This is a genomic window from Flavobacterium sp. F52 (genome assembly GCF_000278705.1).
GTDB classification, from domain to species: domain Bacteria; phylum Bacteroidota; class Bacteroidia; order Flavobacteriales; family Flavobacteriaceae; genus Flavobacterium; species Flavobacterium anhuiense.
This window is the reverse complement of record NZ_AKZQ01000002.1, coordinates 1-57,671: the sequence shown is the minus strand read 5'-3', so window position 1 is coordinate 57,671 and position 57,671 is coordinate 1. Positions and strand designations below refer to the sequence as shown.

51 protein-coding genes and 2 pseudogenes (1 of these 53 running past the window's edge) are annotated in these 57,671 nt (G+C 32.9%); 33 read left to right on the top strand and 20 right to left on the bottom strand.

Annotated features, from left to right (window positions below; translation table 11 throughout):
• Both FF52_RS00640 and FF52_RS00635 read left to right on the top strand, forming a co-directional pair.
• On the top strand, positions 1 to 503 hold the 3' portion of the coding sequence (locus FF52_RS00640) for an SRPBCC family protein (RefSeq protein ID WP_008462096.1). Its footprint begins 1 nt before the window's first position; only the last 503 of its 504 coding nucleotides appear in the window; the start codon is cut by the window's left edge — 2 of its three bases fall inside, at positions 1 to 2; the stop codon is at positions 501 to 503.
• A 95-nt stretch (positions 504 to 598) separates the two neighbouring features.
• Positions 599 to 1,468 (top strand): alpha/beta hydrolase, encoded by an 870-nt coding sequence (locus FF52_RS00635; protein WP_008462094.1) that lies wholly within the window; start codon positions 599 to 601, stop codon positions 1,466 to 1,468.
• A 53-nt stretch (positions 1,469 to 1,521) separates the two neighbouring features.
• Here the strand turns inward: FF52_RS00635 and FF52_RS23310 are convergent.
• Positions 1,522 to 1,641, bottom strand: a pseudogene (locus FF52_RS23310) (ATP-binding protein); the annotation flags it as partial.
• A gap of 59 nt (positions 1,642 to 1,700) precedes the next feature.
• On the opposite strand from FF52_RS23310, the gene FF52_RS00630 reads away from it, so the two are divergent.
• Positions 1,701 to 3,206, top strand: coding sequence for a recombinase family protein (locus FF52_RS00630; protein ID WP_008462091.1), 1,506 nt, complete (start codon positions 1,701 to 1,703; stop codon positions 3,204 to 3,206).
• Between the two features lie 16 nt (positions 3,207 to 3,222).
• Here the strand turns inward: FF52_RS00630 and FF52_RS00625 are convergent, their stop codons facing one another.
• Positions 3,223 to 3,480, bottom strand: a complete 258-nt coding sequence (locus tag FF52_RS00625; protein WP_008462090.1) for a helix-turn-helix domain-containing protein — start codon at positions 3,478 to 3,480, stop codon at positions 3,223 to 3,225.
• Between the two features lie 115 nt (positions 3,481 to 3,595).
• Between FF52_RS00625 and FF52_RS00620 the strand changes: the two genes are divergently transcribed.
• A complete protein-coding gene (locus FF52_RS00620) occupies positions 3,596 to 4,054 on the top strand; it encodes a hypothetical protein (protein WP_008462089.1) in 459 nt (152 codons plus the stop codon).
• 104 nt (positions 4,055 to 4,158) lie between these two features.
• Here the strand turns inward: FF52_RS00620 and FF52_RS00615 are convergent, their stop codons facing one another.
• Positions 4,159 to 4,755, bottom strand: coding sequence for a recombinase family protein (locus FF52_RS00615; protein ID WP_008462088.1), 597 nt, complete (start codon positions 4,753 to 4,755; stop codon positions 4,159 to 4,161).
• Positions 4,756 to 5,298: 543 nt separating this feature from the next.
• Between FF52_RS00615 and FF52_RS00610 the strand changes: the two genes are divergently transcribed.
• Complete coding sequence (locus FF52_RS00610) at positions 5,299 to 7,122, top strand: hypothetical protein (protein WP_008462087.1); 1,824 nt, start codon at positions 5,299 to 5,301, stop codon at positions 7,120 to 7,122.
• 442 nt (positions 7,123 to 7,564) lie between these two features.
• Here the strand turns inward: FF52_RS00610 and FF52_RS00605 are convergent, their stop codons facing one another.
• Both FF52_RS00605 and FF52_RS00600 read right to left on the bottom strand, forming a co-directional pair.
• The gene (locus FF52_RS00605) at positions 7,565 to 8,149 is read right to left on the bottom strand and encodes a hypothetical protein (RefSeq protein ID WP_008462086.1); all 585 of its coding nucleotides are present in this window, start codon (positions 8,147 to 8,149) and stop codon (positions 7,565 to 7,567) included.
• A 24-nt stretch (positions 8,150 to 8,173) separates the two neighbouring features.
• Positions 8,174 to 8,860 carry a hypothetical protein gene (locus FF52_RS00600; protein WP_008462085.1) on the bottom strand — a complete coding sequence of 229 codons (687 nt, stop codon included), beginning with the start codon at positions 8,858 to 8,860 and terminating at the stop codon, positions 8,174 to 8,176.
• A gap of 100 nt (positions 8,861 to 8,960) precedes the next feature.
• Between FF52_RS00600 and FF52_RS00595 the strand changes: the two genes are divergently transcribed.
• From FF52_RS00595 to FF52_RS00575, 5 genes are all read left to right on the top strand, one after another.
• Positions 8,961 to 9,233 carry a helix-turn-helix domain-containing protein gene (locus FF52_RS00595; RefSeq protein WP_008462083.1) on the top strand — a complete coding sequence of 91 codons (273 nt, stop codon included), beginning with the start codon at positions 8,961 to 8,963 and terminating at the stop codon, positions 9,231 to 9,233.
• Positions 9,234 to 9,420: 187 nt separating this feature from the next.
• Positions 9,421 to 11,460 carry an ATP-binding protein gene (locus FF52_RS00590; protein ID WP_008462081.1) on the top strand — a complete coding sequence of 680 codons (2,040 nt, stop codon included), beginning with the start codon at positions 9,421 to 9,423 and terminating at the stop codon, positions 11,458 to 11,460.
• Positions 11,461 to 11,532: 72 nt separating this feature from the next.
• Entirely contained in the window at positions 11,533 to 12,264 is a 732-nt protein-coding gene (locus tag FF52_RS00585) for a hypothetical protein (protein WP_008462078.1), read from the top strand.
• 304 nt (positions 12,265 to 12,568) lie between these two features.
• Positions 12,569 to 12,859 carry a hypothetical protein gene (locus tag FF52_RS00580; RefSeq protein WP_008462076.1) on the top strand — a complete coding sequence of 97 codons (291 nt, stop codon included), beginning with the start codon at positions 12,569 to 12,571 and terminating at the stop codon, positions 12,857 to 12,859.
• 3 nt (positions 12,860 to 12,862) lie between these two features.
• The gene (locus FF52_RS00575; RefSeq protein ID WP_008462073.1) at positions 12,863 to 13,210 is read left to right on the top strand and encodes a hypothetical protein; all 348 of its coding nucleotides are present in this window, start codon (positions 12,863 to 12,865) and stop codon (positions 13,208 to 13,210) included.
• A gap of 32 nt (positions 13,211 to 13,242) precedes the next feature.
• Here FF52_RS00575 and FF52_RS00570 read toward each other — a convergent pair whose 3' ends face one another.
• Genes FF52_RS00570 through FF52_RS00560 form a run of 3 tightly spaced genes read right to left on the bottom strand, consistent with a single transcriptional unit; the run spans position 13,243 to position 15,552 of the window.
• Positions 13,243 to 13,908 carry a hypothetical protein gene (locus FF52_RS00570; protein WP_008462071.1) on the bottom strand — a complete coding sequence of 222 codons (666 nt, stop codon included), beginning with the start codon at positions 13,906 to 13,908 and terminating at the stop codon, positions 13,243 to 13,245.
• Between the two features lie 20 nt (positions 13,909 to 13,928).
• On the bottom strand, positions 13,929 to 14,567 hold the full coding sequence (locus tag FF52_RS00565; protein WP_035690525.1) for a hypothetical protein: 639 nt from the start codon (positions 14,565 to 14,567) through the stop codon (positions 13,929 to 13,931).
• 1 nt (position 14,568) lies between these two features.
• Complete coding sequence (locus FF52_RS00560) at positions 14,569 to 15,552, bottom strand: hypothetical protein (protein ID WP_008462067.1); 984 nt, start codon at positions 15,550 to 15,552, stop codon at positions 14,569 to 14,571.
• 313 nt (positions 15,553 to 15,865) lie between these two features.
• Here FF52_RS00560 and FF52_RS00555 point away from each other — a divergent pair, with 313 nt between their 5' ends.
• Positions 15,866 to 17,152 carry a hypothetical protein gene (locus FF52_RS00555; protein WP_008462066.1) on the top strand — a complete coding sequence of 429 codons (1,287 nt, stop codon included), beginning with the start codon at positions 15,866 to 15,868 and terminating at the stop codon, positions 17,150 to 17,152.
• 101 nt (positions 17,153 to 17,253) lie between these two features.
• On the opposite strand, the pseudogene FF52_RS00550 reads toward FF52_RS00555, so the two are convergent.
• Together FF52_RS00550 and FF52_RS00545 are read right to left on the bottom strand one after the other, a co-directional pair.
• A pseudogene (locus FF52_RS00550) lies at positions 17,254 to 17,691 on the bottom strand (magnesium chelatase domain-containing protein); the annotation flags it as partial.
• 80 nt (positions 17,692 to 17,771) lie between these two features.
• Complete coding sequence (locus tag FF52_RS00545; RefSeq protein WP_008462064.1) at positions 17,772 to 18,746, bottom strand: Gfo/Idh/MocA family protein; 975 nt, start codon at positions 18,744 to 18,746, stop codon at positions 17,772 to 17,774.
• Positions 18,747 to 19,062: 316 nt separating this feature from the next.
• On the opposite strand from FF52_RS00545, the gene FF52_RS00540 reads away from it, so the two are divergent.
• Positions 19,063 to 20,379 (top strand): ammonium transporter, encoded by a 1,317-nt coding sequence (locus FF52_RS00540; protein WP_008462063.1) that lies wholly within the window; start codon positions 19,063 to 19,065, stop codon positions 20,377 to 20,379.
• A 199-nt stretch (positions 20,380 to 20,578) separates the two neighbouring features.
• On the opposite strand, the gene FF52_RS00535 is transcribed toward FF52_RS00540, so the two are convergent.
• From FF52_RS00535 to FF52_RS00525, 3 genes are all read right to left on the bottom strand, one after another.
• Entirely contained in the window at positions 20,579 to 22,660 is a 2,082-nt protein-coding gene (locus FF52_RS00535; RefSeq protein ID WP_008462062.1) for a protein-disulfide reductase DsbD family protein, read from the bottom strand.
• Positions 22,660 to 23,970, bottom strand: coding sequence for a tRNA lysidine(34) synthetase TilS (gene tilS, locus FF52_RS00530; RefSeq protein WP_035690534.1), 1,311 nt, complete (start codon positions 23,968 to 23,970; stop codon positions 22,660 to 22,662). Before tilS ends, FF52_RS00535 begins: the two co-directional genes overlap by 1 nt.
• A gap of 283 nt (positions 23,971 to 24,253) precedes the next feature.
• Positions 24,254 to 25,540 (bottom strand): anthranilate synthase component I family protein, encoded by a 1,287-nt coding sequence (locus FF52_RS00525; protein WP_008462059.1) that lies wholly within the window; start codon positions 25,538 to 25,540, stop codon positions 24,254 to 24,256.
• A gap of 297 nt (positions 25,541 to 25,837) precedes the next feature.
• Here FF52_RS00525 and FF52_RS00520 point away from each other — a divergent pair, with 297 nt between their 5' ends.
• Positions 25,838 to 26,212 carry a DoxX family membrane protein gene (locus FF52_RS00520; RefSeq protein ID WP_008462057.1) on the top strand — a complete coding sequence of 125 codons (375 nt, stop codon included), beginning with the start codon at positions 25,838 to 25,840 and terminating at the stop codon, positions 26,210 to 26,212.
• 58 nt (positions 26,213 to 26,270) lie between these two features.
• Here the strand turns inward: FF52_RS00520 and FF52_RS00515 are convergent, their stop codons facing one another.
• From FF52_RS00515 to FF52_RS00505, 3 genes are all read right to left on the bottom strand, one after another.
• Positions 26,271 to 26,813, bottom strand: a complete 543-nt coding sequence (locus FF52_RS00515) for a lipocalin family protein (RefSeq protein WP_008462055.1) — start codon at positions 26,811 to 26,813, stop codon at positions 26,271 to 26,273.
• A gap of 148 nt (positions 26,814 to 26,961) precedes the next feature.
• Positions 26,962 to 28,365 carry a dihydrolipoyl dehydrogenase gene (lpdA, locus tag FF52_RS00510; RefSeq protein ID WP_008462053.1) on the bottom strand — a complete coding sequence of 468 codons (1,404 nt, stop codon included), beginning with the start codon at positions 28,363 to 28,365 and terminating at the stop codon, positions 26,962 to 26,964.
• Between the two features lie 285 nt (positions 28,366 to 28,650).
• Positions 28,651 to 29,109 (bottom strand): Lrp/AsnC family transcriptional regulator, encoded by a 459-nt coding sequence (locus FF52_RS00505; RefSeq protein ID WP_008462051.1) that lies wholly within the window; start codon positions 29,107 to 29,109, stop codon positions 28,651 to 28,653.
• 248 nt (positions 29,110 to 29,357) lie between these two features.
• Between FF52_RS00505 and FF52_RS00500 the strand changes: the two genes are divergently transcribed.
• Positions 29,358 to 30,608: an aminotransferase class I/II-fold pyridoxal phosphate-dependent enzyme gene (locus tag FF52_RS00500; protein WP_008462050.1), complete on the top strand. Its 1,251-nt coding sequence runs from the start codon at positions 29,358 to 29,360 to the stop codon at positions 30,606 to 30,608.
• 159 nt (positions 30,609 to 30,767) lie between these two features.
• On the opposite strand, the gene FF52_RS00495 is transcribed toward FF52_RS00500, so the two are convergent.
• Together FF52_RS00495 and FF52_RS00490 are read right to left on the bottom strand one after the other, a co-directional pair.
• On the bottom strand, positions 30,768 to 31,862 hold the full coding sequence (locus tag FF52_RS00495; protein WP_008462049.1) for a DUF695 domain-containing protein: 1,095 nt from the start codon (positions 31,860 to 31,862) through the stop codon (positions 30,768 to 30,770).
• Positions 31,863 to 32,161: 299 nt separating this feature from the next.
• Complete coding sequence (locus FF52_RS00490; RefSeq protein WP_008462048.1) at positions 32,162 to 34,090, bottom strand: amino acid permease; 1,929 nt, start codon at positions 34,088 to 34,090, stop codon at positions 32,162 to 32,164.
• Positions 34,091 to 34,383: 293 nt separating this feature from the next.
• Between FF52_RS00490 and FF52_RS00485 the strand changes: the two genes are divergently transcribed.
• Complete coding sequence (locus FF52_RS00485; RefSeq protein WP_008462047.1) at positions 34,384 to 35,544, top strand: Gfo/Idh/MocA family protein; 1,161 nt, start codon at positions 34,384 to 34,386, stop codon at positions 35,542 to 35,544.
• Between the two features lie 150 nt (positions 35,545 to 35,694).
• On the opposite strand, the gene FF52_RS00480 is transcribed toward FF52_RS00485, so the two are convergent.
• Positions 35,695 to 38,601, bottom strand: a complete 2,907-nt coding sequence (locus FF52_RS00480; RefSeq protein WP_008462046.1) for an FAD-binding and (Fe-S)-binding domain-containing protein — start codon at positions 38,599 to 38,601, stop codon at positions 35,695 to 35,697.
• A gap of 200 nt (positions 38,602 to 38,801) precedes the next feature.
• On the opposite strand from FF52_RS00480, the gene FF52_RS00475 reads away from it, so the two are divergent.
• Together FF52_RS00475 and FF52_RS00470 are read left to right on the top strand one after the other, a co-directional pair.
• Complete coding sequence (locus FF52_RS00475) at positions 38,802 to 39,614, top strand: mechanosensitive ion channel family protein (RefSeq protein ID WP_008462043.1); 813 nt, start codon at positions 38,802 to 38,804, stop codon at positions 39,612 to 39,614.
• A gap of 484 nt (positions 39,615 to 40,098) precedes the next feature.
• Positions 40,099 to 40,332 carry a hypothetical protein gene (locus FF52_RS00470; protein ID WP_008462042.1) on the top strand — a complete coding sequence of 78 codons (234 nt, stop codon included), beginning with the start codon at positions 40,099 to 40,101 and terminating at the stop codon, positions 40,330 to 40,332.
• Positions 40,333 to 40,537: 205 nt separating this feature from the next.
• On the opposite strand, the gene FF52_RS00465 is transcribed toward FF52_RS00470, so the two are convergent.
• Positions 40,538 to 40,996, bottom strand: a complete 459-nt coding sequence (locus FF52_RS00465) for a hypothetical protein (RefSeq protein WP_008462041.1) — start codon at positions 40,994 to 40,996, stop codon at positions 40,538 to 40,540.
• Between the two features lie 333 nt (positions 40,997 to 41,329).
• Here FF52_RS00465 and FF52_RS00460 point away from each other — a divergent pair, with 333 nt between their 5' ends.
• From FF52_RS00460 to FF52_RS00385, 16 genes are all read left to right on the top strand, one after another.
• Positions 41,330 to 42,538: an anhydro-N-acetylmuramic acid kinase gene (locus tag FF52_RS00460; RefSeq protein ID WP_008462040.1), complete on the top strand. Its 1,209-nt coding sequence runs from the start codon at positions 41,330 to 41,332 to the stop codon at positions 42,536 to 42,538.
• Between the two features lie 124 nt (positions 42,539 to 42,662).
• Positions 42,663 to 44,234: a glycoside hydrolase family 10 protein gene (locus tag FF52_RS00455; RefSeq protein WP_008462039.1), complete on the top strand. Its 1,572-nt coding sequence runs from the start codon at positions 42,663 to 42,665 to the stop codon at positions 44,232 to 44,234.
• Entirely contained in the window at positions 44,221 to 45,543 is a 1,323-nt protein-coding gene (locus FF52_RS00450) for an MFS transporter (protein ID WP_008462038.1), read from the top strand. Before FF52_RS00455 ends, FF52_RS00450 begins: the two co-directional genes overlap by 14 nt.
• 21 nt (positions 45,544 to 45,564) lie before the next feature.
• The gene (locus tag FF52_RS00445; protein ID WP_008462036.1) at positions 45,565 to 45,906 is read left to right on the top strand and encodes a hypothetical protein; all 342 of its coding nucleotides are present in this window, start codon (positions 45,565 to 45,567) and stop codon (positions 45,904 to 45,906) included.
• Positions 45,907 to 45,996: 90 nt separating this feature from the next.
• Positions 45,997 to 46,446 (top strand): GNAT family N-acetyltransferase, encoded by a 450-nt coding sequence (locus FF52_RS00440; protein ID WP_035690532.1) that lies wholly within the window; start codon positions 45,997 to 45,999, stop codon positions 46,444 to 46,446.
• A gap of 2 nt (positions 46,447 to 46,448) precedes the next feature.
• Positions 46,449 to 48,062 (top strand): glycoside hydrolase family 3 protein, encoded by a 1,614-nt coding sequence (locus FF52_RS00435; RefSeq protein ID WP_008462032.1) that lies wholly within the window; start codon positions 46,449 to 46,451, stop codon positions 48,060 to 48,062.
• Positions 48,063 to 48,185: 123 nt separating this feature from the next.
• The gene (locus FF52_RS00430) at positions 48,186 to 48,824 is read left to right on the top strand and encodes a peroxiredoxin (RefSeq protein ID WP_008462031.1); all 639 of its coding nucleotides are present in this window, start codon (positions 48,186 to 48,188) and stop codon (positions 48,822 to 48,824) included.
• 244 nt (positions 48,825 to 49,068) lie between these two features.
• Positions 49,069 to 49,377, top strand: a complete 309-nt coding sequence (locus tag FF52_RS00425; protein ID WP_008462030.1) for a thioredoxin family protein — start codon at positions 49,069 to 49,071, stop codon at positions 49,375 to 49,377.
• Positions 49,378 to 49,486: 109 nt separating this feature from the next.
• Positions 49,487 to 49,744 carry a DUF6952 family protein gene (locus FF52_RS00420; protein WP_008462029.1) on the top strand — a complete coding sequence of 86 codons (258 nt, stop codon included), beginning with the start codon at positions 49,487 to 49,489 and terminating at the stop codon, positions 49,742 to 49,744.
• Positions 49,745 to 50,446: 702 nt separating this feature from the next.
• Positions 50,447 to 50,944: a thiol peroxidase gene (tpx, locus tag FF52_RS00415; protein ID WP_008462026.1), complete on the top strand. Its 498-nt coding sequence runs from the start codon at positions 50,447 to 50,449 to the stop codon at positions 50,942 to 50,944.
• Positions 50,945 to 50,957: 13 nt separating this feature from the next.
• Positions 50,958 to 51,332: a diacylglycerol kinase family protein gene (locus FF52_RS00410; protein WP_008462024.1), complete on the top strand. Its 375-nt coding sequence runs from the start codon at positions 50,958 to 50,960 to the stop codon at positions 51,330 to 51,332.
• An 18-nt stretch (positions 51,333 to 51,350) separates the two neighbouring features.
• Entirely contained in the window at positions 51,351 to 53,810 is a 2,460-nt protein-coding gene (locus FF52_RS00405) for a DNA translocase FtsK (RefSeq protein ID WP_008462022.1), read from the top strand.
• Between the two features lie 7 nt (positions 53,811 to 53,817).
• Complete coding sequence (locus FF52_RS00400; protein ID WP_083219897.1) at positions 53,818 to 54,510, top strand: LolA family protein; 693 nt, start codon at positions 53,818 to 53,820, stop codon at positions 54,508 to 54,510.
• Positions 54,511 to 54,518: 8 nt separating this feature from the next.
• On the top strand, positions 54,519 to 55,973 hold the full coding sequence (locus FF52_RS00395) for an LptF/LptG family permease (RefSeq protein WP_035690522.1): 1,455 nt from the start codon (positions 54,519 to 54,521) through the stop codon (positions 55,971 to 55,973).
• 2 nt (positions 55,974 to 55,975) lie between these two features.
• Positions 55,976 to 57,109, top strand: a complete 1,134-nt coding sequence (gene ribB, locus FF52_RS00390) for a 3,4-dihydroxy-2-butanone-4-phosphate synthase (RefSeq protein WP_008462014.1) — start codon at positions 55,976 to 55,978, stop codon at positions 57,107 to 57,109.
• 1 nt (position 57,110) lies between these two features.
• On the top strand, positions 57,111 to 57,509 hold the full coding sequence (locus tag FF52_RS00385) for an acyl-CoA thioesterase (protein ID WP_008462012.1): 399 nt from the start codon (positions 57,111 to 57,113) through the stop codon (positions 57,507 to 57,509).
• Positions 57,510 to 57,671: the final 162 nt, after the last annotated feature.

Here is a 57,671-nt window from a genome sequence, read left to right as displayed (position 1 = left end):
TGAAATCAAATCTTTTAATGAATTTTACTGTTGATAAAGAAAATAATACTGTCAATGTAAAACGCGAATTTAATGCTTCGCTGCCTCAAGTTTGGTCTGCGTGGACAGAACCTCAAATTCTGGATTTGTGGTGGGCTCCTGCTCCGTGGAAATCTAAAACAAAAAGCATGGATTTTAAAGAAGGCGGACGCAGATTATATGCCATGCTTGGGCCAGAAGGCGAAGAACATTGGGCCATTGCAGATTTTACTTCAATTAGTCCGAAAACTAATTTTAAATATCTAGATGCTTTTAGCGACAGCGAAGGCAATTTAAACAAGGAATTTCCACGCTCTGACTGGAATGTGACTTTCTCTGAAAAAGACGGATCTACTTTTGTAGATGTTGTCATCAAACATGAAAAACTATCTGACTTGGAAATGATTATTCAAATGGGATTCAAAGAAGGTTTTACTATTGCAATGGAAGGTCTAGATGCTATTTTTGCTGAAAAAGCAAAATAATTTTCAATTGTATATAAAAGGCCAAAACAAAAGAAGAATTTACTGATATTAAAGTTGTATTTTCGTTTTATAAAAACATTTTTACTTTACTATCAATGAACAAATTTTTTGCTCTGGTCTTTTTACTTTTTTCTTCTACTTTCGCATTCAGCCAAAAGAATAAAGCCAAAAACATAGAAACTTCAAAGCCTTTCGTTTTAGGTGTAATCGAAGAAATTCAATCCAAAGAATTAAACGAAAAAAGAATTTTAAACATTTATCTTCCTGAAGGTTATAATCCAGCAGAAGACACAAAATATCCTGTCATTTACTTATTGGACGGTTCTGCAGATGAAGATTTTATTCATATCTCAGGATTGGTTCAGTTTAATAGTTTTGAGTGGATTAATCAGGTTCCAAAATCAATTGTAGTAGGAATTGCAACTGTTGACAGAAAAAGAGATTTCACTTTTCCAACTACAATTGAAAAAGACAAAACTCGTTTTCCAACCACAGGGCATTCTGATCAGTTTATTGCTTTTATTGAAAAAGAATTACAGCCTTTTATTGAAAAGAAATACAAAACAAATGATTCTAAAACCATCATCGGCCAATCTCTTGGCGGATTATTAGGAACCGAAATCCTGCTTAAAAAGCCGACTCTTTTTAATAAATATGTTATTGTAAGTCCGAGTTTATGGTGGAACAATGGCTCTCTTCTAGATTTAGATTCTGAAATGCTAAAAGAAAATTTCAATCAGCAAATCGAAATCTATATTGCTGTTGGCAAAGAAGGACTAGCTCCAACAGCAATTCCGCATGTTATGGAAGTTGATGCCAATTTACTGGCAGAAAAACTAAAAGAATCTAAAAGCAAAAGTGTAAAAACGTATTTTGATTATTTCCCAGAAGAAAACCACGGTTCGATTCTGCATACAGCTGTTTTTAATTCTTTTAAATTCTTTTATCCAAAAAGCAAAGAATAATATTTTACAATTATCAATTGTCAATTGTCAATTGACAATTGATAATTGATAATTTACCCCAGCCATCCTTCTCGATCCAAACTTCTATATTGAATTGCTTCTGCAATATGAGATGAAACAATATTTTCTGAATGATCTAAATCGGCGATAGTTCTTGAAACTTTAATTATTCTTTTTAACATATAGTTCATTCTATTTTTTTTATCATTGCAAAAAAAATTCAAATCACATAATGAAAGCAGTCGCATATCTTAGAGTTAGCACACAAGAACAATCTTTAGAACGACAACATGAAGATATTCAAGAATTCGCTACTAAAAAGAATTTCACTTTAGTAAAAATTTTTGAAGATAAGATTAGCGGCTCAAAAACAAAATCCGATGAAAGAATTGGATTTAATCAATTAAAAAGATATCTCGAAATAAATGAAGATGTTAGAGATATTTTAGTCTTAGAACTATCTAGGCTCGGAAGAAAAAATAATGACATTCAAAATGTTGTAGAAGATTACATAGAGAAAGGAATAAATATTCATATAAAAGACTTGAACATAACAACTCTTGATGATAACAGACAACGCTCTGTAGCATCCGAAATGATGATCTCACTGTTAGGTGTTATATCAAGCAGTGAAACAAGGTTATTAGGCACAAGAATAAGCTCAGGCAAAATGTCACGAGCTAGAAAGAATTTGGCGTTCGGAGCAAAAATCATAGGTTATAAAAAGGCTGAAGATGGAACTCCTATGATTGATGAGACTGAAGCCCCAATGATTTTAAGAATATTTGAGCTTGCATCAAAAGACCTTGGCATGCGTAATATTTCAGCACTGATTGAATCAGAATTTGGAAAAAAAATTGCGATTGGAACGCTTAGTGGAATAATTAGAAATCCCTTTCACAAAGGAGAAAGAAAGTACAAAGATTTAGAGTTGACTGTTCCTGCGATTGTTCCAAAAGTTTTATGGGAAAAGGCAAATAATTCAATTAATAACAGAAGTAAATTTGGGAGTAGAACTAATGTAAACACCAATATTATACAAGGGAAAATCAATTGTGTATGTGGAGCAGTAATGCATCAAAAAGTTATTCCTCAAGGACGAATCGATTCTTTTGTATGTAAGGATGATAATTGTAAAAATTCCATAAATAGACCTTGGCTATTTAGAATGATACGTAGGATTGTTGACAGGCATGCTCAGGAAACAAAAGATGAGAAAGTTCGTGAAAACTTTAAATTACAAATACAGTCCTTTAGAGCTCAAATTGAGGCAAATGCAAAAGAAATTGAAAAAATTGAGAAAAGAAGAAAAAGATTAAGAGACCTCTATCTAGATTCACAATACACCAAGGATGAATACAATGATACTAGAACCGAAATTGACAAAGAACTGCAAGAATACCATATCAAAAACAATAAACTTAATGAAGTGATTAGAACGTCTGAAAATGCATTGGAAACAGAAATCAATCATTTTAGTGAAGACTTGGAATTATTTAAAAATGAGATTAAAGATATTATAACTGAAGTCATTATTGATAAGGATGACGTTTCAATTAATATTTGGAATTGGTCAACATATTATCTCGACAAACCCAATCCAATTAAGCTTGGCTGGGAAGCTAGAAAACCCATAAGTGAGAGATATCTCAATGAGAAACTTCCATCGAGGCATCCGATTCCACATGATGAATTGGAAATGATGGTTGATGATTATTTAAGAAACTTATCTGAGTAGCTAATTAAGTCTAAACTTATAAAGTAAAGTCATAGAGTACTTTCAAATCTATCCCAAGTGCTAAAGAAATTTTAACTGATGTAGTGAGAGTTATGTTAGTACGTCCATTCTCAATTCTAGAAATAGTTGTCTTATCTATTAATGGATCAGTACTTAATTCATTCATTGCGGTTGCCAAATCCAGCTGGGTCATGTTTTTTGATTCTCGAATCTTCTTCAAGTTGATTCCGAATTGTTTAACGTAAAAATTGATATTTACTGAGCCTTTTGACATAATTGTCAATAATAGTTTATATATTTATCCTTCAGGTAAACATATATGTCAATATTTCTCCATATCAAATATCAATCCTATAAAACCCTAATATAAACAATTAAAAATCAACAAAATGAAAAAATCATTACTACTATTAATCACACTTTTATCTTCTTCATTGATTAATGCACAAATCATTGATAATAAAACTTTACAACCAAAAATGACAACAAAAGCATCAATTATGGGCGCTACTCTAATTGAAGCCAATTGGTATGATAGCTTCACTTCTTTTACATTTCAAGATGCGAAATATAAAATTCTAGATGTCCAAGCTCGATTTATATTAACACCTGAAGAAATTGATTCTTTTTATGGCGAAGTTAAAAATCGCTTTAGCAAAAATGAATATGAAGAGAAGGAAGGATTTATTTTTCAGACCAAAGAGGGAACAGCGATACATACTAATTTTAAAAAATCGATGGGGACTAAATCTTTATATATCGCAATTTCAAAAAATAATGTTGTATCACTAGGAATGTATCTTACAGAAAAACAGACCAAGAAACTTTTTAACGATCAATCAAAGTAATATTTCTTAAAATTCATTCGCGAAAAAAAAGCCACTCTACTAAGAGTGGCTTTATTGTATGTACACATCACTTTATGACGTATGAAAATAATTAATTCATTCTTTTAAGGTTGATTTATTACCTTTCTGATCTTAACAATTGTATTATTTGATAGATTAGTAATCAATGCAAGTTTTCTAATTGAATAGTTTTTGTCTTTAATCAATTCTAAATGTGAATGATTGTATTTAGACAAAAATTGCTGAGGTGTTTCAATAGTATTTAATTGTCGTCCTTTATAAACCCCTTTCGATTTTGCAATAACAATACCCTCTCTTTGTCTTTCTAATAATGATGCTCTTTCCATTTCAGCAACATTACTCAAAACATCTGTTATCATTTTAAAGATAGAATTTGGTTTACCATCGATCATCGAATTCAAACCAATATTTTCAACAAAAACATTTATTCTAAGATTGCTTAATGTATTTAATGTTGTCTGAATATCAAAGGCATTTCTACCTAATCTGTCAATGGAATGAACTACTAATCTCTCGACTTTTCCGTTTGATATATCAGCTAACAATCTTTTTGCGCTTGGGCGTTCGTTAAAGGGAATTGAACCACTGCATTTATCAATGTATTCTTTATGATTGGAGTTTGATTGCCTATCAATATTTTGTTCGATAGTACTCACTCTTATATATTTTGCTGTTTTCATAATATTTTTTAATTTAAGTAAAGGTAAATAATTTTATTAATAATGTATCATTTTTAGAGTGGTTATTTTTAACACTACTAAAGCTCAATAAAAAGGTTTTAAATTCTGTTAAAATCGTATCAGCATTAAACTATGCTCAATGAATACAATTTCGAATCAATAAACGTGTAGAAAAAACATTTTCCCATGTGTTCAGAAATAAGTATAGCCTATTTTTAATACAAAATCATTGATAATAATAAATTATTCTACTGGTTACTTGTGTGTTTTTTAAAGCACTCTAAAAACATGCAGTTTACTAAAAGTTAGAAGCATAGAATTCCAATTCCCTTCTTTTTCAGCATAAAATAAAGCACTATGTAAAATCCGTTATTTCAATTTCAATAAAAAAGTTAGTTTTTGAGTATTGACTAATTTTTATTTGATAGTATCTTAATACAACATCTTTAAAATGATGCTCTGGGTGCTGGGGAATTAATTACCCCCAGCTTCTGCCCCAGAAAAAAAGCAGAGCCTAACATAAAAAGCAGAATACTATGAAACATGCATTTTTACTCATCACAATTTTTATTACAATCAACTTCATCAGAATTAGAAAACAAATCATTACTTCAGAATATTTTATTAGATAATTCTAACTCTTGTCAAGAATATTATACAATTGATTTATCTTCTAATTACTTCTTCATTTATGATGTATTAAACAAATATAAGTTTAAAGAAGAAAACATATCAGATATAACGAGACTTCTACAGAATAATGATGATAACATTACTACTGATATTCCTGCGCAATTAGCGCTTTTTTTTCTTAACAGAGACTTAATTAAAATTCCTTCCAAAGTAGAATATGTAATCAGAAAATATATTTCTAAAAAACTTTTAAAAGAGATACATTCAGATTTAGAAGTAGCTATAGAACTTTGCTTATTATTATTAAGTCAATTAAGCTCCACGTATTTTGGTGTAATTGATGGCACCAATCCCGAAGGGTGGAAATCACTTAAAGCAAAGTTTCTTCGTAATCTTTTAAGCATCCATCCTACTACATATAAAAAAGTAATTACTGCATTAATGTATCCACTCAAAAAAGGAGCAATATTAGAATGTGACAACCAATATCAAATTGGAGAAAAAAATTACTACTATCGATTGGGAAAACCTTTTTTAGGTAAAGGGATTATTGGTTATGAACTTAGAACTAAAGAAGCTAAACTCCTTTTAAACAAATATTATATTACAAAAATTAATGAGGCACAAAGTAATCCAATATGTAAAAATCTTATGATGTTTTATTCTGACATCACATTACCTAGTATAGACGAAATAAAAAAAGAAGCCAATCGTCTAATTAAACTAGGGTACACAACTAATAAAGGAAAACGATTAATAAAACTTAATAAGCATTCTCGAAAATACTTTAAAAACTTTCAGACCCTTTCTTTTGTTGAAGATTCTATAGAGATTTTTTCTTATCTAACTGATAATGGTCTTTTGATTCCAACTGTTGGAAATAATAGAAGTGGTGGCAGAATTGTAGACTCATTTACTCTAATGCCTAGTTGGATACGCAGACTTGTAAAAATAAAAGGTAAGCATCATGTCGAATGCGATTATAACTGTCTCCATCCTAATATTGCCATTCAATTATATGGTGGAACCATATCACATCTAACCCATAGTGATATTGGTTTAGCGCTAAAAATTGAGACTAATGCTGTCAAAATAGAACATCTGTCATTTTTTAATAAAGAGGTATGGCAAATGAAACAATCTAAATTGTTTAAATATTATCAACAAAATGAGCCTAAAATGCTTCAAAACATAATTGAAGAGAAGTACAATAGCCCATACCGTCACAAAATTACTTCTCGTAAATTGTTTGCTAAAGAAGTGGAAATTATGAGTGATGTAATACAGCAACTAAATCAAGAAAATATTTATGTTGGCTACATTTACGACGCCCTTTTTTGCCATCCTCAACAAGCTAATCGAATGAAAGAAATTATGGATAAAATAGTGCAGAAATACAAAATTCAGACAACCGCAAAGCTCTCTAGTGATAAAAAATATAACTCAAGAAAAAACAAATTGAATATGTCTAATATTAATTTATTGAGCCAAAATACAGTGACCGCTGACTCGTACCAAAGCCTTCGAATTGATGCAAAACTCATCAATTTTGGAGACCGTGTAAAAACTCTCATTTTGGAAAAAATAGAAAAGGGTCAACATTTAAATTTTGAGAATGCAGAAATAATATTTGGAACCGATGACATCGTTAACGATAAAGTGTTGAAAATCTATGACGAGTTTAATCCAAATGCAATGTATGTCATGAAAAGCTATTTGAATCCCCCCTCCTAATAAATAAAATGCATAATAAATAACCAAATTTTGTTGTTACCTCTCTTACATATGTCCACTTTTCTTCTTTTTATCAAACGTATAATGGTGCATTCAAAAATTTTTGGATTTTTTTAAAAATTATTATATCAGCAATGTAGTGCAAAGTGAATTAATAGTGTTTTATCAGTACCTTAACGGGTCAGAGTAGCACGTGTTTACTCTATAAGTAACATAAAAAATATACGTTATTATAGGCGTTTCATTAGAAATCAATGATAGGCTTCGAAAGTATTTTTATTTTTTTCCAATATTTTTATTATTGAGATATTTATAAGTAAAAAAGACACATGAAACTAATTATCACAAGAGCTCAAGCAAATAAGATTTTGCATAATATTCCTGTTGGCAACAGTATAAAAATTAAAGTAAAAGATGCTAATAAGATTTTAAAGCCCAAATCTTAATTTTTTTCAGGAGCCGCTATTGAATATTTACCGTCTGAACGAGAACGCATTTTTTTTGCTGTTTTATCAAAATAAAATCTGCTTTCTGGAAATAAAATTTTAAAGTCTTTATATTCTTCAATATTAAATTCATGATTTATTGAACGGGCGTAAAATATTTCTAACTCAGTTCTAAGATTTCTAGTATTAGGATGGTTGGGATAAGTGACTACAAAAGCTTTTATTAGCTCAATTGTAGGATGATATGAAGTTTGGAGTCTTAAATCTCTATCTAATAAAGCAGGAAGCTTTTCCATTATGTAAGGTGAATATCTAGAGTTTGGATATTTCGTAACATAATCAGAGAATTCGTAGAAACTTGCTTCATCTTTAGGAAGAGCCAAAGAATCACGCATTTTGATTGCTTTATTTTTTAATTTGCTATCAGGATGCAAGATTATAAAATTGTCTAATGCTTTTACATTAACACTATCCAATATAACATTAAGTTGCTCGGTTTCGGTCATTTCTGTCGATTTATTGTTTTGGGAAAACAAAATTGTTCGGCTTAAAAGGAACACTATTAATAATAATTTTTTCATATTTTTAGGAATTTAAGTTTGAATTCAATGAACACAGATATCTTCAAATGATTTTACATCAGATGTATACAAAATCTCAGTTACTTGGCTTTTCTCAAAATTGTAAATCACCAAGATTTGACGGTCTGTATTGTCAATCCCATTATAAACGAACACATTGATTCCGATGGGTCTTTGAGAAGTATATACACTGATTGGTTTCCAATTATAATATTTCTTAAGAAAGTCATGGGCTGAATACTCTTCATCTGGTTCCCCAATTTGACGAATCATATTTTTCTTATTTCCAGAAATTATTAAGCTTCTAATTTCTGCGAACGATTTCTTAGAGAGAGAAGAATTTACTTGAACTCCATTCGTTTTTATTAATTCTATTGATTTCGCTAAGACATTATCTTCTGTAACTTTTGGTAAATCATACGTTATTTTGAATTTTTTACCCATATAATTTCCGTCATCAAAGTTGTATTCACAATAATCTGGAAGATAAATTATCACGTCTTTACCTTTTTCATCAATGAATAGATAGTAACAATCACCTATACATTCGATTTTTTTAAAAGTCATTATCTCACTACCAATATTCGACTTTAAAGTATTAGTGTTCGCTGTATGTTGGGTTTTGTTTTTTGTAGCCGTTGGAATTGTTAACTCTTTTTTATTACATCCAAATAAAATAATCAGTAATCCTACGCAGATAATTTTTTTCATAGAATATTTTTATTGTTTAAAGTTTATTGTTTAAACAAATATACAAATTATAGCACTTGTGCTATAATAATTTTGATGTTTATATCTTCTTTTTGATAAAGTGAAAAAAGAAGGTAATAAATCCAGAAAATTAATCTTCGACCAAGAAGGTTTACAGGCGCTAGCAAAGCGACTAAAAGAAATACGCTCAGAAAAAGGTGTGTCACAAGAGGAACTTGCGTATCGCTCAGAAATAACATTATCTCAGATTGCTAGAATAGAAACCGTAAGAATAAATCCTACGGTAAGTACAATATTTAAACTTGTTCGAGCATTAGAAATTCCACTTGATGAGTTATTTAATTTTAATTTGGAGCCATTAACTAAAGAATAAACTATACCTTAATTATTACTCTTATACGAAGTCGTTTTTTTGTTTAATTGTTAATATTGAGAAAGAATTAAAATTAACAATACACACAAAATTAGTAGTAAAAATATTCTATATTAGCATCTTACAAAGAGGATTTTCTAGGAATACTTGATATAAATCAATTTTAAGACAATTAAAACTAGATGATATGAATTTTACACCTACTTCAAATATTGCTAATAAAGTAAGAAATACGAGACTTCCAAGAACAAAACCTCTATTACCTCTTTTTGAACTCATTAGCAACTCTATTCATTCAATTGAGGAAGCAAAAAGTAAAGAAGTAATTAAGGAAAATGAAGGAAAAGTTACAATTGATTGTATTAGAAATGGTTTGCCAGAAACTCTAAAAGAGCTTGGGAATATCGATATCTATCCCATACATTCTTTTGTTGTTACAGATAACGGAATTGGACTGGATGAAGAAAATCTTAGAGCATTTATAGAAGCAGATACCGACCATAAAATAGAAATCGGGGGTAAAGGTGTTGGCCGATTTGTCTGTTTAAAGGCATTCAAAGAATTGAATATAAAAAGTTTCTTTCTAGAAAACAAAATAACCAAATCAATACAATTTGAACTTAAACCAACAAAAGAGGGATTTCATAATTTTTCCAATCCCCCAATTAATGGTATTGTTAATGGTTCGATAATACAACTTAGTAATATTAAAGATGAATATAAAAAGTCCTTACCAACAGAACTAGCTGAAATAGCTAGAGAAATTGTAGCACATTTTCAACTATATTTTATAAGAAATACAATTCCTCAAATTATTATTAGAAATCAAAATGGAATACAATTCGATTTGAATACTCTTTTTAGAACCGAATTTAAGTCAGATGTAAAATCGGGGAACTTTAATCTTGGAGAAACAAATTTTGAATTATTCCTTACTAAATCAACTGAATTTCAAAGTCATAAAATTCATTTCTGTGCACACAATCGAAGCGTAATAACTGAAGGACTTTATTCTAAAATTGTCGACCTAGGTAAAAAACCTATATTAGAAGAAGAGTTCAAATTCTTTTACCAAGCTCATGTTGTAAGTGAAATTCTAGATGAAAATGTCGATACAGAAAGAATTGGTTTTGTCTTTCCAGATGACGACGAAGATGATGATTCGGTCGATATAAATCTAACTAAAATTAGAAAAGCATCAATAAAGTGTATTGAGGAACTGCTGTCGGATTATTTAGGAAATGTGAGAGAACTTAAAATAGATTCATATAAACCTATTATCAATGAAGAATTACCACAATATAAGAGTACCATGCATTTTCGTTATGAAGATGTAAAAAAACTGCCCCCTAATCTATCAAAAGAACAATTAGACATTGAACTTTATAAAATCGATGCTGATTGGAGATTAGAAGTGAAAAAAGAAAAAATAAAACTTCTTTCAGATAATGCTGATGTAACAACAAGAGAAGATTACAAGGTAAAATACGAAAAGTTTTTAAGTGATTTTAATGAAATTGGAAAGTCAGATTTAGCAAGATACGTAGTTCACAGGAAGACAATTATTGAGCTTCTTGAACAATTAATTGAAACAAGTGGTGATGGTAAATTTGAAAATGAAGATTTAATTCATTCAGTATTTTTCCCTATTAGAACCACATCTGATGAAGTTCCTTACGACAAACAAAATCTTTGGTTAATAGATGAACGACTTTCTTACCATTCTTTCTTAGCGTCGGACAAAACATTTAACAGCATATCTCAAATTTCTTCAACGGAGCATGAAAGAAGCGATTTATTGATTTATAATGAAGCTATTGCATTTTCTGATTCAAAAAATGCTCCCCATAATTCTTTTACAATTGTTGAACTAAAAAAGCCACAGAGGGACGATTATAGAGATTATGATGATAACAAAAATCCTATTGAACAATCTGAAAAATATATTGAACTATTATTAGATGGCAAAGTAAAAGGGAGAAATGGCCGTGTAGTTGAAGTTGATAGAAGAACACCTTTTTATATTTATATTATTTGTGATATTAGACCATCGTTAGAGAAAATATTACAAAGAAGAGAGTTTGACAAAACACCTGATGGAAAAGGATGGTTTAAAGTTAAAAGTAAATTCTATTCAGCATACTTTGAAGTAATGCCATTTGAAAAAGTATTAGATGATGCCAGGAAAAGAAACAGAATATTATTCGAAAAATTAAAAATAGACTAACTCTCAATTAAACCAATTTAATTCAAATCCTAATTCAAAAAAAAGTAAATTAGATTTTCAACTGGTACTAATATGATAAAAGGAAATCCAATACACGATACAATAGTTATAGTAAAAAGAGATACAATAGTAAAGATTGTAGAATTAGTAAACAAAACACCTGAACAAAAAAAATCTGATTTCATACAATGGTTTAATGATTATAGTAACGTTTCTACCTTCTTTGGTACAATAGCGACAGTAGGTGCTTTAATCGTTGCTATAATTGCAATTTTTAAAACTGCAAAAGATTCTCGACAACAACTACTTGTTGGAAAAATTGAAGAAATTTATGAACTTATTGTATATCTAGTTGTTGACTATGATAAATTATATAAACTTGAATTAAAGCTACAAAAATGTGGTGATAAAACCGACGAAAATTATATCCAAAACATAGAGAAATATAATTTGGATTTGGAAGAGGTTAATAAAAAGGTTGATTTAAACGATTTATTTAATAAAGTTATTAGATTGCATGTGCTCGCTAATTCATACTTAGATAAAGATTTAAACTTAGAAGTTATTTCCTATTGCAGACTCTTTGAATGTCTAATTGCAACAGTAAAAAGAGGTAATTCAAATCGTAAGAAAACAGAATACCCAGAAGGTTTTCCCACCACAGAAAATTTACGAAATCTGGTCAGTTATTTAGCTAATAAGCTGATAATAAGAATTAATCTTGGTGGAGAAAAAAAAGGCAATCATAATGAGTATCTATATTATCGTGATAATGTATTTAAACGAAAGTTAAAACTAAAGTAATATCAAGAATTTGCCAGAATCAACTATAAATTTTAATGCTAAACCTCGCATTAAAATAGTGCAAAACTGTAATATCATTCCACATTTAACCAAGATTCAAATTGAGAGGTATAAAAGGAACCAAATAGAGTTCTTTGAAGCAAATGAAGTTTCACCCTATTAACCAGATAAAAATACTTGCTGAATAAACTTCAAATTTTTGCCTTTTTGTAGCTAATAAGTCTGTTAACAAGTCTTTATAATAGTTTTAGAACTCAAATAAGTGATTCTCTATCTTAGTAAAACAATTTAAAATAACAATAAGATGGATAAGGAGAGAATTAAAGATGAATTAATAAGAGAGGGTGAATTTATAATAAATTCAATTAGTAATCCCGTAAAAAGAGCATCGGGCTTTGACAAATTAAAAGCTTTAGGAAATCATCTTAAGACAACTGATGATTTTACTCAAAAATTAACTGCAAAACTGAATGAAATACTGGAAGCAAATGAAATAAGTTTTGAAGGTGAGAATGGTGAAGTAGAAAAAAATGAACTTATTGAATATCTTAAACCAACGATTACCGAATTGATTAGAAAATATTTAGGTCTTTAAAAGATGTTACCAAAAAGAAGCGAAAACATATACCCTAAAACTGATGAAAATATTCAAGCGATTTTTGATTATTATTTCAGTGATTTAAATGTTGGCCAGACTGGTGCAATTGAGAGATTAAAAGAAAATAATATTTTAAGTTTAAATCAAATTGAATATTTGATAAAGAAATTATCGGAAGCATATATCCCAATCTTCAGAGTACATCTAAAAACTCCAATTGAATTACAAAACCTTATTAAGTATGGCCTTGATGCCATAGTTTATCAAGACATTAAAAAGTCTGGAAGCAAAAGCAGACAAAACATTACACTAGAATTCCAAAATTTCGTAAAAGAGAACAGTAAATAGTAAGAAACAGAATCAAATAATCCGAATTATACCTATTCCAATAAAAATTTACGGAACTCTTTTTCAATTTCTTTTTTCAGAGGAAATATTAATTTTTCTAATTTTTGATACTCTACATCAAAATTAAATGTAAAACCTAAATTATCATCTACATTGATTTTTTGCATATGCATATATTGGTCATAAGTATTAAAAAAGTCTCTACAGTGTATCATATAATTTATCAGCATTTCTTCAGTTTTGTCATCAAAGAATAACATATTTCTGGATATATATTTTGTAGAATCTGCATAAGTATTTATAAAAGTATTTTGTAGATTGACAATTTCAACATTTTGAGGATTTTCAATTTGTTGATTCTTGACAGTTACACTATATATATGCAAAAGCTCCATTAATTGCGATAAATAACTGTAGATTTCTGCTAAAGCTTCAAATCGCTTTTCATGCAATTTTGTAAACTTAAAATTTTCTTTAGATTTAAGATAATTTAAATCTGATTGAAATTGAGAAATTTCTTTTGAATGTTCTTTCTTTACTTCTTCAATTTCTTTTGTGTTTTCTTTTTTAACTTCTTCAAGTTTACTGTCGTATGTGTTTTTGATACTGCCTTTAACTCTTTCAGTTAAATACAATGAAAGTAATGCTGGCAAGCCAATAAAACCAAGAATCTGATATATGTAGTCTGCAAAATTCATAAAAGCATATTTTAAAGAGATTATTCACCTAACAACTCACGAAATTTAGTTTCAATTTGTTTTTTCAAAGGATGAATTATTTCAGGAATTTTCTTGTGAGCGTTTGCGAAATTAATATGGCCTTCCCTATCTAATTTCTCACCCACTGATTTGTAAATTTGTTTCTGGTCATAAGCATTAAAAATATTACCAGATTCACGAAAGAAGTTTAAAAGCAATGCTTCAGTTTCTTCATCAAAATAAATCGAATTATGATTAAAGTATTTTAAAAATTCATTGTGTGCTTCACGATATTTCTGACTTGCTAATTGTTCACTTTCGTCATAATTTTGCCCATGAGGTAAAATTTTGAATGGTGCAGTAAGACTTGCTAATAAATTTAGATTATTATTCAAATATTCAAAAGTCTTTTGCAAAACATCGAATCTCCTTTCGTGCAGTTTTGTAAACTTGAAATTTTCTTTAGATTTTAAATAATTCAACTCTGCCTGAAATTGAGAAAGTTCCTTTGAATGCTCTTTTTTTAGTTCTTCAAGTTTTTTATTGAAAAAATTTTGAACACTTCCCTTTACTTTTTCGTTAAGCCATAGAGTTATTAATGTTGGGACTAAGCCACCTAAAAAAACAACTACAAATATAATATATTCAATACCAGCCATCTTAATCAATTTCAACTAGACCATCTTTAGTCGTAAACCCCATTTTTTCTTGACCATCATAAAACACAGAAACTTCGACCCACTTTACGTAAACAGCTCTCAAAATTATTTTTGAACCTGCTGGAATTGTAATGAAATTCTTTAGAGTTTCATTCCTCGATTTCTCTAGTTTTTTCTCTATAAGAGTAACATAAGTTTTTCCTTTAGAAAAAATTTCGGTTGTCGGTTGTAAAGCTTCTTCGTAATTGACATTATGATTAACATTTATAATTGTTTTATATTGATTAACTACAACACTTGGTTTATCTTGAACTAAATGCATTTTTTCAGCAATAATTGCATAAAGGATATTTGCTACTATCGCGATAAGAACCTGAATTGTATATTCTTTTGCCTTACTCGCAATTTTACTTTCTGATAGACGATTCAAATAGCTCATTAAAATCTCGACCTGCTTTTCAGTTTCCTGAAATGCATCGTCAATAATTGCATTGGTATCATCAATAATTTTTTCTATTTCTTGAAGTTCGTCTACTGATACATTTTCTTCTGTATAATTTATTGCTTCCATCAACTCTTGGTTAATTGCTAATGGAAATTCATAAGATGCATCTATGAAATTTGAAACATGTGTATCTAATGATTTCAAAGACTTCAAAATATTATCCGCACTAATATACTTAAAATCACTAAAAGTCATCTTGCTCAAATTAGGTTGCACACTTATATCTTGAACACTTTTGTGAATTTGAGATAATAAATCAGATGCTTTAAAATCTATAATTTTATAGTTACTTAGAGCTTTCGCAGTTGTTTTAGAGGAATTAATTTCTGTTGCTAATTTTAGTATAGAATTACTTACGTTTAATTGATTATGCTTATTAAAATCTTTAAGATGTTTACCCGCTATACTGTTATTAAACTTATCCATTTGGCCAACAGTTTTGAGAATACTATTTGGCACAGTAATATTTTTTTTACTCATATTGAAGTATTTAAAATCTATAACAAAGTTAAAATAATGACGGTTTTATATTCCATACTTAAAATTTTGTTATAAACATAGTTTTAACCACTAGGCTTCGTAATTAGATTTCATAAACATGAATAATTATACACTAAAAACAATTTGTAAATGTTGCACATAAATTTCATATAGACCAAATCCTCGATTTCTACTATAATTTTGATACATTAAAAATTGGATAAACATAAAATTACTCTAGTAATAAACTATAAGAATTCTTTTCTATATTTGATTTGTTAATAAAATAATACTTGTCCATAATTTTACAAAAATGACAGAAGAAAAAAGAGAAGAAGAAAAGCGAGAAGAGTTCAAAGGAGAGATGATAAAGTTTGCCAAGGAATTCCCAAAGCTTGAAATCGAAAAAAAAGAAGATAAAATACCTTTCGATGATGAAATATACCATAGTCTATTCTTTCTTGTCAATAAAGTTCCTGGTGTTGGAGATTTGGAACTTTACGTAAGAAATATGGAACATCTTGAGAATTTGAAAAAAATACTTGCGACGGATTTTCTTTTGTTTGATGACTTCTTAGGTATACGTAAAGAAAAAGATATTGAAATTTATTTAAATCCCATAACTATACCATATAGTCTATCAGTTGTTAAAGAAGGTGAATCCAAAACTATTTTTGATGTTAAGTTAAATTACCTGAAAAATGAATTAGATATAAAGATTCAATTAAATCCTCAAGAAACATTTATACCAATTTTATGCAAACAAATTCGAGGATTTAGACTCCCTAGAGCCAGAAGTTTTGTTTTAACGATTAAAAACCTAAGTAAAACTTCCAGCGAGGGATTAATGAGCGATGTGAGAAGTATTATTAACTCTGTACTATTTGATATTGAGTATACTTATAGCACTTCATTTGAAACTGTTAATATTCAAAGTTTTATCCGACGAAATATAAGAAGAAAAAAAATACGTAATGAAGTACCAACAACGCCAATTAACTTAATCCACAAGAATTATATTCCTGAATTAATTGAGTATTATCATATAGGTGAAAAGGTAGATTTCCTTCCTTTTAAATATATTTGTTATTATCACATTATTGAATATTTTTCTGACAAAAGTGCTTACTATGTTGTATCCGAAAAACTTAAAAGTTTATTACTTAAACCAGACTTTCATCAAAATACGAATAAGTATGTTGCTCAAGCAATAAATTTTTTCAAAAAAGAAAATGACAGATACACAAGCGATAAAATAAAGATTGATAGAGTTTTAAATCAATTTATTGACAGAGAAGAACTTAAAGAACATCTAATAGAAAATGAAACGATATCACATTTTGAAAAAGAATGTATTTTAGAATGCAATAAGGAATTAACTTTACCTAAAATTGACTTTTCACAAGATGCAAATTTTTATACTAATTTAACTAAGAGAGTTTATTCATTAAGATGCTCAATAGTTCATTCAAATCCTGATTTTGATGATACAAAAGCAATCCCATTCATTACAACACCAAAAAACATGGACAACCTAAGAATTGAAATAGATATGATAAGAGAAATTGCTAGAATGATTATTATCGGCACTAAAGAATAAAAACTTGGTTCTAATAATTTCCGTTCCCAGCTTAGGTACCCACAGGATATAATGCATTATTGAATAGCAAACAGTTTTTTTTCTTCCGTATAGTTAAAAAATGCAAAATCTTTTACATTTTGAATAGGAAGAAAAAATCCTTTATAACCTTCTTCTTTGGCTTTGATTGCTATGGGCAATGCTCCACGAATAGGCTGTAAACTTCCATCAAGAGAAAGTTCACCCATAATAATATATCGTTCAATTTCTGGAGCTTTTATCTGATCTGAACCAACCAGAATTGCCATAGCCAATGTCAAATCGTATGAAGAACCTTCTTTTCGCAGGTCGGCAGGCGCCATATTGACTGTAATTTTCTTTCCCGGAAAATTAAATCCGTTATTTTTTAAAGCCGCAGCAATTCTAAAACTGCTTTCTTTAATTGCATTATCTGGAAGCCCAACTAAATGATAACCAATTCCTTTGTCCATATGTACCTCAACTGTAATCGTTGTGGCCTCAACTCCAAATACGGCACTTCCGTAAACTTTTACTAACATAATTATCCTTTCATTAATAGTTTTTAAAACTAATGAAAAATAATTAATATGTAAATATTTTATTACAAAATAATTAAATTCTAAAAATGCAGTTGGATTTGATTCTTTATCTCCTCCACTATCCTACTCAAATCCAAACAATTCTGATGCGACCAAAGTTTACTTTCAATTTCATTATTCAGAATACAATTTTGACATTCGATTATTTCATGAGAATATCCTTTTCCTAAAGCTGGTAAAGTAAACGTTGCTTCTTTTTCTTCATTTATAAATAGAGAATAACCATCAGCAATAAACCACGGTGCATTTAATTCTATTCGCCCTTTTGTTCCAGAAATGATGGCTTTCATATCTGATTCGGAAACTATAGAAGCATGCAAAACCGATTGAGCTGTTTCGTATTGCAAAATCATAGAAGTCTGCAGATCAATATCATTTTTATGTTTGATTGCCTTTGCTGTAATCTCTTTTGGTTTCCCTAATACTATATAAGACAAGAATAACGGATAAACGCCAATATCAAACAATGCCCCCCCGCCCAGTTCTTTATCAAAAAGCCTTTTGTTTTCTGTTTCACTTCCGTGAAAGGCAAAATCGGCTTTTATATAATTTACGTCTCCTATTATTCCATTGCCAATTTTCTGAAGAAGATTTTGAATTGACGGAATAAATCTTGTCCAGAACGCTTCCATAAAGAATGCATTATGTTTTTTAGATGCTTCTATCATTCTTTGTGCATCCTGATAAGATAAAGCCATTGGTTTTTCGCAAAGCACGTGTTTACCTTTTTCTAATGCTTTTATAGATAATTCGGCATGTGAATTATGAGGAGTTGCGATGTAAACAATCTCAACTTCCGAATCTTCAAAAAGTAAATCATAAGAATTGTACATTCTTAAAGCATTAAATTTTCCTCCAAACTCCTCAGCTTTAGTAAAATCTCTAGATGCAACTGCCGTCAGTTCAGTATTTTCAATCAATAAAAGATCTGATGCAAACTGGCTTGCAATATTTCCCAATCCTACTATTCCCCATTTAATACTTCTATTTCCCATCCTTATATTATAATCATCAAAATTGTTAAAAAGATTAAAAAATATCTTTTACAACACATTACAGACGTTTTTTAAACAACAAATATCTATTATCCTACAAAAAATAGCAATCAATTACCCTAAAAATTATCAAAAATGACAGTAAGTGAAAAAAAAATGTTGCCAAATTGTAAATTTTAAGTTTGTTTTAAGAAATTCACGCAAAATCATAGGGGTTAAATTTTAAATTTAACAAAAATTAAACATCAAACCCTATTTTTTTAGGGGGTATTAAATCATTTTATACTTTTATAAAAAATTTTAAAACTAAATAACTATGCGAAAAATTATTTTAAGTGTGATTCTTATCACGATTTTAGTCCTAAGCTTTATTTCGAACTTTATCATTGCAGACAACCCAATTCCTGCAGAAGCTGTAAAGTTTGATACGGGAGATACTGCCTGGATGATCGTTGCAACTGCTTTTGTATTGCTAATGACACCTGGACTAGGATTTTTCTATGGAGGTATGGTAGGTAAGAAAAACGTAATTAGTACTATGCTTCAAAGTTTTATGGCTATGGTAATTGTTACTATACTTTGGACTGTTGTTGCTTTTGGATTGGCTTTTGGACCAACAATTGGAGGAATTATCGGAAACCCGTCTGAGAATTTGTTCTTTGCAGGAGTTGGAACTAATACAGCTTGGAGCCTTGCACCAACAATTCCATTTATATTATTCGCATTATTTCAGGCAAAATTCGCTATTATTACTCCTGCTTTAATCACAGGTGCTTTTGCAGAACGTATTCGTTTCTGGGCGTATTTGTTATTCATGGTTTTATTCATATTATTAATATATGCTCCACTAGCTCACATGACATGGCATCCTGATGGAGTTTTCTTCAAAATGGGAGTTCTTGACTTCGCTGGAGGAACTGTAGTTCACATGAGTGCTGGATGGGCTGCTTTGGCTGGAGCTATGTTCTTAGGAAAAAGAAAAGTTCAAAAAGTTAATCCTGCTAGAATTACTTATGTATTGTTAGGAACTGGTCTGCTTTGGTTCGGATGGTTTGGTTTCAACGCTGGATCTGCTTTAGGAGCAAATGGCCTTGCTGCTCAAGCTTTAGGAACAACTACTGTTGCCGCTGCTGCTGCTGCAATGGCTTGGGTTTTCCTTGATAAAATATTAGGACATAAATTATCTGCTCTTGGAGCTTGTATCGGAGCTGTTGTAGGTCTAGTTGCTATTACGCCTGCTGCTGGATTTGTAAGTATCCCTCACGCAATCTTCATCGGTTTATTCTCTGCAATTGTAAGTAACATTGTTGTGAGCAAATTCCCTAAAGGAAAAATCGACGATGCTCTAGATGTATTTGCTTGTCACGGTGTTGGTGGTATGGTAGGTATGCTTTTAACTGGTGTTTTTGCATCAAAAGCAATCAACCCTGCTGTTGGAGATAATCAAGGTTTAATCTTCGGAACTCCAACTTTATTCATCAACCAATTGACTGCTCTTGTTGTAGTTTCAATCTTTGCTTTTGTTGCTTCTTATGCTTTATTCTTCATCGTAAATAAAATCACTCCTCTAAGAGTTACAGAAGAAAAAGAAGAACTAGGATTAGATATCTCTCAACACGGAGAATTCTTATAATAAATTAATTTTCACTTTCGCTTGATAAATAAAAAAGCACTCTAAATTTGACTTAGAGTGCTTTTTGCTTTTGAATTAATCCCTTTTATATTTTAGATTTAGATTATAGAAAAAAGAAAATAGAGAATAGATTGCAGATTAAAACTAAGATTTCTGAATTACTAATCTATTTTCTTTTCTCTATTCTCTTTTCTCTTGATTACTTAAAATTCGAAATTCCTTCTTTCAGCCATTGCAAATATTCTTCTGTACTCACATAACTGATTGTTGGCTTTGTGCTGTTTAAATTATTCCCTTCTAAATCCGTAATAACATACAAAGGCTGTGTATTGGTTTTATATTTGGAAATCATAAAATCGGTCCATTTATCTCCAACTGTAATGATTTTATCTCCTGCTTCAGTTGTAAACTGTTCTTCCTTTGGCAATTCACGCTTATCATCAACATAAAGTGAAATCAAAACCACATCATTTTTAAGAATTGGTAAAACGGAAGGATCTGACCAAACATTATTTTCCATTTTTCTGCAATTCACACAAGCATAACCTGTAAAATCTAGCATAATTGGCTTATTGATTTCTTTAGCATAAGCTAAACCATCTTCGTAATCATGGAAAACCATAATTCCGTGAGGTCCTAATTCAGCACCTTCTGGCATACCTTTAATAGAGCCTGCCGAAACTGCTCCGTTTCCTGAACCTCCTACTCCAAACGGACTTTCGCTATACTGCGGCGGCGGCGGGAATGCACTGATTAATTTTAAAGGCGCTCCCCAAAGTCCAGGAATCATATAAATTGTAAAACTTAAAACAATTAATCCTAATGATAATCTTCCGACTGAAATATGATGAGTTGGGCTATCGTGCGGCAATGTAATTTTTCCGAATAAATAGAATGCAAGAGTTCCAAAAATAGCAATCCAAATCGCTAAGAAAACTTCTCTTTCCAAGAAATGCAATTGTAAAACCAAATCGGCATTTGACAAGAATTTGAATGCTAATGCCAATTCTAAAAATCCTAAAACAACTTTTACAGTGTTTAGCCATCCACCAGATTTTGGTAACGAATTCAACCACCCCGGAAACAATGCAAATAACATAAATGGCAAAGCTAATGCAGAAGAGAATCCTAACATTCCAACAATTGGCGCGATCCCTCCATTTGAAGCTGCTTCAACCAACAATGTCCCTACAATTGGTCCTGTGCACGAAAACGACACGATTGCCAAAGCCAAAGCCATAAATAATATCCCAACCAAACCACCTTTATCTGCTTGCTGATCAGCTTTGTTTGCCCATGAATTTGGAAGCATAATTTCGAATGCTCCTAAAAATGAAACAGCAAAAATGATTAAAATCACGAAGAAAATAAGATTGAACCAAACATCTGTCGATAACGCATTTAATGCATCTGCACCAAATATTTTGGTTACAATCAATCCTAAAATCACATAAATCGCAATGATTGATAATCCGTAAAAAATAGCATTTCTAATTCCTTTTGCTCTGCTTTTACTTTGTTTTGTAAAAAAGCTCACTGTCATAGGAATCATTGGGAAAACACATGGCGTAAATAAAGCTGCAAAACCACCTAAAAATGCAAGAAAAAAGATCGACCATAAACTTCTAGAAGGAGCTGGCGCAGGAATTTCTGCTGCTGCCGTTTCTGCTGTTTTCTCTATTTTTGGCTGTACTGCCTCTTCTTTTTTAACCGTATCAACTGCTAGACCAACTACTTTTGTTTCGTCCAATTTAGCCTCTGAAACAACTGGAACTTCGTTCATTTTAAATGTTGAAGGAACAGCGATCGAGAATTTCTTACTCGAATTGATACAAACTTCTTTACAAACCTGAAAATCAAAATCTACATCAACCGTTTTTAAATTTGGGTTAATGATTTTTATCTCTTGTTCAATATGTGCTTTGCCTTCAAAAAAAGTTTCATCTACACCAAAAACATCGTTAAAAGCTGTTCTTGTTTTACCTTCTTTTGCTTTTCCAACCAACTCGTAATTTCCTTTTTGGTTTTTAAACGAAATTTCCAAAGCAAGCGGTCCGCCGTCTGGAGTAAACTGAGAATACATATGCCAGTCTTTTTCAATCGTTCCATCAAAAATTAGAATAACCTTATCTCCTTTTTTCTCTATTTTAGAAGTCCATTTTACTGGTTCTAATATTTGAGCATTACTTGCTAATGCAAAAAAGAAAAAGAGTAAAAAAACGTTTATTTTATTCCAGATACTTTTTGAAATTATGGACTGATGGGCTTGTGTAAAGTTCATTATAGTAATTCTATTTTAAGTATTTTATTTGTGGCTTTTTCTATTTTAAAACGTTCGTCTTGTCTCATTCCGACTACCCAGACGATTTGATTATCTGAGCATAAAATCCAAATTTTTTCCTTTTCAATCAAAGAAAGTTTTTCATCTTTAAAAAGCTTGCTTACCTTTTTTGACTTTCCTTGCATTCCAAATGGCTGAAAAACGTCGCCTTCTCTCCATTTACGCAAAATCAAAGGATAACGGATTTTATCAGAGTCGACAAATATAACTTTATTTGAACCGAATGTTGTGTGACCTACGTTACAAAGACTCATTTTTAAGGGAAAATTAACTTCTGTAGCGTTTTCATTAATTTCATATTCGTCCTTTTCTGATGTTTCAAAAAACGGACTTAAAATAAGTGTTTCTCTATTTTTCAACAATCTAAACTTCTCAGAGAGAACTTGTTTACCAGATTGCCCTTCAACCAAATCGTAAATATCATTCCAAGCAGAAAAACCAAATTCTTTCAGCCATTGATACAAATACGATTTATAATTTGGAAGTTTTTTTAACTGATTTAAATCGAAATGAATATCATCTCCTTCTTCTTTTGCTACTTGTTGATAAACAATAATCGATGCATCTTCAACCATTTCTTTTGATTCTTGAAGAAAAGATTGCGTTTTCTGAAAAGCATCCAAAAAATTCGGATTGATTTCTTTTAAAACTGGAACCAAATTATGGCGAATCTTATTTCTGAGATATTTTGTTGAAGCATTACTGCTGTCTTCTCTCCATTCTATCTTTTTTTCTTCTGCATATTTCAAGATTTCTTCTCTTGAAAAAGGAAGCAACGGACGAATTATTCTATCATTTTGTTCGGGAATTCCAGTCAAACCTTCCAAACCAGTTCCGCGAGTTAAGTTAATGATAAAAGTTTCCAGATTATCATCGGCATGATGAGCAGTTAAAATGTAATCAAAGTTTTTTTCTTCTAAAAGTTCATAAAACCAACTATAACGCAATTCTCTCGCTGCAACTTGCGTAGATAGCTTATAATCTTTAGCAAAAGCTTCGGTATCAAAATGAGTGGTGAAAATTGGAATATTATTTTGATTGCAGTAATCCTGAATAAATTCCTGATCTCCAAAACTTTCAAGTCCGCGAAGCTGGAAATTGCAATGCAAAACGGCAATTTCATAAGGCAGTTGATTCATCAAATGCAGCAAAACCATACTGTCTAGTCCGCCACTTACAGCCAGAAAAAGCTTCTTTTCGGCTAAAAAAGGAAATCTTGAAACGATATGATTTTGAAATTTTGAAAACATCTGATAAAAGTAAAAAATTAAATTCGAACTATTTTTAAACGAAATGTTAAGCGTTATTTTTTTGCCACGAATTACACGAATTTCCACGAATTATTTTTTTCTTCAGTTCGCTTAAAAAAATAGCCACAGATTAAAGGATTAAAATGATTAAAAGAAATATGTGTAAATCTTTTTATCCCGATAGCTATCGGGGAGTAGCTAAAAAATATGCGCAATGATTATGAAAAATAATTCGTGAATTGCTTCGCCTGTTCGCTATCGCTCGGGTCGTGGCGAAAAAAAATTACTGCAAAACTTCGTGCATTGCTTTTGCCTTCAGCAAACATTCTTCATATTCTTTTTCTGGAATTGAAAGCGATGTGATAGCACTTCCCACGGAAAAAGAAACATATTTATTTTCCTGATTGTATAAAATACTTCGGATTACGACATTAAAATCAAAATCACCTTCTGGCGTAAAATAACCAACTGCACCGCTGTATAACCCTCTTTTGGTTTCTTCTAGATTTTCAACAATTTCCATAACCGAAATCTTTGGCGCTCCAGTCATGCTTCCCATTGGGAAAGTTGTCTTCAAAACATCTACTGCTGAATATTTAGGATCTAATTTTGAAGTTATCGTAGAAATCATCTGATGTACCTGCAAAAACGAATAAATTCCGCAAAGTTCTTCAACCTCCACAGAACCTTTTTGTGCCGTATGCGATAAATCATTTCGAACCAAATCGGTTATCATGATATTTTCAGCACGTTCTTTGGTATCAGAGGCTAAGATATTTTTTGATTTTTCATCTTCAATTGGATCTGAAAAACGCTTAGAAGTTCCTTTGATTGGCTGTGAAATAATCTTATCACCTACTTTTTTTAAATAACGTTCTGGCGAAGCTGAAAGCAAATAATGCTTGTAATTTTTAAAGAAAACAGAAAAAGGCGCTTGTGATATTTCGTTCAGTTTTTGAAACTTTTCTAACGGATTTATTATCGCATTTTCCGCATAAAATTCCATACAGAAATTCGCTTCGTACATATCACCAATATGAATATGTTCGAGCATTTTATTTACTTTCTGAATGTATAAATCTTTAGAAATGCGTTGCTTAATTTCTAAAGATTCCAAACTTTGGAATTTGGAATTTGGGCTTTGGATTATTTCACCAAAATCTTCTTCAACCTCATCATCACAAAGCATTAAATACTGAATTTCAAGTTCATTCCCTTTAAGGATAAAAACTTTTTTAGGCTGAAAGAAAAACAAATCGGGAAAATTCAAACCATCAAAATTATTAGATTGAAGATTTTCGATATCATTCTTCAAATCATAAGAAAGATATCCAAAAAGCCAGTCTTTTGTGTTTTGCTGATATTGTTTTAAATCTTCAAAAGCGTTGTAATAATCAGTTTTTAAAGACGTAAAAGCGTCAACTGCCAACATGCAGTCAAAACTAGAATATTGCTGCGGATAAGAATTACTGTCTAAAAAAACAACTTCGCGAAATTGTTGCGCCCAACTTAAAATCTGCTCCTTAAACAGTTTTGGATTGGCAATATTTTTACGGATGGAAACTCTCAAAAATGGTAATTTTAAAGGTCAAAATTACGACAAAATTATTTCATTAGAGGAAAACAAAAAAATAATCAAATGTTTTGAATTACATTACAAAACTGTTAAAAAGACATTCATTTTATAAGAAAAAATTCGTTATATTTGATATACAATTAGATTAATCCCAAAAGAGCATTAATTTAATTATAAGATCCTTAAAAAAGAACCTCAAAAAAACAATTTGCGATTCTAATTTAAGCTTATAGATTGTTTCTTTTCCAATAACTTAATTATGTTTTTTAACCTTAAAAAATCCTAAGTATTATGAAAATTGCCACAATTATTGTCCGCGTTTTAATTGGCCTTTTGCTACTGTTTGCCTCTATCAGTTATTTTTTCCATCTCATGCCCGAACCAGAAACTACGGGAAACTTTAAGGCTTTTAACGTAGGTTTAATGGCTTCCACGTATTTAATGCCAATGGCAAAATCTATCGAGTTATTGTGTGGAATTGCATTTGTGACTGGGCGTTACGTAACTCTAGCAAACATCTTGATCTTACCCATTACGGTAAATATTTTGTTTATCAATTATTTCCTCACTCCAGACGGTCTGCCTATCGCAGTTCTTCTTTTTCTAGGAAACCTTTTCTTGATTTACAGATACTGGGATAATTACAAAAGTGTTTTTACTGCATAAGTATTTTTCAAATCGAAATAAAAAAGTCCGTCAGCATTATACTGGCGGACTTTTATTTTTAATTTGCCTTATCGTGTTTTACCCACACCAAATCGGTAACATTATACCCAATTTCCTGAGCTTTGATAAGAAAATCTGCTTTTATACTTTCTGGAATTGTTTTTTCTCTAGAAAGTATCCACATATATTTTAAACTTTCTCCAGCTACAAGTGCGTATTTATAATCAGGGTCGATTGCTACGACATTGTAACCAGAATAAAAAGGACCAAAAAATGAGACTTTCAGCATACCAATATTGTCTTTTTTGACAAATCTAGCTTTCCCGACACTTTGTTCCCACTTGTCTTTTTTGACATTATAGCCCTTATTATCGACTTTTATTGTTTTATCTTCATTTAAAGAATACTCGGCAGTCACATTGTCCAGATCTCTTTCCCATTTATAATCCAATCTAGCAATTTCGTACCACTTTCCGAGATATTTTGCACTGTCAAAGTTTGTAACAGCTTTTGCGTTTTTTGGAATTCCGCCTCCGCAAGAATATAATGCGAATCCGATTCCTGCTCCAATCAAAATTGGAATTATATATCTGTTTTTCATAACACTATCTTTTTAGTTGTCATAAAGATAGCACCTGAAATATACATCTAATTTACAAAATTATTTTTGATTATTATATTATATGGAGCACAAAAAAACCGTCTCATTTTTTAACGAGACGGTTTGTAAATATGATTTAACTTAAAAATTATACGTGTAAAGCTCTATTTTCAGTAGCTGCCAATGCTGCTTCTTTTACCGCTTCCGCGAAAGTTGGGTGCGCATGGCTCATTCTTGAAATATCTTCAGCAGATGCTTTGAATTCCATTGCAGTAACCGCTTCAGCAATTAAATCTGCTGTACGGGCACCAATCATGTGAACTCCTAAAACCTCATCTGTTTTCTCATCAGCTAAGATTTTTACAAATCCATCTAAGTCAGCACTTGCTCTTGCACGTCCTAAAGCTTTGAATGGGAAACTTCCAGATTTGTATTTTACTCCAGCTGCTTTCAATTGCTCCTCAGTTTGTCCAACTGCAGCAACCTCTGGCCAAGTGTAAACTACACCAGGAATTAAATTATAATCAATATGCGGTTTTTGACCTGCTAAGATTTCAGCAACCATAACTCCTTCTTCCTCTGCTTTGTGCGCTAACATTGCCCCACGAACAACGTCACCAATTGCATAGATATTTGGAACATTAGTTTGCAAATGATCGTTTACTTCAACTTGACCTCTATCTGAAATTTTCACTCCAGCTTTGTCAGCGTTTAATCCGTCTGTGTAAGGACGACGACCAACTGAAACTAACGAGTAATCTCCTTCAAGAGTGATTGTTTCTCCTTTTGTGTTTTCAGCCTGAACTACAACAGCATCGCCATTTCTTTCAACTGATTTTACTTTGTGAGAAACGTAGAATTTCATTCCTTGTTTTTTCAACACTTTTGTCAATTCTTTAGAAAGAGCTCCGTCCATTCCAGGAATAATTCTGTCCATGAATTCCACTACAGAAACCTGCGCTCCTAAACGAAGGTAAACTTGTCCAAGCTCGATTCCGATAACTCCACCACCGATGATAACTAAGTGTTTTGGAACTTCTTTTAAAGCCAAAGCTTCAGTAGAAGTAATAATTCTTTCTTTATCAATTTTGATGAATGGCAAAGAAGATGGTTTTGATCCTGTAGCAATTACAGTATATTTTGCTTCGATAGTTTCAGATGTTCCGTCAGCTTTTGCAATAGCAATGTGAGTTGCATCTACGAAAGAACCTAAACCATTGAAAACAGTAATTTTATTTTTATCCATTAGGTAGTTGATTCCACCCACAGTTTGATCTACAACAGCTTGTTTGCGCGCGATCATTTTCTCTAAATTGATTTTTACATCGCCAGAAACTTCGATTCCGTGATCTGCAAAATGAGCGATTTCTGAATAATGGTGAGAAGAAGATAACAATGCTTTTGAAGGAATACAACCTACGTTAAGGCAAGTTCCGCCTAATGAATTATATTTTTCTACAATTGCAGTTTTAAAACCTAATTGCGCGCAACGAATTGCTGATACATATCCTCCAGGACCTGAACCTATAATGACTACGTCAAATGAACTCATAGTATTTTGTTTTTATTTTAGCGGTTACAAAATTAAGCAATAAAGTTCTGTTTGAGGTTTAATTTTCAATGTTTTTTGTGTGAAATTTTGGATCGAAGTTTTACCGCAAAGAGCGCTAAGAATTACGCAAAGGTTCGCAAAGTATTCTTTTTTTTTTATCTCGCAAAGACGCAGAGTCGCAAAGTATTTTGAATTGCCTCCTGCTTTAGCTGGAGATCCAAGGTCTAATATTAAATAATAATCTTTGAGACTTAGCGCCTTTGCGAGATAAAAAACCTTAGAATCTCAGAACGAAATCACCGTAGAATTCTTCACTTCGCTAATCATAAACATACTTTGCGTACTTCCGATATGTTGAAGTGAAGTAAGTTTGGTTACTAAAAACTCTCGATACGCTTCCATATCTTTTACCAGAACTTTTAGAATATAATCATAATCGCCGCTTACGTGATGGCATTCTAGAACTTCATTGAGTTTAATGACTTCGCTTTCGAATTTGGTTAGAAATTCTTTTGTGTGTTGAATGAGTTTTAAATGGCAAAAAACCACAAATCCTTTTTCAATTTTGGATTTATCGACTAATGCCACATAGTTTTTTATTATGCCTTCGCGTTCTAACTTTTTAATTCGTTCATATACCGCTGTAACCGAAAGATCAAGTTTTAATGATAATTCTTTGGTTGTTTTTTTGCTATCGGTTTGAAGTAAAACCAGAAGTTTTTTATCTATAGCGTCTAAAGTCATTTTGGTTGATGGTTTTTGGTTGATGGTTGATGGTTGATAGTTCTTTGCATTCGAAAGAAAATCTATATTACATTGTTTTTTTACTTCAAAATTAGATTAAAAATAACAATTAATACCTTTTTATAGTTTTAAAATCTAATTAATTGACGCATTATTGATTAATTATCTAATTCCTTTTTCCTTTGAATAAAATTTTAAATAATTAATCTTGAGGATGAGATCGCTTCGTCCCTCGCAATGACATAAAAATGAAAAACTTCAACCCAGCAGATAAAATTCAGGATTTGCAATATTTTGGCGAATTTGGCGGTGTGAATCCGTCGATTTCTGATTCATCGACTTATACTTTTCTTTCGGCTAAAACCATGTTTGATACTTTTGAAGGCAATATGGAAGGCTGTTATTTATATTCGCGTCATTCATCTCCTAGTAATTTATACTTAGATCAGGCATTGGCAGCGATGGAAGAAACCGAAACAGCAAATGTTTCTGCTTCAGGAATGGGAGCTATTACGCCTACTCTACTACAGCTTTGCGGTGCGCGCGATCATATCGTTTCAAGCCGAACAATTTATGGCGGAACTTATGCTTTCTTGAAAAACTTTACGCCAAGATTCGGAATTGAAACGAGCTTTGTTGACATCACAAAATTGGATGTTGTCGAAGCGGCGATTACTCCTAAAACTAAAGTTTTGTATTGCGAAACGGTTAGTAATCCGCTTTTAGAAGTAGCTGATATTCGTGGCTTGGCTAAAATTGCTAAAAGACATAATTTGAAATTGGTTGTTGACAATACATTTTCGCCATTATCAGTTTCTCCTGCAAAATTAGGTGCTGATATCGTAATTCATAGTTTGACAAAATACATTAACGGAAGCAGCGATACGGTTGGTGGTGTCACTTGTGCTTCTAAAGAATTTATCAATTCGTTGAAAAATGTAAATTCTGGCGCGAGCATGCTTTTAGGGCCAACAATGGATAGTTTGCGTTCTGCAAGTGTGATGAAAAACCTTAGAACACTTCACATCCGAATCAAACAGCACAGCCACAATGCGCATTATTTGGCTGATATGTTTGAAAAAGACGGTTTAAAAACGGTTTATCCAGGATTAAAAAGTCATCCGAGTCACGAATTGTATAAAACCATGATTAATCCAGAATATGGTTTTGGCGGAATGCTAACCATTGATGTTGGTTCTTTGGAAAAAGCCAATGAACTAATGGAATTAATGCAAGAAAGAAATTTAGGATATCTCGCAGTAAGTTTAGGCTTTTACAAAACGTTATTCAGCGCGCCGGGAACTTCAACTTCCAGCGAAATTCCGTTAGAAGAACAGAAAGAAATGGGATTGACAGATGGTTTAATTCGTTTTTCTATCGGATTGGATAATGATATTCAGCGCACTTACGAAATGATGAAAGCTTGTATGGTTGAACTTGGAGTTTTAAAAAAAGATTCTAAGGTTCTGAGTTGCTATCCCGATAGCTATCGGGACTAAGTTTTTTTTCTTCCCTATAAATAAGAAACATCACTCTATAAATAAATTTGCACATTTTTTTTTTAGATTGTTTTGAATCCGCTGGAGAGCTTTTCTCTAAGCGGATTTTTTTTGGAAATGAAAAAGCCGTTCTAAAATCTTAGAACGGCTTTTTGCAATTTATCTTGGCTCAAAATGTCTAAACGATTGCCAGTATTTATCCTTGTAGATTTCGTAGCTTATTTCAAAAACACCGCTGTATTTTTTAATTAATTCATCAGCAATTTTTGATGGTTTTCTAAAGTCTTTGCAAGTAAAAAAGATTTCCCTTTTATTGTTTGCGGTTTCTCTTCCCACATTTAAATAGCCTTCGGAATCTGGTAAACTATAAATAATTTCTTCTTCGATTTCCTCTAACAGCTTATATGTTTTTTCATCAGGTAATCCGCCATTATCGCAATCATCAAAAGGAATTCCGATTATAAAAACCCAAGGATGAGATGCTTTTTTATCCCATTCAATAATTGTGGTATTAATCAAGGCCAAAACGATTGAACCATCTTGCTTTTTACCTTCAAAATTAGCATAACTATCATTCTCCGTATTATGTCGGGTTCCTTCGTATTTCTCCACAAATTCTTTTTCTCTCCAAATTAAATAATCTTTTAATTTCTCGATCGGTATTAGCTCCTCAGAAGTTTGTTCTGGTCCTGCAACAACTAAATTATCAATTAAGGTAACAGAATGCAGTTCGCCCAAATAATTATCAAGAAAAATATAAACTCCATTGGATATATTAGATTTTTTCTCTTCAACAAAATGATCATAAACAATTACCAAATCTATTTCGTCTGGATAATCTTCGTGAACACGAGGATAAAATTTTAGGTTTTCTTTCCTGAATTCAAAATCCTGATAAGTAATGCCTATATTATTGACATCTGAAGCCGGTTTTAGAGCTGTAAACTTCCAGCCGTCAATTTTAGGAGCGCTAGCAACTAATTCTTCAATCACGTAAATGTTTCTAATTGCTCCGTCTGGCGTCAAAACCAATTCGGCGGTCTGATCGTCAAACATTCCGGTAAGGAAATAAATTCCTTCGTGTATTTCATCCAGCTTTGGAGCTAGTTTATCAAAAAAACCTTGATGTATATTTTCTCCGCTTTGAACCGTTTTAAAAAACGCTTTTTCATTTGCCGAAAACCAATTCCAGAAATCATTATAAGATTGTATTGGAGCTCCTTTTTTGCCCAATATTTTATCGAGAAAACTCATGTACTAAAAAAATAATTTAAATTTTGCGAGAAACAAACTTAAGGAAAAGTCCTTTTAAAATTTAAGAATATTTGTATAAAAATTAGAATGTTTTAAAACGTTCTCATTGCGAATGAGTTAAACTTTAAAAGTTATTTCACGCAGATTTAAAGAGATTAAGGCAGATTTTAACCGATTTTTTATATAAAAATCCAAAACTAAATCTGTTACAATCATTTAAAATCTGCGTGCAAATAATTTTTCCATAAAAAAAGCCGTTCTTAAATTATTCAGAACGGCTTACTTATAATCTATAACTCTTAACTTACGAAGTTCAGTTTACTATTTTTTCTACTGTAAGTAAAGTAAATCAGCAATCCAATGATTAACCAGATTGTAAAATAAATCCAGTTCCAAACGCTTAATTCGGCCATCATATACAAACAGCAGATTAATCCTAAAAGAGGAATTAAAGAAAGATTTTTTCTGAAAGCCCAAACCGCTAATCCAACCAAAACGAATAAGAATATCCACATTGGAATTTTGTGTTTAAATAACCCAAAACCTGATTCGTATTTTGCAGAATCAGCAATTGGAAGACCTTTTACAACCTCAGCATATTTGGTTTCATCATCCTGATATTGTCCTAATAAATGTTCTAAATCTGAAGTTTCGGCAGTTTTATTGTTGACTTCGATACTTTCTAGATATTTGAAAACTTGTTCCGATTCTGATTTATCTAAAGAAGTGACAATCGAAGTCGCATCATAAATCTGCGGATCGTTATTGATAAACGCCATAGTAGCTTTATTATTGAATGCAAAAGCATAATACAATCCAGCAATCATTAAAACTGGCAAAATATATTTTGAATTGATATAAGGCGTTTTGAATTTTCCTCTTGGAATTTCAGGTTTGTTCTGCAATACTAAAACTCCTGCACAAACCAACACAAAGGCAAACAAAGTCCCGATACTACATAAATCGGTTACCATGGTAAGGTTTAAGAATAATGCTGGAATCGCCACAACAAATCCTGTTACGATTGTAGCAAACGAAGGCGTTTTGAATTTTGGATGAACGGTTGAGAATTTCTTTGGCAATAAACCATCACGGCTCATACTCATCCAGATACGAGGCTGTCCCATCTGAAAAACCAATAAAACGCTCGCCATAGCCACTACTGCACTAACGGCAATAATTCCAGACATCCATTTTAAGTCTAATTTATCGAATACAAATGCCAAAGGATCTCCAACGTTTAATTCATGGTATTTTACCATTCCAGTTAAAACCAAAGCAATGGCAATATATAAAAGTGTACAAATAATAATCGCCCACATCATACCTCGCGGTAAATCTCGTTGCGGATTTTTACATTCTTCTGCTGTTGTCGAAATAGCATCAAAACCAATGTAAGCGAAGAATACTGCTGAAACTCCTTTTAAAACGCCGCTAACTCCATTTGGCGCAAACGGACTCCAGTTTGCCGTATCTACATAAAATATTCCAACTGCGATAACTAAAAGCACCACGCAAAGTTTTACCACAACCATTAAGTTGCTTGCATTACGAGATTCTTTCATTCCTCTATAAACCAAAGCTGTAATCAAAATAATGATAAATAAAGCTGGTATATCGGTTACAAAATGGAAAGATCCTATTGTTGGTGCTGTGGTCCAAGCTGTGTGTGCCTGTTGTAACGCAACACTTAAATTTTCGAATGATTTTCCGCCTCGCATTAAAGCTTCGGCATCCTTAAAACCGTTTGATGCAGTTAGGTAATCCATTTGGATCCATTGCGGTAAATGAATTCCTCCACTCTGGAGCAGTCCTGTAAAATAATCGCTCCACGATATGGCAACGGTTATATTTCCAACGGCATATTCCATGATTAAAGCCCAACCGATAATCCAGGCAATTAATTCTCCAAAAGCTACATACGAGTAAGTGTATGCACTTCCAGAAACTGGAACCATCGAAGCAAATTCTGCGTAAGCAAAAGCGGCAAAACTACATGCCAAAGCAGTAAATAAGAATAAGAAAATTACGGCTGGCCCACCGTCTGCACTGGCTTTTCCAATGGTACTGAAAATTCCCGCTCCAACAATAGCTGCGATTCCAAAAGCCGTTAAATCCTTAGTTGTCAAATGTTTTCCTAAGGCATTATGACCGTCTGTTTCGTTCTGTGCAACCTGCTTCAGAATATCCTGTACTGTTTTCTTTCGGAATAAACTTGAAAATGCCATATAATGTTTTGCTGTTATAAATTAATTTAATTCAGTGCTTTTTGTTTTATTTTGCAAATAATGCAAAAATTATCCTGATTTCAAATATATAAAACGATTTTGTTTTTACAGGTGTTTTTTCTGCCACGAATTCACGAATTATTTTTTCAAATCTTTGTCTATAAATTTTCTCACGCTCCCGATAGCTATCTGGATTGCGCTCTTTGCGGTTAAATCTATTTCAATCACAAATGTAACATTTCCTCAAATCGGCTTACTAATTAAATAGTATTTAATTTTTAAAGAATCATTTTATGGAAAAAATAACAAGACGTTCTTTTGTAAATAAATTAGGACTTGGTGTTGGAGCTTCGGCTGTAATGATTACGCTTCCTTCTTTTCTAACCGAAACAGAAAAAACACATCAGCCTTATACTGGAAAAAAATTAAATATTGCTTTGTGCGGTTTAGGAAACTATGCTTCATTGCTAGCTGAAGGACTTCAGGTCTCTGAATATTGCCAGCTTGCTGGAATAGTTACCGGAACACCATCAAAAGCTGAAACATGGAAAAAGAAGTATAATATTCCTGAAAAAAATATCTACAATTACGAAAATTTTGATTCAATCGTAAAAAATAAAGACATTGATTTAGTATACGTCGTCACTCCAAATGCATTGCATAAAGAATTTACTGTACGTGCCGCAAAAGCAGGAAAACATGTTATTGTCGAAAAACCAATGGCCATTACGATTGAGGATTGCGAAGAAATGATCAAAGCCTGTAATGATAATAATGTGCAACTGGCGATGGGATATCGTTTGCATTATGAACCGAATCATTTAGAAGTAAAGCGATTGGGACAAGAAAAAGTTTTGGGACAAGTCCGCTACATCGAAACAGGTCTTGGTTACAGTACGTATGATGTTCGTGATATCAACAAACCTGTCGATCTAAATGCCCGTAACGAATGGCGATTGACTAAAAAATGGGCAGGCGGTGGTGCCTTAATCAATTTGGGAGTGTATTGTATCCAAGTTTCGCGTTATGTTTTAGGTGAAGAACCAATCGCGGTTACGGCACAATTTGGACATATAAACAACAAAAACAGATTTGCACAAGTTGAGGAAAACATAACATGGCAAATGGAATTTCCTAGCGGAGCCGTTGCAAATTGCAGCAGTTCTTATGGTTTTGGCATTGACCGATTTTATGCCGCTGCTGATGAAGGTTTCTTCGAAATGAGTCCCGCAGTAAGCTACGGACCTTTTGTAGGCAAAAGATCTGATGGAAAACCATTTAATTTTCCTGTTATAAATCAACAGCAAACCCAAATGGATGAGATTTGTAAAGTGATTTTAGCCAATAAAAAACTCCCAACTCATATTACAGGCGAAGAAGGAATTAAAGACGTTAGAATTATCAATGCTATTTATAAAGCCGCTGAAACTGGTAAAAAAATAAGTTTGAAATAGTTATATTTCTCTCGCAGATTTGGCAGATTCCGCGGATTTTTTATCATACAAAAATAAATCTGCTCAATCTGCCAAATCTGCGAGAAAAAAATCTTTGCGCCCTTTTCGCGTAGTTCCTTACTCCCGATAGCTATCGGGATTGCCATTAAATTATTTCAAGCAATTTCTCAAAATACTAACCGGATGCTGCGCTTCACGCTTTGTTCCATCATAAATTTGATGACGGCAACTTGTTCCGGCAGCAGCAATTTTTACATTTTCCGCTGTATTACGCACTTTTGGAAATAAAGTATCTTCTCCCATTTGCATGCTCACCTGATAATGCTCTTTTTCATAACCAAAAGAACCTGCCATTCCGCAACAGCCAGAATTGTAAATCGTAACCGTGTTATTTTTAGGAAGATTTAGCATGGCGAAAGTAGCTTCAACAGAACTTAAAGATTTCTGATGGCAATGTCCGTGGATTTTAATTTCTTTAGCTTCTTCAGAAAAAGAATCTGAAGTTATCTTTCCGTCTATGATTTCTTTTTTGAAGAATTCCTCGATTGTAAATGCATTTCTAGACAACTTTTCTGCAGCTTCTTTATCATCGGCTAAACGAAGATATTCGTCTCTAAAAGTCAAAATCGCAGAAGGTTCAATTCCGATTAAAGGCGCATTTCCTAAAACCAAATCTTTAAAAATATTTATGTTATGATTGGCAATTTTCTTCGCTTCCTCCAAAAATCCTTTTGAAAGATAGGTTCTTCCGCTTTCTTCGTGATCGACAACCAAAACCTGATAACCCAATTTAGTCAACAATTCAAAAGCATCAATTCCAATATTTACGTCGTAATAATTGGTAAATTCATCTACAAACAAATACAATCTTCCGTTTGGAAAATCTGTTGAAGTAGGTTTATTGTTTTGATACCATTTTCTAAAAGTCTTTTTCGCCAATAACGGAACTTGTCTTTCTGGCGCAATTCCCATTGTCTTTTTCACCAAAGATTGATTCGAAATAAAATTCGTAATCGATGGGAATTTGCTTCCCATTTTGTTCAACTTCGCATTGTTGGCAAAAATTTTATTTCGGGTCGAAAATCCGTTTGCTTTTTGGTATTGGTATAAAAATTCTGCTTTTAGAGTGGCAACGTCCACATTACTCGGACATTCGCTCGCGCAAGCTTTACAGCTCACGCACAACTCAAAAACTTCGTATAATTCCTTTTGGTCAAATTTGTTTTCTTTTTCAGAGTACGTCAAATATTCGCGTAAAGCGTTTGCTCTTGCACGAGTTGTCTCTTTTTCATTTCTGGTCGCACGATAACTCGGGCACATCGCTCCACCCGCCGATGGCATTTTTCTACAATCGCCAGAGCCGTTACATTTTTCGGCTGCACGTAAAATTCCCAAACTGTCTGAGAAATCCTGAAACGTTTTAATATCTGGTTCTACCCTGCCCGAAACTACACGATGATTTTCGTCCATTTTCAAAGCGTTGACAATCTTCCCGATATTTAAAACCGAATTCGGGTCGAATGCCAGTTTTAATCTTTTAAGCAATTCATAATTCTTATCGCCAATCATAAACGGAATAAACTCTCCGCGTACGATTCCGTCACCGTGTTCACCGCTTAACGAACCTCTATATTTTTTAACCAAATGCGCTACTTCTGTCGCAATGGTTCTGAATAATTTTAAGTCAGATGTTTTCTTCAAATTCAAAACAGGACGCAAGTGCAATTCTCCCGCACCCGCATGTGCATAATAAATCGCTTCCTGTCCGTGGCGTAACATCATCGCCGAAAACTCTGCAATATAAGCTGGTAAATCGCTTAATTCTACCGCGGTATCTTCAATAGAATCGGCTGCTTTGTCGTCGCCCACAATACTTCCTAAAAGTCCGAGACCCGCTTTTCGCAATTCGTTTGCTTTTTCAATATCGGGACCGTAAATCTTTACGAGCGCATAACCAAAATTGTTTTTTTCTAAATCGGCAATTAAAGCATTTGCCTGATTTTCGGCATCTTCCAATGTATCAGATGCTACTTCAAACAGCATAATCGCTTTTGGTTCTCCAACCAAAAAGAAACGGTTTTTAATATGTTCGCGATTGGTTTTCGTACAATCCAAAATCGTGTCGTCGATCATTTCGCAAGTGTACAAATGATGCTTCATTGCCACCACAACAGATTCCAAAGATTCCTGAATCGTATGATAATGCGCCACAACCATAATACTATGAGGTGGCGGTAAATCGTCAACTTTTAAAGTTACTTCGGTTGTAAAGGCCAAAGTTCCTTCGCTTCCGCAAAGTAATTTTCCTAAGTTTATTGTTGGTTCAGTTCCGCCAAATAATTCAGATTTTAGCAGAATATCAACAGCATAACCTGTATTTCGCCTGTGAATTTCCGGTTTCGGAAACTCTTTTATAATTTCTTCCTGACTTTCTTTTACCGAAAGTTCGTCGTAAACGCTTTTGTAAATTTTATTTTCTAAAGAATCACCTTTGGTTTTCTCAATAAATTCCGCCGAAGTCAATTCGCCAAAAGCAACTTCCGTTCCGTCACTCAAAATCGCTTTTACCTCAGCAATTTTATCGCGCGTCACACCGTATCGAATCGAAGTTGTTCCAGATGAATTATTTCCCACCATTCCGCCAATCATTGCGCGGTTTGATGTTGATGTAATTGGTGCAAAGAAAACGCCGTAAGGTTTTAAATATAAATTCAATTCATCGCGAATAACACCTGGCTGAACGGTAACTGTTTTTTTCTTGGCATCATAACCCAATATTTTGGTAAAATGTTTCGAAACATCAACCACAAGTCCGTCGCCAACAGCTTGTCCTGCCAATGAAGTTCCAGCAGTTCTTGGCGTAATCGAAATATTATGTTCTGCCGCAAAGCGAATTAACCTGCTGATATCTGCTGTAGATTTAGGCAAAGCCACCGCATTTGGCCGAATCCGATACACCGATGCATCTGTCGAATAAAGTGTTTTATGAAGATCATCGTATAAAAGTGTGCCTTCGAGTTCGCTGGCTAATTGCTCTAAATGAGATTGGGTCAACATATTAAATGGTGCTTTTTCTTTAAAATAATTCCTCAAAAATTGAGACAACAAATATAAAGATATAGCAGTTTAAAATGTACAAAATGGGAATTTATCTAAACCTCAGCCTCGCATTTTTATAAAATTAAAGTCGAATTCTATAAACGCTCCCAATATCGAAATCGTAATTTTAGGAATTTACATTTTACGGATTTATTATCATGGAAAATTTCGTTCAGGACGTCTTTAAACATTTAGAAAACTATTATTACAGCATTGTCGATCTTACACCAAAATTTATTCTGGCGATTCTCGTCGTTTTAATTTCATGGTTTATTGCGAGCCGTGTTGGCCTTTTTGCTGGAAACCGACTCAAAGCCAAAATGCACGATCGCCTTTTGGCAGTTTTTATCGCCCGATTAATTAAATCGGTTTTAATTATCATCGGAATCTTGTTTATGTTCCGAATCATTGGTCTCGAAGGCGTTGCACAAAGTATGCTTGCTGGCGCTGGAATCTCAGCTTTCGTTATTGGTTTTGCGCTGAAAGATATTGGCGAAAATTTCCTTGCCGGAATTCTTCTCGCTTTCAAACGTCCGTTTTCTATTGGTGATATTATCGAAAGTAATGGCGTAAAAGGCGAAGTCATCAATCTCAACCTGCGTGATACCGAAGTAAAAAGCGATTCTAAGATCATTTATATTCCGAACGCGCTTCTCATAAAAAACACTTTAATTAATTATAATAGCGAAGGTTTTCTACTCCAGACTTTCACAGTCGGACTTGAATATGGTTCTAATTATACACGCGCTATCGAACTCGTAAAAGAAGTTCTAGGCAACAGCGAAGAGGTAACCGAAAAAGACCACGAAAACGCCGCCGTAATTACCGATGTCATTGCTGGCGGTATTATTCAGCTGAATGTTCGTTATTGGGTTAAAACCGCATCAACGATTCAAAATTCTGAATGTCGTTCTAAAATTATTGCTGCGGTATTGAAGAAGCTGAAAGAAAATGAGTTTGTGTTGAAATAAAGGTTCTGAGGTTCTGAGATGCTAAGGTTCTAAGTTTTTTTTAAACTGAATTGTCACCCTGAGCGGAGTCGAAGGCTTATGGAAACAAAAAATTGACATAACAAATTTCCCCAATCTTGTCATTTCGACGGAGGAGAAATCTTCGTATGCCGAGCACGCACTGTTGCGAAGTTACTTGCGAAGATTTCTCGTTCCTCGAAATGACAAACTGTATGGAAATCTCACTGAGTTTACCTTTTCTCAAAATAACGTTTTATATTTACTGCGCAGAGATGATTTACTGCAATAAAACATTTTAAAAATATAATCTTTTTCTTACTTAAAAATATTTTTTTGATATCTTTACAATCCTAAACACAAAGAAATATGATATCAAAAAAACTTTTGCCCGTGCGGTATGGTGGCGGTATTGGAAACAACTGCAACGCACTTTGTGGCGTAGGACACCTTAGCTGTGCGGGTTCTTTTCCTAAACACAAAGATTATGAGTACCAACACAATTTCAAAACAAACCGAAATCAAGCTTTTGAATTTTTTCAACGACAGAATTGATCCTGTTGAAATGGCTAAAACATTAAGGCAGGTAAATTTTACACTCGCTTTATGTGTTTTGAGCGAACATGAAACATTTCAAAGCGAAATCATCAAATTAAGAGACAGCTTTTACTGGCTCAATGAATTAGCTGAAACTTTAAATCCTTATTTGGAGTTGGAGTAGAATTTTAAGAGTAAACCCTCGGTTTTTGAAATCGAGGGTTTACTTTTAGTAAGCGATAAACTTTGTGGGCACGAGCGAGACGCTCGCGCTAGCAGATGCCTACAAAATATCTCTTTTTCAGCTTATTATTGCGTCCAATCTTTGCCGGCAGAGATTACAAATCCGCACTATCGAGTTCACATCTTTAAATCTTCATTTAAAAAAATTACATTTGATCAAATAAGTCAATTAAAGCAAATATTGTAGCAAGCATATGTGCAGGTCTTTCCGAATCTTTAAAATCACCATCCACAATAGAAAATCTTAGAATTTTAGCATTACCATTATTAAAAACAGATAAAATCTTAATAAAATTCGAAATTTCGGGCTTAATATATTGTTCATATTCTTTTGGTAATTTTTCCTCATCAACTTCCCATTTATAGGTATAATGATTACGCATTAAATTATTTAAATTGTCATGATAATTATATTCATTTATTTCTTTTATTATATCTAAATCATTTTCGACATCTAATTTAATTTTAACTTTGCCATATCTATCTGCACTTCTTTTATATATTTCTTTTTCTCCAAATAAAGGCAATTTTGACGTATCTATTTTTTTTAATAATTTATCGCTTATTTTAGCGTAAAGACTTCCTGGAATAATTTCAACATCCATAATCCTAATTTTATATTGATAATTTGTACAATCACTTGTATTAGCAACATCAAAAATATTGTTTTTAAATTACTAGTGAGTAATTTTTGTAATCGTATTCTCCATTTACAAAAAAACATTTCCGATTTTAACTTATTTAACTACCGCGAGCATCTTGCTCGTGCACGCAAAGTCTTTTCTATACATAAATTACCTATCAAACATTTCATACCAACAGATTATCTGTTAATTCTTCCAATTAGAAACAATAAAATCTCTTTTTTCTAAATTTATCCCCAAATAAATCCCATTTTAGCGTTTCCAAATTTAATTGCGTTTTTAAGATTACTTGAAATGAATAAAAATATAAAAGCCCTCTACGAAATTGCTCAAAAAGAGACTCGAAAAATATTAGGTTTAATGTCAGGAACTTCACTTGATGGACTCGATTTGGCACTTTGCGAAGTTTCAGGCGAAGGCGGAAATACGGTTGTCAAAATCCAAGAATTTGAAACTATCGATTACGACGACGATATTAAAACCGAAATCAGAAAAGTATTTGCGCAGAAAACAATCGACTTTCAGCATTTGGTTTTACTAAACGAATGGATTGCAGATTTGCACGCTGGAATGATAAACGATTGTCTTGCTAAATGGAATATTCCCGCAACCGAAGTTGATTTGATTGCTTCTCATGGACAAACGGTTTTGCACGCGCCAAAATTTTTACATCAGCAGGAAAAATTTCCAAATGCGACTTTACAAATTGGAGACGGCGATCATATTGCGGTAAAAACTGGAATTATTACACTTTCTGACTTCAGACAAAAACACGTTGCCGCTGGTGGCGAAGGCGCTCCTTTGGCGGTTTATGGCGATTATTTGTTATTCAGCAAAAAAGGCGAAAACCGAATCATGCTCAACATGGGTGGCATCGCAAATTTCACTTATTTGCCTGCTTCACAAAATGCCGAGGAAGTTTTTGTAACCGATACCGGAACAGCAAATACTTTAATCGATATTTTCACCAAACAATTTTTTCCAGAAAAAAGCTTCGATAAAGATGCCGAAATTGCTAAACAAGGAACGGTAAATCAGAAACTTTTAAACGAATTAAAAAGCGATGCTTTCTTCCAGAAAAGCTTTCCAAAAACTATTGGTCAGGAATTGTTTAATCATGATTTTGTGAATTCGGCTTTGGTAAAATTAGGATTACAGAATATTTCGGCACCAGATTTGCTGGCCACTTTAACACGTCTGAGCGCAGAAACGATTGCCGAAGCGGTTTTGTTTGTTGTAGAAAATACTAAAACTCCAATCGAAGAGTTTACAGTTTATATGTCTGGCGGTGGCGCTCGAAATCCGTTAATGGTGAAGTGGTTGCAGGAATTATTATCTTGTAAATTTGAAAAAAGCGACGTTCTCGGAATTTCAGGCGATGCCAAAGAAGCGGTTTTATTTGCCGTTTTGGCGAATGAAACGGTTGCTGGCGGCAATTATAATTTTGGTTCACAAAAAGGAATTCCGTCAGCAACAATGGGGAAAATTTCTTTCCCAGATTGAAAATAAAAAAAATAGCCACGAATTCACGAATTATTTTTTAAATACTTTGCGTAAAATAAAATTCGTGAATTTGTGGCAGAAAAAAAATTAAGCCTATTTTTGGTTTTTGTTTAAAAAGATTGAAATGCATAAAAATCAGCACTTATTATACTCTATTATATTTTTATTTTTCTTTGGATGGAAATCTTTTTCACAGGAAAAAACAATGCATCCAAAAAATGAATTTAGAGGTGTCTGGATTGCAACAGTTGTAAATATCGATTGGCCAAAAACAGCAACAGACAACGTAGAAAAAGAAAAAGCTGATTATCTTGAAATTTTAGAAGCCTACAAAAAACTAAATTATAACGCTGTTATTGTTCAGGTTCGAAGTGTGGGAGATGCTATTTATCCATCTGAATTTGCACCTTGGTCACGCTTCTTGACTGGAAAAGAAGGTTTGGCACCAAATCCGTATTACGATACTCTGGCTTGGATGATTGAGCAGGCGCACAACCGCGGATTTGAATTTCACGCTTGGTTAAATCCGTATCGTGCCACTTTCGATTTGAATAAAAATCTTTTGAGTCCAAATCATGATCTTTTTAAACATCCAGAATGGATGATTGAATATGGCGGAAAATATTATTATGATCCAGCTTTGCCAGAAGTTCAGGCACATTTAACAAAAGTCGTAAAAGAAGTTGTTGACAAATATGATATCGATGCGATTCATTTTGATGATTATTTTTATCCGTACGCTGTTCCGGGAAAAGTTTTTAACGATTCTGCATCTTACAAAAAATATGGAGCAGGTTTAAGCCTCTCCGATTGGCGTCGTGCGAATGTGAGCAACTTTGTGCATGCGATTTCCAATACAATCAAAGAAAGCAAACCTTGGGTACAATTCGGAATTAGTCCATTTGGGGTTTGGCGAAACAAATATCAAGATCCAAGAGGTTCTGAAACTTCATCGACATCAAATTATGATGATTTGTATGCAGATCCGATGCTTTGGATGGATCAAAAATGGATCGATTATATCTTGCCGCAATTGTATTGGAGCATGAACAATACTAGAGCTTCTTATTCTAAATTGGTAAAATGGTGGTCGGAAAATGCTAATAACACAGCCATTTACATCGGGCATGCTACATATAAAATTAGAGCTGACGGTGATAAAAACTGGAATTACATGACTGAAATTCCAAATCAGATTGATTTTTTAAGAACCTTTAAAAATGTTTCTGGAAGTGCTTATTTCAGTTCAAAATGGTTTATGGGGAAAAACTTTGATGTAGTTCGCCATTTAGAAGAAAACCAATACAAATATCCTGCACTTCCTGCAGCGGTTCCTAATTTAAAACATGTTATTATCGATACTCCAAAGGTTTTGGAATATAGTAAAGACAGCATTAAATATAATTTCACATTCCAAAGTCCGCTAAATACAAAGGTTCGCTATATGGTGGTTTATGGAGGCGAACATGTTTCGAAAATCGATATTAACGATGCTACAAAAATCATTGAAAAAGTAACCATAAAAGAAGTTGACGGCAAAATCAATTTTGCTATTGCCGCCGGCAAACTAAATCTTTACAAAGCCTGTGCGGTAACTTTTATTGATTATTATGCCAACGAAAGCACACCAACAGCTATAGACCTCAAAAAACCATTTAAAAACTATACACCAAATCAACCTAATGAAAACAGATAATAAACCTTGGTTCTGGATTCCGCTTCTTAATTTTGCATCTGGATTACCGTATGCCATAATTATTTCGGTTTCGGTAATTATGTACAAAAATTTAGGAATTTCAAATGAAGACATCGGAGTTTATACCAGTTTATTATATCTTCCTTGGGTGGTAAAACCGCTTTGGAGCCCGCTTATTGAATTAATCGGAACCAAGAGAAAATGGTTTTTATGGATGCAGTTAATAATTTCAATTGCCTTTTTATTGGTCGGATTAACGATTCCCACAAACGGTTTCTTCATGATGTCATTAGCCATATTTTGGGTTGCTGCCTTTGCATCGGCTTCGAATGATATTGCGACTGACGGTTTCTATTTATTGGTTTTGCCAGAAGACAAACAATCTTTCTTTATCGGAATCAGAAGCACTTTCTACAGACTTTCTATGCTCGCAGGAAATGGTTTGGTAGTACTTTTTGCAGGATATTTGGAACATAAATATGGCGACAATACAAAAGCTTGGTCTTATACGATGATTTGTGTTGGTTTATTGATGACATTTATTACCGCTTACAATTTCATTTTTACGCCAAAAAACGAAATCAATGCCGTTAAAACCGAAAAAGAAACTCCTCATCAAAACTTCGGAACTATATTTATCAGTTTCTTTAAGAAAAAACAAATCGGATTAATTCTGACTTTTATCTTGGTTTTCAGATTAGGAGAATCGCAATTGCTAAAAATGTTAAGTCCGTTTTTGCTTGATAAAAGAGAATTGGGCGGAATGGGATTAGACACCGAAGCTGTTGGAATTATTTATGGCACTTTGGGAATTTTTGCTCTTACCGTTGGGGGAATTTTAGGAGGTATTGCAATCTCTAAACACGGTCTTACGAAATGGATGCTTCCAATGTTTTTGGCGATGCACCTTCCTATACTTGGTTTTATTGGTTTAGCTCATTTTCAGCCACAAGAGCTTTTTCATCTTCATATAAATTTATATTTTTTCGAAATAAATTCTCCATTAAATCTTTATACTTGCATAACGGTTGTTCTTGAACAATTTGGTTACGGTTTTGGATTTACAGGATTTATGATGTATTTAATACATGTTGCAGAAGGAGAATCAAAAACAGCACATTATGCACTTGCAACTGGTTTTATGGCATTAGGAATGATGCTTCCGGGAATGTTAAGCGGTTATATTCAGAAATTTTTAGGCTATCAAAACTTCTTTGTATGGGTTTTAATAGCTACAATTCCAGGTCTTATTTTATCACGTTTTTTAATATTCCCAAAAGATTTTGGGAAGAAATCAGAAGAAGTTTAATCCCAAATCAAACTTTAACCTATGGAAATCAATGAGAATTTGCAGAACGAACGAAATCTGAAAGGATCAGAGTTCGAAAAAAACGGAAATCTTGAAAAAGCGATTGAGTTGTATGAAGAAAATGTTGCAGAAGGCTTTAAAGGAAACCATCCTTACGATCGATTAGCAACAATCTACAAAAACGAAAACGATCTGGACAATGAAATCCGGGTTTTAGAAAAAGCAATTGTGGTTTACGAAATCATCACAATTGAAGACCGATTGGAAGGATTGCCAAAACTTTTCCGTTTTAAAAACCGATTGGAAAAAGCGCTTGAAACTAAAAAACAATTGGCTAAACAAAAGAAGGCAAAGTTGAAATAATTTTTACCATTAAGACATTAAGTAATTTAAGCCAAGCTTTATGAACTTAATGCCTTAATGGTAAAAACAAGATACTTAAATTTATTTGACATGGTTACTTTAAAACGCACTAATTCAGACGATACCGATTTTATAAATCTGGTTGTTTTATTAGATCAAGATTTAGCGATTCGAGATGGCGAAGATCATGCGTTTTATAATCAGTTTAATAAAACCGACAAAATAAAACATACAATCGTTTATTATGAAAATGGAATTCCTGTTGGCTGCGGCGCTTTTCGCGAAAAAGAACCAGATACGACAGAAATTAAACGGATGTACGTTCGTCCAGATCATAGAAAAAAAGGAATCGCTTCTGCCATTTTAGCGACACTTGAAATATGGGCAAAAGAAGTCGGTTATACTTATACGATTTTAGAAACTGGAAAAAACCAACCGGAAGCCATCAACTTATATCAAAAACTAAATTATACCATCATTCCAAATTATCCTCCTTATGAAGAAATGGATAATAGTGTTTGCATGAAAAAGACTTTATAATAATGAAAATTACCGCCGAAGCATTACGACAAAAAATAGGACAATTTTTCTTTCCAGCAGTATTCATCAATGATACTGAAGAAAATATTCAAGAAACCGAACGCCTTATAAAAGAACATAATATTGGCGGACTGACTTTTTTTCACAGCCGTGCGAGTGCTGCAACCAATTACGAAAGCAAGAAAAAAGTAGTTTTTAATGATGACAGCTATGATAAAATCAAAGCTTTGATCGTACGTTATCAAAAAGCCGCTTCTACTCCACTTTTAATCAGTATTGATGCGGAATGGGGATTGGCCATGCGAATTGAAAAAACACCGCAATATCCGTATGCAATTACGCTTGGCGCTTTACCAGAAAACAAATCAAATTTAGTTTACGAAACTGGAAAACAAATTGGATTGGATTTAAAATCAGCCGGAATTCAGTATAATTTATCGCCTTTGGCAGACATCAACAATAATCCAAATAATCCTGTTATTGGATACCGTTCTTTTGGTGAAAACAAACAAAAAGTAGCAGATTTTGCTATCGAATATTTAAAAGGAATGTCAGAAGTTGGCGTTTTAGGCTGTCTAAAACACTTCCCTGGACACGGAAATACTAATGTCGATTCGCATTTAGGATTGCCTGTTTTAAAACAAACTTTAGAAGAATTATTAGATAACGAATTATATCCATTCATTAAAGGAATCGAAAATAATGTTGATTCGATCATGATCGGACATTTATCGGTTCCGAGTTTAAATGACGGAAAAGATATCTCAGCAACCTTGTCAAAAGCAATCATTCAGGGTCTCTTACGTGATAAATTAGGTTATGATGGTTTAGTAATTTCTGATGCCTTAAACATGCACAGCGTTTCTAAATTGTACAAAACCAAAGGTCAATTAGAATGGGAAGCTTTTAATGCTGGAAATGATATTTTATGTTTCGCCGAAAATGTTCCTGAAGGAATTGAAGCTATTTATAAAAATGCTTCGCCAGACCGTATTTTTGAAAGCTACAACAGAATTATGAAAGCCAAAGAAAAAGCTGGAGTTCTTTCTGGAAATATTGTTGCTTTGGGCGAATTAGATTTCGAAAAAACATCAAAAATAAACCTAGAAATTGCTCAAAATGCCATTACTAAAATTATAGACAACGCAAGTTCAGAATTGGCTTTTGAAGCTCAGAAAAACAACAAATTAGCCAAACTGAGTTTATATAAAAATACTGAAAATACATTCTTCAAAACTTTAAATACAAAACTCGGTTCTCCAGAATTCGCTTTTGAAAATCTAGAAGTATCCAATATTTCATCTATCAAAAAAGAACTAGAAAATTTTGAAACGATTATCATTTCATTATTTGTTCCAAAAGCAAAACCACTGAATAATTTCGAAATTGACAACGAAGTTTTAGAACTGCTTTCTGAATTATTACAGACCAAAAAATGCATCGTTTTTGTTTTTGGAAATCCATACGCATTGCCTTTAATTCCTAACCTGAAAAAAGCTTCAGGATTAATTCAGGCATATCAAGATTTTGAAGAATTTCAAAAAACAGCGGGAGTTCAATTTTTAGAAAAAAATATTTTCAACGGCGTTTTACCAGTAAATATTGATATTCAATAAGTTAAAATATCAAATAGTCAAAATTTATCAACTTATAAATATTTATAATCACATCTTATTGTAAGAACCTGTACTTATGCCCTACTTTTGCACCAAATAAATTTTTAACGTAAAACGAATATTATGTCTTTAGTAGGAAAAAAATTCCCAAGTATTGCAGTAGATGCTATCTCAGAAATGGGTGACAATTTAAAAATCAACATTTTTGAAGAAGCAGTAAACAACAATAAAAAAGTACTTTTATTTTGGTACCCAAAAGATTTTACTTTTGTATGTCCAACTGAATTACACGCCTTTCAAGCTGCATTACCAGAATTCGAAAAAAGAAATACTATCGTAATTGGTGCTTCTTGCGATACTAACGAAGTTCACTTTGCTTGGTTAAATACTCCAAAAAACAATGGTGGAATCGAAGGTGTTACTTACCCAATCTTAGCTGATACAAACCGTAACTTAGCTAACATTTTAGGTATTCTTGATATCGAATCTACAAGCTACAGCGAAGATACTGATTCAGTTATCATCGAAGGTTCAAACGTAACTTACAGAGCTACTTACCTAATTGACGAAACTGGAAAAATTTTCCACGAAAGCGTAAACGATATGCCATTAGGACGTAACGTAAACGAATACTTAAGAATGGTTGACGCTTACACGCACATCCAAACTAAAGGTGAAGTTTGTCCTGCAAACTGGGAAGCTGGTAAAGAAGCTATGACTGCAGATAGATTAAGCACTGCTGAATACTTAAGCGCTAATTAATTTTTTTAAGGTTCTGAGGTTCTAAGGTACTGAGGCACTAAGTTTTTTTACTGAACTTTAAATCTTAAATAAAATTCTACAATACAGTTATCAGGTTCTAAGATTAACACTTGGAATCTTAGAACCCTGATAGCTTTAGATCTCAAAAAAATAATTTTAACGTTAAGTCATTTTATGGACTAAGGACTAAAAAAAACTTAGAACCTTAGCACCTTAGCGACTTAGTGTCTTAAAAATAAAACTTATGTTAATCGACTTAAACGAAGATACGTTAGCAGATTTAGTTGCTAAAAACGAAAAAGTAGTAGTGCAATATTCAGCATCATGGTGTGGAAATTGCCGTATTATGAAACCAAAATTCAAAAAATTAGCCACAGAAAATGAAGCTATCACTTTTGTTTTGGTTGATGCAGAAAATTCTCCTGAATCAAGAAAATTAGCTAATGTGAGCAACTTGCCAACATTTGCAACTTTCGTAAACGGACAATTAGTGGGCGAAACGCAAACTAACAAACAAGAAGTTTTAATCGATCTTGTAAACGCAATTGTTTAATTTTAGATCGTTAGACTAACTTAGATTTTTAGACTTCTTAGAAGTTGTCTACAAACTAAAAAAGGTCTAAGAAGTCTAAGAATGTCTAAAAATCTAAGAAGTCTAAACTATGAAATTACCAGTAATTAAGCATTTAACACAATTCATTGAAGAAAACGATCAGGATTATATCATTGAAACGATCGAAGTTCTTGAAGCGATGACCGAAATTCCTTCTCTAAAAGACGAAGAATTAGATGTAATCGGCGAATTGATTTCAAATATGTACGGTGCCCTTGAAGTACAAAAATTGGTTGCTCAAGGAACAGACAAAAAAGAAGCTTTGAATACGTTCATGAAACGTGTTTTAGGTTCAATCGATAAGTAAATCGACCCCTTCCCAAGAATAAATAAAAAAACAAAGCTGAGAAAGCGTTTCTAATTTAGAGACGCTTTTTTTAGTTTACAGTGTTCAGTCGCAGTTTTCAGGCAATCTTTGTCAGGCTGAGCGGAGTCGAAGCCCACGTAAAGCAAATCAAAAATCTACATTCTAAAATTTAAAATAATTTGGGCGAGCCACCATCCCGATAAAAGGGCTAACTCACTTTGCGCATATACGCCCTTTTATCGGGATGCTGTCGGGCTATCCGCGCTACTTCGGTAGCCAGCTCCTATCCCTCTCGCGGATAAAAGGTTTCAAAAACGTTTCGATTTATCTAGATATTAAACACAAATCAATTGCCTCCAGCTTTAGCTGGAGGTAAGCAAACATGCGTTAAAAAGGCTTTAGCCAAACTTAAGCATTTGGCTAAAGCCCTTTACAGTCAATTATAAAACCTCCAGCTAAAGCTGGAGGCAACTAAAAGTTGCAATACTCAACTTAAACACACTTCTTTACTTTGACTTTGCTCAACCTTACAGACATAATAAATCTAAAATCTATCCTCTAAAATCTAAAATTATTAGATAAATTGATGAATTCGCGGCTATCCAAAATACATCCTTAATCTCTCCTTAAACCCTTAACAAATACTTTTAGATTCAAATATTAATCCTTACTTTTGAGCCTCATTAATTTTAAACAAAAATCATGGCATCTATCACATTAGGAGGAAATCCAGTTCATACATCAGGCGAATTACCAGCTGTTGGATCGCAATTAGCTGACTTCAAATTAGTACAAAACGATTTATCAGTTGCTTCATTAAGCAATTTCGCTGGTAAAAAATTAGTTTTAAATATTTTCCCAAGTGTTGATACAGGAACTTGTGCAGCATCTGTTAGAAAATTCAACGAAAGCGCCAGCGGATTAGAAAACACTACTGTTTTATGTATTTCTAGAGATTTACCTTTTGCTCAAAAACGTTTCTGCGGTGCTGAAGGCTTAGAAAATGTGGTAAACTTATCAGATTTCCAAACTGGTGCTTTTGGTAAAGCAAATGGATTAGAGATTGTTGACGGACCATTAGCAGGTCTACACTCAAGAGCGATCATTGTTGTTGATGCTAACGGAAAAATCGTTCACACAGAACAAGTAGCAGAGATTGCAGACGAACCAAATTACGAAGCGGCTTTAGCAGCATTATAATATTTTCCTGTAAATGGAGTTTCAAAAAGATAATACATTTGTTACAGGCCGTTTAAAAAGCATGACTTATGCTTTTAACGGCGCTGTAAAATTAATTAAGACTGAACACAGCATTATGGTTCAATTTTCATTGGGAATCATAGTGACTATTTTAGGCTTTTATTTTCATATTTCACAAACCGAATGGCTCTGTCAAACCTTGGCAATCGGTTTAGTTTTAGCTGTCGAAGGATTAAATACAGCAGTTGAAAAAATTGCCGATTTTATTCATCCTGATTACAGCAAACGAATTGGATTTATTAAAGATATTGCTGCCGGAGCGGTATTTTTTGCCGCAATGACTGCAATTGCAATAGGCTTGATTATTTATATTCCAAAATTTATTTAGGCAAAGGAAAACGCAAGAATGGCAAAAAATAAAAAAGAAACTGTAGATAAAAAAAACGACAAACAAGAAGGAAATAAAAGATCTTTTAAAATATCTAAACAACAAAAATTTGTTTTAGGATGTCTTTTGGTTCTTTTTTCTATTGCACTATTAGTTGCATTTATTTCTTTTTATGTTAATGGACAATGGCAAAACGACCAAAGTGTTGTAGACCAACTTGGAGACCGCACTGAAGTTGCAGAGAACTGGCTCGGAAAATTCGGGGCTTATCTTGCCGATTTAATTATTTACAGAGGCTTCGGACTTGCCTCTTTTATTTTCGTACGTTTATTTTTCCTTACTGGAATGTTTTTAGCGCTTGAACTTTCGACTCAAAAACTTAAAAACACTTGGTTCTGGGATATCTTTGCTATTATAGTAGTTTCCATCTTATTTGGTTTCTTTGCTACTTCTGCTCCAGAATTAGGAGGAACAATTGGTTATGAATTAAATTTATTCCTTCAAGATTATATCGGGAAAACAGGTACTTTGCTTACACTGCTTTTTGGTTTAATAGTCTATCTGATTTTCAAAATCAAATTATCACCAGAAAAAATTCAGTCGTATTTTGACTCTACTAAAAAAGAATTCAAATCGGAATTAGACACTTTAAAGCCAGCTGTAAATCAGCCAGAAAGTGCTTATAATCTGGAAGAATTTGCTATTGTAGAAGAAAAACAAGAAGAAAACGACCCTGAATTAGACAACATCCACATCAAAACTGTCGATTCTCAATTTGAACTTAACAAAGAAGCTTTAAAACCAACAATCTCTCATCCTTCGGAAATTGATTTAAATCCAACTTTAAAACCAATTACTCCAAAACAAGAACTGCCATTAGTTAATCCTGATGAAGCTTTTGTAATTGAGAAGGCAGAAGAAGAGGATATTATTGAAGAAAATTTAGCTTCTCGTCTAGTTGCCGATTTCGGTTTATTTGATCCGACTTTGGATTTATCAAATTACAAATTCCCGACCATCGATTTATTAAAAGAATATTCGACTGGCGGAATTACAATTAATCAGGAAGAATTAGAAGAAAATAAAAACAGGATTGTAGATACGCTTCGTAACTACAAAATTGAAATTGCACAAATTAAAGCAACCGTTGGACCATCGGTTACTTTATATGAAATTGTGCCAGAAGCAGGAATCAGAATTTCTAAAATTAAGAGTTTAGAAGATGATATTGCTTTATCATTATCAGCACTAGGAATTCGTATTATTGCACCAATTCCAGGAAAAGGTACTATCGGTATTGAGGTTCCGAACAAAAACCCAACCATGGTTTCGATGAAAAGTGTTATTGGAGCAGCAAAGTTCCAAGAAGCAGAAATGGAATTGCCAATTGCATTAGGAAAAACCATTTCAAACGAAACTTTTGTTGTCGATCTTGCCAAAATGCCTCACTTACTGATGGCTGGAGCAACTGGACAAGGAAAATCTGTCGGACTAAATGCGGTTTTAACTTCACTTTTATACAAAAAGCATCCAGCAGAAGTAAAATTTGTTTTGGTCGATCCGAAAAAAGTTGAGCTTACACTTTTCAATAAAATTGAAAGACATTATTTAGCCAAACTTCCCGACACAGAAGATGCTATTATTACTGATAATGCAAAAGTTGTGAACACTTTAAATTCGCTTTGCGTGGAGATGGATAATCGTTATTCTTTGCTAAAAGATGCGATGGTTCGTAATATTAAAGAATACAACGAAAAATTTAAGTCTAGAAAATTAAATCCAGAAGCTGGACATCGATTTTTGCCATACATTGTTTTGGTTGTCGATGAGTTTGCCGATTTGATTATGACCGCGGGAAAAGAAGTCGAAGTTCCGATTGCTCGTTTGGCTCAATTAGCCCGTGCTATTGGTATTCACTTGATTATCGCAACACAAAGACCGTCTGTAAACGTTATTACAGGTTTAATTAAAGCCAATTTCCCTGCCAGAATTGCGTTTAGAGTAACTTCGAAAATTGACTCTAGAACCATTTTGGATACTCAGGGAGCCGATCAGCTGATTGGACGCGGAGATTTATTATACACTAATGGAAACGATGTAATTCGTGTGCAATGTGCTTTCATTGACACTCCTGAAGTAGAAAAAATTACAGATTTTATTGGAGGACAAAAGGCATACGCTACAGCTTATTTGCTTCCAGAGTTTGTTGGAGAAGAAAGTGGCATCAATCTTGATATAGATATTTCCGAAAGAGATACTTTATTTAGAGAAGCGGCAGAGATTATTGTCAATGCACAGCAGGGTTCTGCTTCTTTATTGCAACGAAAATTAAAATTAGGATACAACAGAGCGGGTCGATTGATCGATCAACTTGAGGCAGCAGGTATTGTTGGTCCATTTGAAGGCAGTAAAGCACGTAGTGTGAACATCTTAGATTTAAATGCTCTTGATCAATTTTTTAATAATGAACAAAATTAATCCAATCATGAAAGCAAAAATTCAAGAAATCAACAACAATTCTATCACAAACATGACTAAAAAGTGTTTTCAAATGGCAATTATTTTGCTTTTGAGCTTCACTTCTATTCAGGCTCAAGATAAAAAAGCGAAAGATTTATTGAACGAAGTAACTTCTAAAATAAAAAGCTACGACAATATTGTTATCGATTTTAAATATTCTTTGAATAATGCCAAAGAAAATATCAATCAAGACAGTAAAGGAAACGTAACTATGAAAGGAAATCAATATGTTTTGAATTTCATGGGCGTTACTAAAATCTTTGACGGTCAAAAAACATACACTATCGTTCCTGAAGACGAAGAAGTTACCATTTCTAAAGTAAACGAGAAAGATGATAATGCAATTACTCCTTCAAAAATGCTTACTTTCTTCAATTCTGGCTACAAATACAACATGGACATCGTTCAGAATGTAAAAGGAAGAAAAATTCAATATATCAAATTAGTTCCAACTAGCGGAAAAGACCAAAGAAAAGAAATTTTGTTAGGTATTGACGTTCAGACAAAACATATTTACAATTTGATTGAAACTGGAAAAAACGGAACAAAAACAACTTTAACCGTTAATTCTTTTAAAACCAATCAGCCATTATCAAAAAATCAATTTACCTTTGTAGCGAGTAAATACCCGAAATACTACATCAATAAATTAGATTAATCAGAAGGTTGAAAATTCTAGACAAATACTTATTAAAAACATTCTTACTTACATTTACCACGGTATTTGTAATCTTATTTTTCATATTCATACTGCAAACAGTATGGCTATTTATATCAGAACTAGCAGGAAAAGATCTCGACTTAATTTTGGTCGTGAAATTCCTGCTTTTTTCTATGCCACGTATTATTCCGTTGGTTTTACCGCTTTCGGTTCTATTAGCATCCATCATGACTTTCGGAAATCTAGCCGAGAACTATGAATTCGCGGCCATGAAATCTTCGGGAATCTCCTTGCAAAGAGCAATGAGAGTATTGATTATTTTTATTTTCGTTTTAAGTATTGTTGCTTTTTGGTTTGCCAACAATGTGATTCCGTATGCCGAATACAAGTTTGTCAACTTTAGAAAAAACATTGCTCAAGCCAAGCCAGCTATGGCTATTGCTGAGGGTCAATTTAATGATGTAGGCACTTACAATATTAAAGTAAACAAAAAATCTGGCGAAAACGGCAATCATTTAACTGGTGTGACGATCCATGAGAAAGCGAATAATATGGGTGAAAATAAAACCGTAATTAAAGCTAAAACTGGTGAATTAGTCAGTAACGAGAAATCTAGCATATTAAAACTAGTTTTGAATGACGGCTACTACTACCAAGATGTCACTCCAAAAAAATATGAGGATCGTGCTAAAATGCCTTTTATAAAAGGAAAATTTAAGACACAGATTATCAATATCGATTTATCTGAATTAAACAAAGTTGATGATAGTAAAGAAAGTATTGCAGGAACAAATGCCATGCTAAATGTTAATGAGCTACGCTACACTTTGGACTCGTTGAGCAAAAATTTAGACAACGAAATTGTTTCTTTTTCTGAAAATATCAATCAGCGAGTTGGAATTAAAAAATTCCTTCAAAATTCTCAAAAAGACATCAAGAAAAAACCGATTCCAAACGATGTTTTGTCTATTTACTCTAATAAAGATAAAGTAGATATTTTAAAAATGGCAGGAAGCAATATTACCAGCAATATTTATTCTATCGAAACTACGCAGAAGGATTTAAAAGACAAAGAGCGAGAGATCAACAAACACTATAATGCGTTATACGAAAAATTTGTTATTGCTTTTGCTTGTTTCCTAATGTTCTTTATTGGGGCTCCGCTTGGTGCGATTATTAGAAAAGGAGGACTTGGACTTCCTATTGTATTTGCAGTTTTAATCTTTATTACTTTCCATTTTATCAATACATTCGGAAAAAGATTATCTCAAGAAGGCGGAATGACTCCGTTTATGGGATCGTGGATGTCGTCTTTTATACTCTCTCCTCTAGCAATTTTATTAACCTATCGTGCTACAAACGACAACGGTTTAATTAATTTTGATGCGATTACAACTCCGATTTCACAACTAATTCAGAAAATCTCTGAGCGGTTTTTACCTGCTCAAAAGCAAAAATAATTATGTCAACAACAAAAATACAACTGAATACCATTGAAGAAGCTATAGAAGATATTCGTCAAGGTAAAGTAATCATTGTAGTCGATGATGAAGATCGTGAAAATGAAGGTGATTTTTTGGCTGCTGCCGAAAAAGTAACTCCAGAAATGATCAACTTTATGGCTACCCATGGACGCGGTTTAATTTGTACACCACTTACAGAAAGCCGATGCAAGGAACTGGATCTTCGCGCAATGGTAACCAACAATACAGATCATATGGAAACAGCTTTTACGGTTTCTGTTGATTTGAAAGGACAAGGCGTTACAACTGGAATTTCTGCCGCTGATAGATCAAAAACAGTTCAGTCATTAGTTGATCCAAATACAAAACCTCATGATTTAGCTCGTCCTGGTCATATTTTCCCTTTAATTGCCAAACAAGGCGGAGTTTTGAGAAGAACAGGCCATACTGAAGCTGCAATCGATTTTGCGCGTCTAGCTGGATTTAAACCTGCAGGGGTAATATGCGAAATTTTAAACGAAGATGGAACAATGTCTCGTCTGCCAGAATTAGTTAAAGTAGCTAAAAAATTCGACTTGAAATTAGTTTCTATTGAAGATTTGGTTGCTTATAGAATGCAGCACGATAGCTTAATCGTTAAAAAAGAAGATTTCGACATCGAAACTCGTTTTGGAACTTTTCGTTTAAGAGCTTACGAACAAACAACAAACAAACAAATTCATATCGCTTTAACGAAAGGAACTTGGAATCTTGGCGAACCAATTTTGACCAGAATACACTCTTCTCAAGTGAATAACGATTTATTAGGAACTTTAACTAATAATGCTGAACAGCAGTTAGATGATATGTTTAAAGTGATTAATGAAAACGGAAAAGGCGCTGTTATCTTTATCAATCAAGACATGACGGCTGTTAACCTTTTAAACAGAATTTCTGAGCTAAAGTCATTGCAAGCTAACGGAACTTTAAAAGCTCCTAAGGTTATTATTGACAGTAAAGATTACGGTATCGGAGCTCAAATTCTTCATGATATAGATATTTCTAAAATCAGATTGGTTTCGAACACAGAACAAACAAAACGCGTTGGTATGATTGGATACGGACTTGAAATTACAGAATACGTTAATTACTAATATGGGAACAGTAGAAGAAAGAATTCAAAAATCAGAAACTCGTATTTTTAAAGCCGTTTTTCCTAGCACAACCAATCATTACGATACTTTATTTGGTGGAACTGCTCTTCATTTAATGGATGAAGTTGCTTTTATCTGCGCTACACGTTTTAGCCGTAAAAAAGTAGTTACGATTTCTACAGGCCAAATTGATTTCAAAAAAGCAATTCCCGCAGGAACTTTAATCGAATTAGTAGCAAAAGTGGATAGCGTTGGAAGAACGAGCTGTAAAATTCATGTCGATATTTTTATGGAACAAATGTATACTGAACTTCGAGAAACGGTAGTTTCAGGAACTTTTTCGTTTGTTGCCGTCGACGAACATAAAAAACCAACGCCAATTTTAGACGATTTAGATTAATTTTTTTAAAAATATCACTTTCGGAAATACTGATAATTAGACACTTGAAAATTATCTTAAAAAACTTCAAAAAAAAGTCCGAAAAAAGTTTTTATAACCGAAAAACCGTCTTATATTTGCACCCGCAATCAGGTAATGAGAGCGACATACTGGAGAAATGGC

Coding starts and splice junctions, on each gene's coding strand:
- FF52_RS00635 (WP_008462094.1), top strand. CDS start 599: ATGAACAAATTTTTTGCTCTGGTCTTTTTACTTTTTTCTTCTACTTTC.
- FF52_RS00630 (WP_008462091.1), top strand. CDS start 1,701: ATGAAAGCAGTCGCATATCTTAGAGTTAGCACACAAGAACAATCTTTA.
- FF52_RS00625 (WP_008462090.1), bottom strand. CDS start 3,480: ATGTCAAAAGGCTCAGTAAATATCAATTTTTACGTTAAACAATTCGGA.
- FF52_RS00620 (WP_008462089.1), top strand. CDS start 3,596: ATGAAAAAATCATTACTACTATTAATCACACTTTTATCTTCTTCATTG.
- FF52_RS00615 (WP_008462088.1), bottom strand. CDS start 4,755: ATGAAAACAGCAAAATATATAAGAGTGAGTACTATCGAACAAAATATT.
- FF52_RS00610 (WP_008462087.1), top strand. CDS start 5,299: ATGCATTTTTACTCATCACAATTTTTATTACAATCAACTTCATCAGAA.
- FF52_RS00605 (WP_008462086.1), bottom strand. CDS start 8,149: ATGAAAAAATTATTATTAATAGTGTTCCTTTTAAGCCGAACAATTTTG.
- FF52_RS00600 (WP_008462085.1), bottom strand. CDS start 8,860: ATGAAAAAAATTATCTGCGTAGGATTACTGATTATTTTATTTGGATGT.
- FF52_RS00590 (WP_008462081.1), top strand. CDS start 9,421: ATGAATTTTACACCTACTTCAAATATTGCTAATAAAGTAAGAAATACG.
- FF52_RS00585 (WP_008462078.1), top strand. CDS start 11,533: ATGATAAAAGGAAATCCAATACACGATACAATAGTTATAGTAAAAAGA.
- FF52_RS00580 (WP_008462076.1), top strand. CDS start 12,569: ATGGATAAGGAGAGAATTAAAGATGAATTAATAAGAGAGGGTGAATTT.
- FF52_RS00575 (WP_008462073.1), top strand. CDS start 12,863: ATGTTACCAAAAAGAAGCGAAAACATATACCCTAAAACTGATGAAAAT.
- FF52_RS00570 (WP_008462071.1), bottom strand. CDS start 13,908: ATGAATTTTGCAGACTACATATATCAGATTCTTGGTTTTATTGGCTTG.
- FF52_RS00565 (WP_035690525.1), bottom strand. CDS start 14,567: ATGGCTGGTATTGAATATATTATATTTGTAGTTGTTTTTTTAGGTGGC.
- FF52_RS00560 (WP_008462067.1), bottom strand. CDS start 15,552: ATGAGTAAAAAAAATATTACTGTGCCAAATAGTATTCTCAAAACTGTT.
- FF52_RS00555 (WP_008462066.1), top strand. CDS start 15,866: ATGACAGAAGAAAAAAGAGAAGAAGAAAAGCGAGAAGAGTTCAAAGGA.
- FF52_RS00545 (WP_008462064.1), bottom strand. CDS start 18,746: ATGGGAAATAGAAGTATTAAATGGGGAATAGTAGGATTGGGAAATATT.
- FF52_RS00540 (WP_008462063.1), top strand. CDS start 19,063: ATGCGAAAAATTATTTTAAGTGTGATTCTTATCACGATTTTAGTCCTA.
- FF52_RS00535 (WP_008462062.1), bottom strand. CDS start 22,660: ATGAACTTTACACAAGCCCATCAGTCCATAATTTCAAAAAGTATCTGG.
- tilS (WP_035690534.1), bottom strand. CDS start 23,970: ATGTTTTCAAAATTTCAAAATCATATCGTTTCAAGATTTCCTTTTTTA.
- FF52_RS00520 (WP_008462057.1), top strand. CDS start 25,838: ATGAAAATTGCCACAATTATTGTCCGCGTTTTAATTGGCCTTTTGCTA.
- FF52_RS00515 (WP_008462055.1), bottom strand. CDS start 26,813: ATGAAAAACAGATATATAATTCCAATTTTGATTGGAGCAGGAATCGGA.
- lpdA (WP_008462053.1), bottom strand. CDS start 28,365: ATGAGTTCATTTGACGTAGTCATTATAGGTTCAGGTCCTGGAGGATAT.
- FF52_RS00505 (WP_008462051.1), bottom strand. CDS start 29,109: ATGACTTTAGACGCTATAGATAAAAAACTTCTGGTTTTACTTCAAACC.
- FF52_RS00500 (WP_008462050.1), top strand. CDS start 29,358: ATGAAAAACTTCAACCCAGCAGATAAAATTCAGGATTTGCAATATTTT.
- FF52_RS00495 (WP_008462049.1), bottom strand. CDS start 31,862: ATGAGTTTTCTCGATAAAATATTGGGCAAAAAAGGAGCTCCAATACAA.
- FF52_RS00490 (WP_008462048.1), bottom strand. CDS start 34,090: ATGGCATTTTCAAGTTTATTCCGAAAGAAAACAGTACAGGATATTCTG.
- FF52_RS00485 (WP_008462047.1), top strand. CDS start 34,384: ATGGAAAAAATAACAAGACGTTCTTTTGTAAATAAATTAGGACTTGGT.
- FF52_RS00480 (WP_008462046.1), bottom strand. CDS start 38,601: ATGTTGACCCAATCTCATTTAGAGCAATTAGCCAGCGAACTCGAAGGC.
- FF52_RS00475 (WP_008462043.1), top strand. CDS start 38,802: ATGGAAAATTTCGTTCAGGACGTCTTTAAACATTTAGAAAACTATTAT.
- FF52_RS00470 (WP_008462042.1), top strand. CDS start 40,099: ATGAGTACCAACACAATTTCAAAACAAACCGAAATCAAGCTTTTGAAT.
- FF52_RS00465 (WP_008462041.1), bottom strand. CDS start 40,996: ATGGATGTTGAAATTATTCCAGGAAGTCTTTACGCTAAAATAAGCGAT.
- FF52_RS00460 (WP_008462040.1), top strand. CDS start 41,330: ATGAATAAAAATATAAAAGCCCTCTACGAAATTGCTCAAAAAGAGACT.
- FF52_RS00455 (WP_008462039.1), top strand. CDS start 42,663: ATGCATAAAAATCAGCACTTATTATACTCTATTATATTTTTATTTTTC.
- FF52_RS00450 (WP_008462038.1), top strand. CDS start 44,221: ATGAAAACAGATAATAAACCTTGGTTCTGGATTCCGCTTCTTAATTTT.
- FF52_RS00445 (WP_008462036.1), top strand. CDS start 45,565: ATGGAAATCAATGAGAATTTGCAGAACGAACGAAATCTGAAAGGATCA.
- FF52_RS00440 (WP_035690532.1), top strand. CDS start 45,997: ATGGTTACTTTAAAACGCACTAATTCAGACGATACCGATTTTATAAAT.
- FF52_RS00435 (WP_008462032.1), top strand. CDS start 46,449: ATGAAAATTACCGCCGAAGCATTACGACAAAAAATAGGACAATTTTTC.
- FF52_RS00430 (WP_008462031.1), top strand. CDS start 48,186: ATGTCTTTAGTAGGAAAAAAATTCCCAAGTATTGCAGTAGATGCTATC.
- FF52_RS00425 (WP_008462030.1), top strand. CDS start 49,069: ATGTTAATCGACTTAAACGAAGATACGTTAGCAGATTTAGTTGCTAAA.
- FF52_RS00420 (WP_008462029.1), top strand. CDS start 49,487: ATGAAATTACCAGTAATTAAGCATTTAACACAATTCATTGAAGAAAAC.
- tpx (WP_008462026.1), top strand. CDS start 50,447: ATGGCATCTATCACATTAGGAGGAAATCCAGTTCATACATCAGGCGAA.
- FF52_RS00410 (WP_008462024.1), top strand. CDS start 50,958: ATGGAGTTTCAAAAAGATAATACATTTGTTACAGGCCGTTTAAAAAGC.
- FF52_RS00405 (WP_008462022.1), top strand. CDS start 51,351: ATGGCAAAAAATAAAAAAGAAACTGTAGATAAAAAAAACGACAAACAA.
- FF52_RS00400 (WP_083219897.1), top strand. CDS start 53,818: ATGAAAGCAAAAATTCAAGAAATCAACAACAATTCTATCACAAACATG.
- ribB (WP_008462014.1), top strand. CDS start 55,976: ATGTCAACAACAAAAATACAACTGAATACCATTGAAGAAGCTATAGAA.
- FF52_RS00385 (WP_008462012.1), top strand. CDS start 57,111: ATGGGAACAGTAGAAGAAAGAATTCAAAAATCAGAAACTCGTATTTTT.